The 57,671-nt window shown below is 39.6% G+C and carries 46 protein-coding genes and 1 other RNA gene (1 of these 47 running past the window's edge); 38 read left to right on the top strand and 9 right to left on the bottom strand.

Features of this window, described 5'->3' with window-relative positions; translation table 11 throughout:
• Both VEI_RS08260 and VEI_RS08255 read left to right on the top strand, forming a co-directional pair.
• Window positions 1-1,923: the 3' portion of an OPT family oligopeptide transporter gene (locus VEI_RS08260; RefSeq protein WP_059364184.1), read on the top strand. The gene continues 156 nt to the left of window position 1, outside the view; 1,923 of the gene's 2,079 nt are visible here — the last part of the coding sequence; the start codon falls outside the window, past its left edge; its stop codon occupies window positions 1,921-1,923.
• Between the two features lie 10 nt (window positions 1,924-1,933).
• The gene (locus VEI_RS08255; protein WP_059364182.1) at window positions 1,934-2,764 is read left to right on the top strand and encodes a polysaccharide deacetylase family protein; all 831 of its coding nucleotides are present in this window, start codon (window positions 1,934-1,936) and stop codon (window positions 2,762-2,764) included.
• Between the two features lie 190 nt (window positions 2,765-2,954).
• Here the strand turns inward: VEI_RS08255 and VEI_RS08250 are convergent, their stop codons facing one another.
• Together VEI_RS08250 and VEI_RS08245 are read right to left on the bottom strand one after the other, a co-directional pair.
• Window positions 2,955-4,253, bottom strand: a complete 1,299-nt coding sequence (locus VEI_RS08250) for an S-layer homology domain-containing protein (RefSeq protein ID WP_059364179.1) — start codon at window positions 4,251-4,253, stop codon at window positions 2,955-2,957.
• A 107-nt stretch (window positions 4,254-4,360) separates the two neighbouring features.
• Window positions 4,361-5,836, bottom strand: coding sequence for an S-layer homology domain-containing protein (locus tag VEI_RS08245; protein ID WP_059364177.1), 1,476 nt, complete (start codon window positions 5,834-5,836; stop codon window positions 4,361-4,363).
• A gap of 500 nt (window positions 5,837-6,336) precedes the next feature.
• On the opposite strand from VEI_RS08245, the gene VEI_RS08240 reads away from it, so the two are divergent.
• The 5 genes from VEI_RS08240 (at window position 6,337) to VEI_RS08220 (ending at window position 11,810) form a co-directional block, all read left to right on the top strand.
• The gene (locus VEI_RS08240) at window positions 6,337-7,074 is read left to right on the top strand and encodes a (Fe-S)-binding protein (protein ID WP_059364175.1); all 738 of its coding nucleotides are present in this window, start codon (window positions 6,337-6,339) and stop codon (window positions 7,072-7,074) included.
• A gap of 12 nt (window positions 7,075-7,086) precedes the next feature.
• A complete protein-coding gene (locus VEI_RS08235; protein WP_059364172.1) occupies window positions 7,087-8,532 on the top strand; it encodes a LutB/LldF family L-lactate oxidation iron-sulfur protein in 1,446 nt (481 codons plus the stop codon).
• Window positions 8,532-9,254, top strand: coding sequence for a LutC/YkgG family protein (locus VEI_RS08230; RefSeq protein WP_059364170.1), 723 nt, complete (start codon window positions 8,532-8,534; stop codon window positions 9,252-9,254). Before VEI_RS08235 ends, VEI_RS08230 begins: the two co-directional genes overlap by 1 nt.
• A 178-nt stretch (window positions 9,255-9,432) precedes the next feature.
• Window positions 9,433-10,824 carry a cation:dicarboxylate symporter family transporter gene (locus VEI_RS08225; RefSeq protein WP_059364168.1) on the top strand — a complete coding sequence of 464 codons (1,392 nt, stop codon included), beginning with the start codon at window positions 9,433-9,435 and terminating at the stop codon, window positions 10,822-10,824.
• Between the two features lie 170 nt (window positions 10,825-10,994).
• Complete coding sequence (locus tag VEI_RS08220) at window positions 10,995-11,810, top strand: nitroreductase family protein (protein WP_059364167.1); 816 nt, start codon at window positions 10,995-10,997, stop codon at window positions 11,808-11,810.
• Between the two features lie 99 nt (window positions 11,811-11,909).
• On the opposite strand, the gene VEI_RS08215 is transcribed toward VEI_RS08220, so the two are convergent.
• Window positions 11,910-12,725: a MetQ/NlpA family ABC transporter substrate-binding protein gene (locus VEI_RS08215; RefSeq protein ID WP_059364165.1), complete on the bottom strand. Its 816-nt coding sequence runs from the start codon at window positions 12,723-12,725 to the stop codon at window positions 11,910-11,912.
• A gap of 295 nt (window positions 12,726-13,020) precedes the next feature.
• Between VEI_RS08215 and VEI_RS08210 the strand changes: the two genes are divergently transcribed.
• From VEI_RS08210 to VEI_RS08200, 3 genes are all read left to right on the top strand, one after another.
• Window positions 13,021-14,187 (top strand): iron-containing alcohol dehydrogenase, encoded by a 1,167-nt coding sequence (locus VEI_RS08210; protein WP_059364163.1) that lies wholly within the window; start codon window positions 13,021-13,023, stop codon window positions 14,185-14,187.
• 157 nt (window positions 14,188-14,344) lie between these two features.
• A complete protein-coding gene (locus VEI_RS08205; RefSeq protein ID WP_059364161.1) occupies window positions 14,345-15,061 on the top strand; it encodes an AzlC family ABC transporter permease in 717 nt (238 codons plus the stop codon).
• Window positions 15,054-15,377 carry a branched-chain amino acid transporter permease gene (locus tag VEI_RS08200; protein ID WP_059364159.1) on the top strand — a complete coding sequence of 108 codons (324 nt, stop codon included), beginning with the start codon at window positions 15,054-15,056 and terminating at the stop codon, window positions 15,375-15,377. Before VEI_RS08205 ends, VEI_RS08200 begins: the two co-directional genes overlap by 8 nt.
• Before the next feature lie 123 nt (window positions 15,378-15,500).
• On the opposite strand, the gene VEI_RS08195 is transcribed toward VEI_RS08200, so the two are convergent.
• Window positions 15,501-16,352 carry an aldo/keto reductase gene (locus tag VEI_RS08195; RefSeq protein WP_059364157.1) on the bottom strand — a complete coding sequence of 284 codons (852 nt, stop codon included), beginning with the start codon at window positions 16,350-16,352 and terminating at the stop codon, window positions 15,501-15,503.
• Between the two features lie 240 nt (window positions 16,353-16,592).
• On the opposite strand from VEI_RS08195, the gene VEI_RS08190 reads away from it, so the two are divergent.
• The 5 genes from VEI_RS08190 (at window position 16,593) to VEI_RS08170 (ending at window position 21,762) form a co-directional block, all read left to right on the top strand.
• Entirely contained in the window at window positions 16,593-17,702 is a 1,110-nt protein-coding gene (locus VEI_RS08190) for an efflux RND transporter periplasmic adaptor subunit (protein ID WP_059364155.1), read from the top strand.
• Between the two features lie 65 nt (window positions 17,703-17,767).
• A complete protein-coding gene (locus VEI_RS08185) occupies window positions 17,768-18,685 on the top strand; it encodes a DUF2156 domain-containing protein (RefSeq protein WP_059364153.1) in 918 nt (305 codons plus the stop codon).
• 161 nt (window positions 18,686-18,846) lie between these two features.
• Complete coding sequence (locus VEI_RS08180; RefSeq protein WP_059364151.1) at window positions 18,847-20,040, top strand: GNAT family N-acetyltransferase; 1,194 nt, start codon at window positions 18,847-18,849, stop codon at window positions 20,038-20,040.
• Window position 20,041: 1 nt separating this feature from the next.
• Window positions 20,042-20,917, top strand: coding sequence for an RluA family pseudouridine synthase (locus VEI_RS08175; protein ID WP_059364150.1), 876 nt, complete (start codon window positions 20,042-20,044; stop codon window positions 20,915-20,917).
• A gap of 482 nt (window positions 20,918-21,399) precedes the next feature.
• A complete protein-coding gene (locus VEI_RS08170; RefSeq protein ID WP_059364148.1) occupies window positions 21,400-21,762 on the top strand; it encodes a hypothetical protein in 363 nt (120 codons plus the stop codon).
• Between the two features lie 152 nt (window positions 21,763-21,914).
• Here VEI_RS08170 and bioB read toward each other — a convergent pair whose 3' ends face one another.
• Window positions 21,915-22,940: a biotin synthase BioB gene (gene bioB / locus VEI_RS08165; protein WP_059364147.1), complete on the bottom strand. Its 1,026-nt coding sequence runs from the start codon at window positions 22,938-22,940 to the stop codon at window positions 21,915-21,917.
• A gap of 192 nt (window positions 22,941-23,132) precedes the next feature.
• On the opposite strand from bioB, the gene VEI_RS08160 reads away from it, so the two are divergent.
• The 17 genes from VEI_RS08160 to VEI_RS08075 all read left to right on the top strand — a co-directional run bounded on the left by VEI_RS08160 (window position 23,133) and on the right by VEI_RS08075 (window position 47,562).
• The gene (locus VEI_RS08160) at window positions 23,133-24,398 is read left to right on the top strand and encodes a metallophosphoesterase family protein (protein ID WP_059364146.1); all 1,266 of its coding nucleotides are present in this window, start codon (window positions 23,133-23,135) and stop codon (window positions 24,396-24,398) included.
• Window positions 24,388-27,261, top strand: a complete 2,874-nt coding sequence (locus tag VEI_RS08155) for an ATP-binding protein (RefSeq protein WP_059364145.1) — start codon at window positions 24,388-24,390, stop codon at window positions 27,259-27,261. The genes VEI_RS08160 and VEI_RS08155 overlap by 11 nt, the downstream gene beginning before the upstream one ends.
• Before the next feature lie 123 nt (window positions 27,262-27,384).
• On the top strand, window positions 27,385-28,431 hold the full coding sequence (hemE, locus tag VEI_RS08150) for a uroporphyrinogen decarboxylase (RefSeq protein ID WP_059364142.1): 1,047 nt from the start codon (window positions 27,385-27,387) through the stop codon (window positions 28,429-28,431).
• Entirely contained in the window at window positions 28,385-29,314 is a 930-nt protein-coding gene (gene hemH, locus VEI_RS08145) for a ferrochelatase (protein WP_223209359.1), read from the top strand. Before hemE ends, hemH begins: the two co-directional genes overlap by 47 nt.
• Window positions 29,311-30,834 (top strand): protoporphyrinogen oxidase, encoded by a 1,524-nt coding sequence (gene hemG, locus VEI_RS08140; RefSeq protein ID WP_059364137.1) that lies wholly within the window; start codon window positions 29,311-29,313, stop codon window positions 30,832-30,834. The genes hemH and hemG overlap by 4 nt, the downstream gene beginning before the upstream one ends.
• Window positions 30,835-31,212: 378 nt before the next feature.
• On the top strand, window positions 31,213-31,944 hold the full coding sequence (gene hemQ, locus VEI_RS08135) for a hydrogen peroxide-dependent heme synthase (protein WP_059364135.1): 732 nt from the start codon (window positions 31,213-31,215) through the stop codon (window positions 31,942-31,944).
• Between the two features lie 347 nt (window positions 31,945-32,291).
• Window positions 32,292-36,875: a glutamate synthase large subunit gene (gene gltB / locus VEI_RS08130; RefSeq protein ID WP_059364133.1), complete on the top strand. Its 4,584-nt coding sequence runs from the start codon at window positions 32,292-32,294 to the stop codon at window positions 36,873-36,875.
• A gap of 113 nt (window positions 36,876-36,988) precedes the next feature.
• Window positions 36,989-37,088: signal recognition particle sRNA small type (ffs, locus tag VEI_RS08125), an RNA gene on the top strand.
• Between the two features lie 178 nt (window positions 37,089-37,266).
• Window positions 37,267-39,648: a DNA polymerase III subunit gamma/tau gene (gene dnaX, locus VEI_RS08115; protein ID WP_059364131.1), complete on the top strand. Its 2,382-nt coding sequence runs from the start codon at window positions 37,267-37,269 to the stop codon at window positions 39,646-39,648.
• Between the two features lie 88 nt (window positions 39,649-39,736).
• On the top strand, window positions 39,737-40,066 hold the full coding sequence (locus VEI_RS08110; RefSeq protein WP_059364130.1) for a YbaB/EbfC family nucleoid-associated protein: 330 nt from the start codon (window positions 39,737-39,739) through the stop codon (window positions 40,064-40,066).
• Complete coding sequence (gene recR / locus VEI_RS08105; RefSeq protein ID WP_059364128.1) at window positions 40,067-40,663, top strand: recombination mediator RecR; 597 nt, start codon at window positions 40,067-40,069, stop codon at window positions 40,661-40,663.
• A 1-nt stretch (window position 40,664) separates the two neighbouring features.
• On the top strand, window positions 40,665-40,925 hold the full coding sequence (locus VEI_RS08100) for a hypothetical protein (protein ID WP_059364126.1): 261 nt from the start codon (window positions 40,665-40,667) through the stop codon (window positions 40,923-40,925).
• Between the two features lie 17 nt (window positions 40,926-40,942).
• Entirely contained in the window at window positions 40,943-43,528 is a 2,586-nt protein-coding gene (locus VEI_RS08095; RefSeq protein ID WP_059364124.1) for a 3'-5' exonuclease, read from the top strand.
• Window positions 43,528-44,547 carry an RluA family pseudouridine synthase gene (locus VEI_RS08090; RefSeq protein WP_059364118.1) on the top strand — a complete coding sequence of 340 codons (1,020 nt, stop codon included), beginning with the start codon at window positions 43,528-43,530 and terminating at the stop codon, window positions 44,545-44,547. Before VEI_RS08095 ends, VEI_RS08090 begins: the two co-directional genes overlap by 1 nt.
• A 212-nt stretch (window positions 44,548-44,759) precedes the next feature.
• Window positions 44,760-45,884 carry a cation diffusion facilitator family transporter gene (locus VEI_RS08085; protein WP_059364113.1) on the top strand — a complete coding sequence of 375 codons (1,125 nt, stop codon included), beginning with the start codon at window positions 44,760-44,762 and terminating at the stop codon, window positions 45,882-45,884.
• A 120-nt stretch (window positions 45,885-46,004) separates the two neighbouring features.
• On the top strand, window positions 46,005-46,901 hold the full coding sequence (locus VEI_RS08080; protein ID WP_059364107.1) for a hypothetical protein: 897 nt from the start codon (window positions 46,005-46,007) through the stop codon (window positions 46,899-46,901).
• Between the two features lie 88 nt (window positions 46,902-46,989).
• Entirely contained in the window at window positions 46,990-47,562 is a 573-nt protein-coding gene (locus tag VEI_RS08075; protein WP_059364103.1) for an immunity protein YezG family protein, read from the top strand.
• Window positions 47,563-47,595: 33 nt separating this feature from the next.
• On the opposite strand, the gene VEI_RS08070 is transcribed toward VEI_RS08075, so the two are convergent.
• A complete protein-coding gene (locus tag VEI_RS08070; RefSeq protein ID WP_059364102.1) occupies window positions 47,596-49,038 on the bottom strand; it encodes an amino acid permease in 1,443 nt (480 codons plus the stop codon).
• A gap of 280 nt (window positions 49,039-49,318) precedes the next feature.
• Here VEI_RS08070 and VEI_RS08065 point away from each other — a divergent pair, with 280 nt between their 5' ends.
• From VEI_RS08065 to VEI_RS08055, 3 genes are all read left to right on the top strand, one after another.
• Window positions 49,319-49,831, top strand: coding sequence for a pyridoxamine 5'-phosphate oxidase family protein (locus VEI_RS08065; protein WP_059364100.1), 513 nt, complete (start codon window positions 49,319-49,321; stop codon window positions 49,829-49,831).
• A 235-nt stretch (window positions 49,832-50,066) separates the two neighbouring features.
• Window positions 50,067-50,828: a hypothetical protein gene (locus VEI_RS08060; protein ID WP_059364098.1), complete on the top strand. Its 762-nt coding sequence runs from the start codon at window positions 50,067-50,069 to the stop codon at window positions 50,826-50,828.
• A gap of 89 nt (window positions 50,829-50,917) precedes the next feature.
• Window positions 50,918-52,231 carry a hypothetical protein gene (locus VEI_RS08055; RefSeq protein WP_059364096.1) on the top strand — a complete coding sequence of 438 codons (1,314 nt, stop codon included), beginning with the start codon at window positions 50,918-50,920 and terminating at the stop codon, window positions 52,229-52,231.
• 196 nt (window positions 52,232-52,427) lie between these two features.
• Here VEI_RS08055 and VEI_RS08050 read toward each other — a convergent pair whose 3' ends face one another.
• Window positions 52,428-53,795 (bottom strand): NCS2 family permease, encoded by a 1,368-nt coding sequence (locus tag VEI_RS08050; RefSeq protein WP_059364095.1) that lies wholly within the window; start codon window positions 53,793-53,795, stop codon window positions 52,428-52,430.
• Between the two features lie 145 nt (window positions 53,796-53,940).
• Between VEI_RS08050 and VEI_RS08045 the strand changes: the two genes are divergently transcribed.
• From VEI_RS08045 to aroD, 3 genes are all read left to right on the top strand, one after another.
• Window positions 53,941-54,354 (top strand): RrF2 family transcriptional regulator, encoded by a 414-nt coding sequence (locus VEI_RS08045; RefSeq protein WP_059364093.1) that lies wholly within the window; start codon window positions 53,941-53,943, stop codon window positions 54,352-54,354.
• Entirely contained in the window at window positions 54,347-55,573 is a 1,227-nt protein-coding gene (locus tag VEI_RS08040; RefSeq protein ID WP_059364091.1) for an MFS transporter, read from the top strand. The genes VEI_RS08045 and VEI_RS08040 overlap by 8 nt, the downstream gene beginning before the upstream one ends.
• A 98-nt stretch (window positions 55,574-55,671) precedes the next feature.
• A complete protein-coding gene (gene aroD / locus VEI_RS08035) occupies window positions 55,672-56,466 on the top strand; it encodes a type I 3-dehydroquinate dehydratase (protein ID WP_059364089.1) in 795 nt (264 codons plus the stop codon).
• A 24-nt stretch (window positions 56,467-56,490) separates the two neighbouring features.
• Here aroD and VEI_RS08030 read toward each other — a convergent pair whose 3' ends face one another.
• Window positions 56,491-56,793 (bottom strand): type II toxin-antitoxin system RelE/ParE family toxin, encoded by a 303-nt coding sequence (locus tag VEI_RS08030; protein ID WP_059364087.1) that lies wholly within the window; start codon window positions 56,791-56,793, stop codon window positions 56,491-56,493.
• A gap of 14 nt (window positions 56,794-56,807) precedes the next feature.
• On the bottom strand, window positions 56,808-57,419 hold the full coding sequence (locus tag VEI_RS08025; protein WP_059364085.1) for a type II toxin-antitoxin system RelB/DinJ family antitoxin: 612 nt from the start codon (window positions 57,417-57,419) through the stop codon (window positions 56,808-56,810).
• Window positions 57,420-57,671: the final 252 nt, after the last annotated feature.

Here is a 57,671-nt window from a genome sequence, read left to right as displayed (position 1 = left end):
ATTATTTCAATGGCGATTTTACGTTTTTTCAAGGATTCTAACGTTCTTGAAAATAACATGGTACAAACGCAAGCATCTGCGGCTGGTACCTTATCTGCAATTATTTTTATTTTGCCAGGTTTATTAATGCTTGGCTATTGGCAAGGTTTTCCGTTCTGGCAAACATTCTTGATCTGCGCATGCGGTGGTTCTCTCGGTGTATTATTCACCATTCCATTGCGTCGTGCTATGGTAGTGAACAGTGACCTACCATATCCAGAAGGCCGTGCAGCAGCTGAAATTTTGAAAGTAGGCTCTCACAGTGGTGAAACTAGCAAATCTGGTTCCGGTATGACAGACATCGTATCTGGTGGTGCTGTAGCTGGTATCATCAGTCTTTGTGCAAATGGTTTTAAAGTACTTGGCGACAGCATGAGCTTCTGGCTCCCTGTTGGTAAAGGTATTACTCAAATTCCATTGGGCTTCTCCACCGCATTGTTAGGTGCTGGTTACCTTATCGGTATCGCATCTGGTATCGCTATCCTAGTTGGTGTTCTCATCGCTTGGGCTGGCTTTGTACCTTATTTGACAAATGCACTTGCTCCAGATGGTGGCGTAACTGCTAAATTCGCTATGGGCGTTTGGAAAGAAAAAGTTCGTTTCATCGGTGCTGGTGCTATCGGTATCGCAGCGATTTGGACTTTGATTACTTTGATTAAACCTATCATCGAAGGTATGAAAATCTCCTTACAATCCATGAGTGGCAGTACTGCAGAACGTGAATTGCATCGCATGGATACAGATATGAGTACGAAATCTGTAATGTTAACATTTGCCGTTATTCTTGTAGGCTTAGTTATTACATTCTGGGATTTCGTATCCGCTGTACCTATTAGTGCAGGTTTAATGTGGACTCTTGTTGTTGTTGGCGTTGTAGTAGCTTTATTAATCGGCTTCTTCGTAGCAGCAGCTTGTGGTTACATGGCAGGTCTTATTGGTACATCTGCATCTCCAATCTCTGGTATTGGTATCTTGGCGACTATTATTTCTTCTCTAGTGGTGTACTTCATCGCTTCTGAAAATAACTTGTTCGCTACAGAGGCTGGTGTTCAATTTGCTACAGCTATGGCTATCTTTATGACATCCGTAGTTATCGCCATTGCATCTATCTCTAACGATAACTTGCAAGACTTGAAAACTGGTCAACTCGTTGGTGCTACACCTTGGCGTCAACAAATTGCGTTGTTACTTGGTTCCGTAGCCGGTGCAGTTGCAATTGCTCCAGTTCTTAACTTGTTATACCAAGCATATGGCTTCACAGGCGCTTTACCTCGTGCTGAAATGGATCCAAATGCTGCATTGTCTGCTCCTCAAGCAACTTTGATGACTACAATCGCACAAGGTATCTTCAACTCTAGCATGGATTGGAATTACATCTTGATTGGTGTTGTTGTTGGTATCGTAGCTATCATTGTTAACGTAATTCTTAAGAGCACAACTGCTTCCTTAACATTACCTCCATTGGCTGTTGGTATGGGTATCTATTTACCTCCAACATTGGAAGTACCTCTAATTGTTGGTTCTTTCATGAGCTATTTCGTAGGCCGTTATCTCATTGCTCGCGCTAAAATGCGTGCTGGCGAATTGGCTGAATACGATGTGGAACAATCCAATCGTCGTGGCGTTCTATTTGCGTCCGGTTTGATTGTTGGTGAAAGCTTGATTGGTGTAATCATAGCTGTTATTATTGTATTGTCAGTTACAACTGGTGGTGGAGAATCTCCACTTCAATTAGTAGGTCCTGAATTTGAAAGCACAGCTGGTTGGTTAGGTCTACTTGCTTTCATTTTCGCTGGTCTCTACCTTGTTCGTCGTGTTGTAACTCACAAATTCGATAAAGAAGAAGCTCTTGCTATGAAAGCAGAGCAAGAACAAGCAAAGTAAGAGGTTAACCATGAAATTAAAACAGACTGTTCTCATCATGATGGCTGCCGCATTGCCACTCACATCTTTGGCAGCCGCTAGCGAAGCGATTCCTGTAACAAAGGATAATGGTGCGGTTATAGAAACTCAAAACGATCGTTACGATGTAACGTATCGTGTTTCTAGCACAGCTACACCTGAGCAAAACAAAAAACTACGTTCCGTAGCTAACAAAACTGATCGTGGCACTATCGAAGTAGTAGCACCAAATGCAGATCGCTATATGGATCGTAAAGAGGTAGGCGTATCTCCCGTAGATGCGACTACAGATCATTTGAAACTCGTATTCCCAACGGTTAAATCTGTTAGCCCTATCGTTGAAAAGGCCATCAATACAACGATTAAGAAATACGTTTCCAAGGTTCAAAATGATACTCAAAAATTAAACGAAAAAGATGCTAATAAGACGAATGTCATCATGTACTATGATGTAAAAACGGATAAAAACGGTATCTTTAGTGTTTTAATTCACACCTATACTATGCGTGATGGTGATGCAAATGGTGTAAATTATGTAAAAGGCTTTACGTTCAATACTACAACAGGTCGTCAATTATCCTTGTATGATCTTGGTGGATTGAATAAGAAAGAACTCGTTAATGCTATTAACAATAATCAACAAGTGAAAGATGCAGTTGGTGCGGATGTTTCATTCGACAAGATGCCAACTGAATTCTACACAACAGAAGATTATTCAGTAGTAATGATTCTTCAACAAGATGTGGATACAATCCATAGTGCTGGTACTGTGTATGTGCCAGTTGGCAATTTGCGTGACCGTCAAAATGATGTGACCAAATAACAAAACTAACTATATGTGTCTGTATTGAAAACAATGCAAGGTGCATGGCACCAAAAGGGTAAACAGACTGTTTTATGTGGCAAACAATTTAATACTTACGAGAAACTCCCTCCGCCTAGAGGCGGAGGGAATTTTTTTGTGCGATGAAAATTTGCTGAAAAAAGACAGCCCCAAAGGGCTGCCTAATAGATTATTTAGTTGGTTTTAATGGTAATGGGAATTGAATGGTTGTAGCCGGCGTTTCCGTAGGTGGCGTTTGAAGCATTACCTTTTTGCCAAATTTCTTTTTAAATGCTTTTGTTGTACCCGCTTGTACAGAATCAGCAGTGATGACCAATACAGATGCATCATCATTAGGTAGAATGCTGATGATTTTGCCTTGAGGCTCTTTTGCTTCATAGATTGCTAATGCATCAGATTGGAAGTCCTCTAATTGGGCTTGTGTCAATTTGCCTTGGCTCAAGATAAGAGCCATATCAAGCTGTGGATCTTGGGCATTTTTTAGTGCTGTACTAACAATATCAAATTGTTTTTTCTCTACTACGGTAGTGTGCAATTTACCGTCTTTCCAGAAGAGGGCCCCATCATTTCTAAATTGTGTAAAGTCTTGTCCATAATGAAGGGCTTGGCTAATGATAGACGCTGTTTTAGTTTCTACTTGTTGACGATATAATGCGTTATGGAATGCTAATGCTTGTGGTGTTTGTGTCATGCGATAAGAGATTTCTGCGGCCTCTGCACGAGTAACGTATTTTTCTGGATTAAACATTGTTCCAGGTGCGTAGTTAGTAAATCCTAAGTATGCCATTTCACGAACTGCATCTTGAGCCCAAGGAGCTACGAATTTTTGGTCTCCATAAGCCACCTGATCAAGTACAGTAGGATCATCTGTAGTATAGCCTAAATAGTGTAGATAATTATCTGCTACGACAGCAAACTCTTGGCGAGACATGAATTTTTCAGGTTTATATGTTTCATCGCCATAGCCAGAGATGATATTCTTTCTAGCCACAGATTCTATAGCCAGAGCAGACCAACGGTCAGAGGTAATATCTTTAAAGTGACTAGAAATGAATGCTGCTTCACCATCATCGGTGATATTGTTGAATAGAGAGGCTACTTCTTCACGAGTCATCGGTTGATTAGGTCGGAATGTACCATCAGAATAGCCTTTCATCAATTTAGCTTTTGCTACTGCACTAATTGATTTTGCGGCCCAAAAATCACTTGGTACATCGGAAAAGATATATGGCCGTACATCTTGAATATCTTTTGGCGATGTAACAACGCCAGAACGTAATTGTTGATTTACAACGGTAGTATTGGCAGACCCAATTGCTACAGCCGATGTATCTGCTGTAGCCGTTACTGTTGGTTGCGTTGTATTAGGCGCCGCTGTTTCAGTTGTGGCGGCAAGTGCCATTCCAGATGTAGTAATTAAAGCGGACAGGATGAGGGCCCGTAATGTGTATTTAGATCTTTGTTGCATACATATCCTTCCTAATCATACTTGTAGATATACCAAAAACAGCGTTAAAAAACGCTGTTTTTAGGGGGTATTGGTAATACATGAGTTGAGTTTGCGCGTAATTGTAATTAGCGTTTTACAGTCATTTTTACTTTGGAACCGAATACCTTGGAAATACCTTGTTGTGTTTCTCTGCTTGCAGTACTAACCACAGCATATAATTGATTGTTTTCCACATCTGGGAAGATGGCAATCACATTGCCGCCTTTTTCGTTTTTGCTGTAATAATTGCGGAAGTTAGATTCGATTACATCGTATTCTGTTTGGCTGTATTGTGATGGTTCTACGACAACGTAGTTGTTGATTGTAGAATTACCTTGGCTTGCTAAATTAGCCTTTACCGTATCCATATCTGCACTGGATTTTAATGCTACATGCAATTGATTATCACGCCAGTACATAACACCATAGTCTTGGAATGCTTCTGGTGTTCTATATGTTTTGTTTAATTGTGTGAAAACACTGTTTTCCAATGCATCTTGTTGTTTTTGATCGAGTGGTTTTAATGTGCTGCGACGTACAGGGCGAACGATGCGAGGTGTTTGTTCAACTTTAGATTCGGAAATCTTATCAGCCTTATTAGCTTTAGATTCTTTTTCTACCTTTTTCGCATCTGCTTTTGCAGCTGCTTCTGCTTTTTTTGCATCCGCTTTTGCCTTTTTTGCGTCTGCTTTAATGTCTTTTTCAACGTCTTTTTCTACAGCTTTAGCTTTGTTTTCCACTTTTTTAGCATCTTGCTTTACATCGTCTTTTATAGCAGTTGTCTTGCTAGGAACTGGAGCAGTTTCGCCATTTAAAATGCGATTTAAGATAGTCGCTGCTTGTGCACGTGTGACAGGTTGATTAGGATTAAAATCTGTAGTTGCACCGGATGCTACATAGCCGCGTTGTGCCATGTATTCAATATCGGCTACATAAGCTTTAGAAATGCTTGCACCGTCTTTAAATGTAACCTTTTCAAATTTTACAGGTGTATCAGGTTTGATTTTCTTAACTAAATTAGCTGCAGAGGCAACGAATTCTTCGCGGTCCATAGCTTTAGATGGGGTAAAAGTAGTTTTGGTAGTACCTTCCATAACACCAGCTGCGCCTACTAATTTAATAGCTGTATTAGACCAACGGTCGTTTTCGATATCAGTATAAGAAATACCATTTTCTTTTGTTACTAGGTCAGCAAGCTCTTGCTCGTTCATATTGTGTTGCAATACTTTGCTGTAAATAGTAGCGGCTTGTTCGCGTGTGATGCTTTTACCAGGGCGAAATGTATTATCTGCATAACCGGATAAGTAACCAGCCTCTGTCATTGCTTGAATAGCGTCGCGAGCCCAGTTGTCTTTTGTGTCTGGATATACGCCAGCAGGTAAAACCTCTTTTGCTTTTACAGGGGCTTCAGCCTTTTGAGTCGGTGCTTGTGTAGATGCTTTTGTGCTTGTTGCAACAGGTGCTTTCGTAGCTGTTGCCGTAGTTTGTGCATGAGCCATGCCAAATGTAGATCCTAGCGCCAATGTAATTGCTAGAGATAGGGACAATTTATTGAGTTTCATGTGAAAGCTCCTTTCGAATTACGTTTATATACATAAATTATAGCACTTTTATGAAATAACCACTACTATAAGAAAATGTAATATATAAGGATAAAAATTAGATGAATAATAATTAAAGTGCTACTTTTAGTATAACAATTGAGAATGAGGAAAATTTAGTACGAAAAACAAGAAGTTGATAAACGTTCGCAAGTAGCGAAAGTAAGGGATTTATAGAAAAAAGTGATAAATTTTGGTCGATGTGTGATGTAAATCAATTTTGATTATTACTTTTAGTCATAACGATATGATTTATACAAGTCTAAATACGAATATAGCAATTGTTTGGACATTTGTATTACCCTTATTTATAATTATATAGAAATGTTCTTTAAATATAACCCTTTAAAGATCGTCAAATTTATTTTAAGGCCGATAATTAGCTAAAATATTGTCGTCCTAAACGAATACATATCAAATTTTTTTTTGAGTTAAGTACTAGAAAAGACGAGGACAAAAACATGAAAATTCATCTTTTCCAACAGTGTTTGATTGATATGTTCTACCCCCATGTAGGTATGGCTGGTGTAGAGGTACTTGAAAGATTAGGCTGCGAACTCGTAGTTCCTAAGAAACAAGTATGTTGTGGACAAATGTTCACTAACTCTGGCTATAACGAAGCTGCAATGGATGCTATTAAGAACACAATTGAATGCTTCGAGAATGCTGACTATGTAGTTAGTATGTCTGGCTCCTGTGCATTTGCTATTCGCGATGAATACCAACACTTCTTGGAAGGTCAACCTGAATGGCAAAAGCGTGCAGAAAAATTGAGCGGCAAAATTTACGAATTCACAGAATTCATTACTGATGTATTGGGTGTAGAGGACGTTGGCGCACGCTTTAACGACACTGTTACATACCATACTTCTTGTCACGTAACTCGCTTGATGGGGGTAAAAGAACCACCTTTCAAACTCCTTAGTAATGTAAAAGACATTCAATTGATTGAATTACCACGCGCAGATCGTTGTTGCGGTTTCGGCGGTACTTTCTCCGTTAAAAACCCTGAAATCAGTGAAGTTATGACACGCGAAAAAGCATTGGAAATCGCTAGCACAGGTGCTAACGTTATTTCTGGTTCTGACCAAGCGTGCTTGATGAACATCGCTGGTATGCTTGACCGTCTTCACAAAGAAGGCGAAATCGATCGCCGTATCAAAGTAATGCATATTGCTGAAATCTTAAACTGCCGTTAAGGAGGAGACGACATGGCACTTATATATGACAATCGCCCCTATAAAACACGTATAAAAGAATGTTTGGCTGATGATTTCAAAGTTGCAGCTATTAAAAAAGCACAAGACGTGTTTTATGATAAACGTAATACAGTAGTTGCGGATGTTCCTGAATGGTTAGATTTCCGTGCTGAAGCTGCTGAAATTCGCGACCATGTGCTTAATCATTTGGATTACTATGTAAACCAATTCGCTGAAAATGCTGAAAAAGCTGGTTCTAAAGTTCACTTTGCATTTGATGACAAAGAAGCAACTCAAATCGCGTTAGACATCCTTCGTCAACGGGAAGCTAAAATGATCGTTAAATCCAAAACTATCTTAACAGAAGAAATTGGTTTGAACGAAGTTCTTGAAGAAGCTGGTATTGAAGTAAACGAAACTGACTTGGCGGAATTTATTTTGCAAACTGCAGTAAGCCCACCATCTCACATCGTAGTACCAGGCCTTCACTTTGAACGTAACAAAATCCGCGAAATCTTCGCTGAAAAATTAGGTTATACAGGTACTGAAAACCCTACAGAAATGACTCACTTCGTACGTGGCTATGTACGTGAGCGTTTCTTGAAAGCTGACGTAGGCGTTAACGGTTGTAACTTTGCGGTTGCTGAATCCGGTACTTGCACAATCGTTTCCAACGAAGGTAACGGTCGTATGGCTAGCTCTATTCCTAAGACTCAATTGATTTTCTTAGGTGCAGAACGTATCGTTCCTGACTTCAAAGCTCTTGACGTTATGATGGAAATGTTGAACCGCTCTGCAGTAGGTGCCAAAATTTCCAACTACTTCTCCATGATGACTGGTCCTGCTCGCGCTGGTGAAGCTGATGGTCCTGAAGAAACTCATATCATCATCATTGACAACGGTCGTTCCGGTATCTTGGGTGGTACATTCCAAGAAATGCTTCGTTGTATCCGTTGTGGTGCATGTATGAATATCTGTCCAGTATACCGTCACGTTTCTGGTCACGGTTATGGCTCTGTATACCCAGGTCCAATGGGTGCTGTATTGACTCCGTTGTTCAAAGGTTATGAAGTAGCTGGTGATCTTCCATACGCTTCCACATTGTGTGGCGCATGTACAGAAAACTGTCCAGTAGCTATTCCATTACATGAATTATTGATGGAACATCGTCATGTTATGGCTGATATTGAAAAAACTCGTCCAAAAGCAGAAGAAGCTATCTTCACAGCAGCTGCTAAGATGTTCGGCAATGCTACATTGTTCGACCTTGGTACAAAAGCTGGTGCTATCGGCATGAACTTGATTAGTAATAAAGAAGGCAACATGCCTGCATGGACTCAAGCTGTTCCAGTTATGAACGGATGGACTAAGTCTAAAGAATTGGGTACATTGAAATTCAAGAAATTCCGTGATTTATATGCTGAACATGAAAAGAACAAGAAAAAGGAGAAAAAATAATGGATGAAGTTAAACGTAATCAATTTGTTGCACGTTTATCTCGTGCATTAGGCCGTGATCAAGTGCCTACATCTGTACCGGCTTTTGATTATAGCCATGGTCCTCAAGAAGATATGTTCAAAGAATTATCTCGTGAACAAATTGTCACTATGTTCAAAGAGCAATGTGAACGAGTAGGTACAAAATTCGTAGATACAACACCTGATAAATTGGGTGAAACTATTATGGCTGTTATCGAAGAACGTGGTAATGGTAAGGTAATCTTCCCAAGCACTTCTGAGGTTGAAGAATATAAATTAAAAGAATTATTCGAAAAAGACGCAGCTTCTAATGGTGGTGTTCGTACGTACTTCCAATGGGATCCAGCTAAAGGTCGTGAAGAAAATATTTCTAACACAGCTAATGCTGATATCGGTATTACATTCCCATTCTGCGGTATTGCTGAAACAGCTACTGTAGTACAAGCATCTTTTGAAGAATCTGGTCGTGCAATCAGCTTGTTGCCAGAAACTCATGTTGCCGTATTATATACTGATACAATCAACCCACGTATGACACAAACTATGGAACATTTGGCTGAACGTTACCATAACGATCCATCCAAATTCCCTACAAACGTTTGCTTGATTTCCGGTCCGTCCCGTACGGCTGATATCGAGTTGGTAACTGTAGATGGTGCTCATGGTCCTATCCGTGTTACATATATCTTAGTTAATAGATAATAGTATAAATAGATACTCTAAAGGCGATCTTCTGAGGAAGGTCGCCTTTTTGCGTTTCTTTATATGAAGTATAAAATAGCATTGCTTTGAAAATAAATATAACACTTGTATTTTTTTCGATATATGCTATACTAAGTTCATAACCTATTATTACGATATGAATTAAAAGAGGTGTATTATGAATATTCCATTCTTTACAGATTACCTCATGTTAAGCAATCCCTTGAGTATTGGTATTATCGCTGTGTTTGTGCTAGCGTTAATCAGTATTTATGTGTTGCAACGCAGAGGTACATCTTTTGGTAATCTCGTTATTATTGGTACCATTGTTGGTGCCGTACTTGGTATAGCAGTTCAAGTTATTGCAGGATTCCCTGATGATCCAACTAAAGTTGTTTATATCAAGGAAAGTACGAAGTGGTTCTCCCTAGTGGGTGGTGGCTTCATTGACTTAATCCGCATGCTTGTTATTCCTATCGTTTTTATCTCTATTGTACACGTTATCTTGCACATGGAAGCCGGTGCTAATCTTAAGAAGTTAGTAGTGGCAATGGTTTCTACAAACCTCGGCATGGTTGCAGTTGCTGCTGTAGTTGGCCTTATCTTAGGTAACGCCTTTGGTTTAGGGCAAGGCTTTGATATCGTTGAATCCGGTAAAAAGATTCGTGAAATTAAACCGATGGTTGATACATTCCGTGCTTTGATTCCAAGCAACCCAATTCAAGCAGCTGCTGAAACAAATGTTATCGGTATTGTAGTATTTGCCATAATCTTAGGTAGCGTAGCTCGTCTATTAAAACAAACTGGCACAAACTCCATGGAGATTTTCACTAAACTGTTTGATGAGCTTCACCAATTGATCTCTTGGGTAGCAGACTTTATTATCGGCCTTATGCCATACGGCGTAGTTGCATTGTTAGCATCTACATTGGCAACTCGTGGCCTACAAGCTATCCTTGATATGGGCTTATTCGTAGTATTACTATACGTTGGTATCTTGATTATGTTCGTTGTTCAAGCTATCTTGATTGCTAGCTTCGGTTACAACCCGATTACATACTTCAAGAAAGCGAAAGCTCCATTATTGTTGGCTTTTACATCCCGCTCCTCTATGGGCGTATTGCCATTGACTGTTGAAACATTGACAAAACGTCTTGGTGTAAATGCAACAACTGCTAATACAGTAGCATCCTTTGGTACTACAGCAGGCATGCAAGGTTGTGCCGGTGTATTCCCAGCACTCGTTGTAGTGTACATTTCTAATGTAGCGAATATTCCTTTCGATATGACTATGTACATTATGAGTGTTATCGTAATCGCAATCGGTTCCGTTGGTATCGCAGGTGTTCCTGGTACTGCTACAATGGCTGCATCCGTATCTCTTAGTGGTACAGGCCTTGGTGCGTACTTCACATCTATCAGCCCAATCCTTGCTATCGATCCATTGATCGATATGGGCCGTACATGCTTGAACGTATCCGGTTCCTTAACAAATGCTCTCGTAGTAGATAAAATCATGGGCACTATTGATAAAGCGGCTTATGATAATCCTACACAGGGTGAGGCATAATATTCAAATCATCATATTGACTGTGAAAGCAGTAGATATGACCACATAACACATATGTTTATGAGTAAAAATTATCTCATAAACATATGTGTTATATTTTTTGCTATCCTAAGAATTGATTTTATATGATATAATAGACTTTATAGTATGTGTTTGGAGGTTTCATTACTATGTTATTTACCGTGAATACAGAAGTCTGTACTCGTTGTGGTCTATGCGTTGCCGATTGTCCCACAGGCCTACTTGTTATGACCGATGATGGTCCTGTAACAGGTCGGGGAGGGTGTATATCCTGTGGTCATTGCGTTGCAGTATGTCCTACGCTTGCTTTAGATAGCGACCTTACACCGCGTGCTGAACAAGTGGATATTACAAAAGAAACTAAAATTACGCCAGAACAGGCCGAACTATTTTTACGTAGTCGTCGTTCTATTCGTAACTATCAAAATAAACCAGTTCCTGCTGAGCTTATTCGCAAGGTATTAAATGTTGCGAGAATGGCTCCAACAGCAACTAATACACAAGGTATTTCATATATCGTAATCCGAGATAAACAAAAGTTGCGCCGTATTGCTGATCTCGTTCTTGAGTGGATGCATTTGGCGGCGAAAACTGTGCCTATTATGCGCCTATATGCGCGCGCTGCACAAGCAGAAGTGGATAAGGGCAAAGAATATATTTTACGTGATGCGCCAGCTTTAATAGTGGCTATTGGATCTAAAAAAGATGTGCATCGCACGCATGATTCTGGGCATTCCTGTCTATCTTATGCAGAATTGTATGCGCCAACAGTAGGTCTTGGTACCTGCTGGGCAGGCTTCTTTGAACATGCTGGGGAAGCAGAATATGAACCATTGTTGAAACTATTAGGTGTACCCGAGGATAAAATCATTGCTGGTGGCATCTTGATGGGCTATCCAAAGGTTCGTTATCGCAATATTGTGGAACGACAACCATTGGATGTTACCTTTGATACAGAAGAATAATATACTATAACGCTCTACCTTTGTAGGGCGTTATTTTTGTGTTACATTTTACCCTATAACAAAAAATCTCCATCCTAAGAAGAATGGAGATTTTCTATATTAATTGGCAGATGTAATGGTGCCTTTGAATGTATCTTTAATGAATTGTTTGATGGCTTCTGATTTGTAAATTTCTGCAATTTTTTTGTATGTTTCGTTGTCTTTATCTTGACCGCGTACAGCGAGAATCATAACAGCTAAAGGTTCATCCTTTGGCTCTAAGAAGAAGCCTTGTTTCTCTACGTTGAGGCCCGCACTTTGAACATAGTTCATAGGGATAGCGGCTACGTCTACGTCGTCGAGACTACGAGGTAATTGAGCGGCTTCTAATTCTTGGATTTGAAGGTTTTTAGGGTTAGATGTAATATCTGCTACAGTTGCTTTAAAGCCTACGCCATCTTTCAATGTAATAAGGCCTGCTTTTGCGAGTAATGCAAGGCCGCGCCCGCCGTTTGTTGGGTCGTTAGGCACAGCTACGATAGCACCATTTGGTACATCTTGCGCACTGTGAATGGAGTTGCTATATAACCCCATAGGCATCAAGATTGTTTTGCCGATGGCTACAAGGTTTGAATTGTTTTGCTTATTGAAGTTTTCCATGAATGGTACATGTTGGTATGCATTTAATTGGATATCTCCATCTGCTAACGCCTTATCTGGAGTTACATAGTCAGAAAATTCTACAACTTTAAGGTTAATACCTTGCTTTTGAGCCTCTTTTGCTACAGCCTCTGCTACTTGTGCATGAGGACCTGCGGTAGCACCAATTTTAATCTCTTTCGGTGTCTCGCTAGTTTGTGTACTGTTACCACAACCGGCAATGGCAAATGCTAAAACGCCCACTAATAATGGAGTGATTAATCTTTTTAGTTTCATATTATCTCCCTTTCGTTCATTGTGAAAGCTAGTATCTAAGTGTTTGTATCGAATCAAGCTTTTATAATGGTGTAATATATAGATTATATTGAATATGTTTTATATCCTATCACAGGACTAGGATGATGCATAGAATTAAAAATACATGGCTTGCCATAGATTGAAGTTATATGGTATGAAGTTAGCTATACATTTTGCTACGATGTATTTATAACTAGTTATATCATGCTTAGCTCAATGGAATATGGTATACTATAAAGAAAAGTTGCGTACAATTTATAAAGGAGGAGGCTTTATGTTTAACTTCGATTTTTATAACCCTACTCATATCGTATTCGGTAAGGACCGTTTAGCAGAATTGGATACACTTGTACCAAAAGAAGCTAAGGTCTTGATTACTTATGGCGGTGGCAGTGCAGTTCGAAGTGGTCTCATCGACCGTGTTACGACTGCGCTTGGTAACCGTAAGGTAGAACAATTTGGCGGTATTGAGCCGAATCCATCTCTTGAAACGTGTGAACGAGCTGTAGCTTTTATCAAAGAAAACGGTGTAGATTTTGTCCTTGCTGTAGGTGGTGGTTCTGTAGTGGATGCTACAAAACTCATCGTTATGGGTGCTACCTATGATGGTCCTGTGATTGAGGTTATGAAAGCTGGTGTGCCAGAGGTTCCCGTTGAAATGGTACCAAATCCATTGCCGTTTGGTACAGTTATGACATTACCTGCTACGGGTTCCGAAATGAACAATGGTGCTGTCATTACGTATGGTGATGGTAAGTTTCCTGTGTTTAGTAGCTTAGTGTTCCCTAAGTTCTCTATGCTTGATCCAACATTGACTTTCACATTGCCTGAAAAACAAGTTAAGAATGGTGTTATTGACACCTTTGTACATACGACAGAACAATATTTAACATATCCTGTAGAAGGCCGTATTCAAGATCGTTTCAGTGAAGGCATTTTGAAAACTATGATTGAAATCGGTAAAGAAACGGTAGAAAATCCAGAAAATTACGATATCCGTGCTAACCACGTGTGGGCCTCTACTTTAGCATTAAATGGCTTGATTGGTGCAGGCGTGCCTCAAGACTGGGCAACACATCTTATCGGTCATGAGTTGACAGCTGCATACCATCTTGACCATGGTATAACATTAGCTATTGTGTTGCCTGCATTGTTAGAGGTGAAAAAAGCAGACAAGCTTGAAAAATTGGCACAATATGCTACGCGCGTATGGCACATTACAGAAGGTACTCCAGAAGAAAAGGCGGATAAAGCGATTGCTAAAACTCGTGAGTTCTTCGAGTCCCTTGGTGTATCTACTCACTTGAAAGATTATGGTCTAGGTACTGAAGCAATTGATAAAATTGTAAAACAACTTGAAAATCACGGTATGGTAAAACTAGGAGAAAAACGCGATATCACACTTGAAGTGACTCGCGAAATTTTGACACGTGCATTATAATCGGTATAATAGTATGTATATTAGAAAAGACACCTAGTAGGTGTCTTTTCTTTGTGTCAATATTACTGGTTGTATTTGTGATATTAAACAATATTATAACATCTTACAATAGATATTTTCGTAGTTCATAGATATTTAGAAAGGTAGGGCATTACTAATGGAACAACCACATAAAGGGCGACATGCGTTTAGTTATGCCCTTCCAATTATGATTCCTATGGGGATTAGTTTTTTCTTTATCGGTCTTGGTTTTGGTCTTTATGCCACGAGCCAAGGTTTTCCCTGGTGGGTACCACCTGTATTAGGTATAGTAATATTTGCAGGTTCGATGGAATTTGTTACCATTGGTTTACTGATGGGGGGATTTGATCCTCTTACAGCGTTAATGCTCACTCTATTTGTTAATGGTCGACACATATTTTACGGTTTATCTATGTTGACGAAATATGTAAACATGGGTTGGAAATGGTTCCCTACCGTATTCTGGATGTGTGATGAGAGTTTTGCTATCAATGCAACTACAAAATTGCCAGATAATGTTGATGAAAAATGGTTTTACTTTCATATATCCTGGCTCAATGGACTGTTTTGGACTGTTAGTACCTTTGCTGGTGGTCTTTTTGGTAATCTATTATCAGATTTTGACTTGCGTGGTGTGGGATTTGTATTGCCAGGGTTGTTTATTGTTATTTTTATAGAAATGCTATTAAATGCAAAAAATAAGAAAATACGTATCTTTGGTATTTCTGGAATGGTTCTTGCTTTAGTGATGCTTATCTTGTTTGGTAAACAAGCATTTATGCTCATCTCTATGATATCTATGCTGGCTATGTGTTACGTGGCATATAAGTGGGGAGGTGTGAGAATTGACTGAGTTGCAAATGGTAATTACCGTTGCTATAGTCGCTTTAACCACGATTTTTACACGAATTATTTCGTTTCTCATATTTCCACCTGGTAAACAGGCACCGCCATTTATTCTATTTATTGGTAAGGCCTTACCGGCATCTGTTATGGGCATGCTGATGGTATATACATTTAAAGATACAGTGGTACTTTCCTATCCGTATGGCATTCCGGAAATAGTGGCCTTTTTGGTGACCGCTTTACTGCACCTTTGGAAGCGAAAGATGCTAATCTCAATTGCAGCAGGAACCATCACATATATGCTTATCGTACAAAATATTTAATATATCCCCAAAATCAAAGAGCGTTTTGAGAAAAGGAACAGCCTGATTGCTGGACTTGACGGAGGGGATATTCCATTTGTGTATGTTGGTAGAGATAAGAATGCGCGGATTCATACACTATAACTATTTTAGTTGTAAAATTCGCTCAAGCCCAGCAGCAGTATGATGATTTTCCAAAAATGCTCTTTGATCTAATAGCTCCATGAGATCCATATCCGTAATAGATAGTTTGAAATCGAATACGTCACAGTTGGATTTCATATGCTCCAAAGAATTTGATTTTGGCAATGGAATCATGCCGCGTTGGATGTGCCAGCGCAAGATGATTTGGTGCTTTGTTTTACCGTATTTTTCAGCTAAGCTTTTGATAATTGGGTGGTCGAATATAGGTTGGCGGTCACGTGTGAAAGGGGACCAAGCCATGCCAACGATTTGATGTTTTCTCATTATTTCCCACAGGGATTGACGTTGGTTGAATGGGTGACATTCGATTTGGTTGACTACAGGTCTTACGTTGGCATGATAGATAAGATCAATTAATCTATCTTCGTAGAAGTTTGATACCCCTAGTCCGCGCAGTATATTTTGATCATATAATTCCTCCATAGCGCGCCAAGAACCATAGTAATCACCAATTGGTTGGTGAATTAACATGATGTCAATATAATTGGTATCGAGTTTTTTTAGGGAATTCTCAACGGCACGCATCGTAGCATCATAACCGGCATCAGTATGCCAAATCTTGGTGGTAATGATGATATCTGAACGATTAATGCCAGATGCTTTGATTCCATTCCCTACGGCTTCTTCATTATCGTAGTAAGCTGCTGTATCAAATAGGCGATATCCTGCATTTAAAGCGTTTGTTACGGCTTGCTCGGTTTCATCGAGAGTTCCCGTTTTATATGTACCAAAGCCAATAGATGGCACAAAACTACCATTATTTAAAATTCTAAAATCCATACGTTCTTCCATGAAATCCCTCCGTGTGTTATTATATTGATATATCTAATATTTTGAATTTATATATGGTTCACAATATATGATATATTTATTATACTAGGCCGACATATACCGTTGTCTATAAATATTATAACAGATATACGATTATATCTGATGAAGTAGGGAATTAGCTTTCATACAATTCTTATCGGTTTTGTGATATACTAAGGTATTGATATAAATCAATACAATGAATAGAGATAAGGTGAAAGTATGAACAAATTACGACTTGGTGCTGTTTTGGCCATGTTGACAATTGTTGTGAGTGTGCTTGCTGGTTGCGGTACATCTACGGTATCTGTAGCTGATGTCGCTTATAAGGATATGCCATTACAGATTCATAATGAAGCGAATGTGACGGCCCTTAATAAGGCGACCATAACGCCGACCGTTTCTGGTGCTGCTACGTATACTGTGAAGGTAGGCGATAAGGTGACGCAAGGTCAAGTGGTGGCAACCATTGATACGTCTGCTTTACAGCAACAATTGATGTCTTTACAAGGTCAACTTAGTACAGCGCAAGCGTATACGCCGTCTGTTACAACTGCAACAACGGCTCCTACCATCAGTACTGCTCAGCTTGAAAGTGCGCGGCAGATGCGCGAAGCTGGTAACATTACAGAAAAAGAATACAATCGTATTCTTGAAAGATCTCGACCTCAAACGGTGACAACCACAACGGGTGGTGGTAGTGGTGCTAATGTAGCGGCCATTGAAGCACAAATTGCGCAGGTATCTACACAAATTGCAGCCGCTAATATTACGGCTCCTATTGCTGGGGTGGTCACTGCTATCTATAATGAGGATCGCCAAATGGCGATAGCAGATCGTCCGTTTATGTTGATTCAACAAGAAACACCGATGGTAGCTGCTTTGAGTATCCCTCGTGATGCGGCTATGAAGTTAGCTCGACCAGAGGCGAAATCAACAATAAATGTATTTTTACATGTAGGAGATACAGATATTCCTGGTGAATTAACCTATCTGGATACTAATCAACCCGAGAATGTGCCAAGTGTGCTAGTCAAGGCTACTTTCAATAATGAAAAGGGAACCATTAAAGCTGGTGAATTTTATAGCTTGACGATAGAATCTAGTGCGCAAGCGAAAATGCTCGTGGTACCTTCTACGGCAGTACGTGAAAATCAAGATGGTAAATATGTATACGTCTTGACCGCTAATAATACGGTGGATGTGCGTGTTGTTGAAGTGGGCGATGAACAGGATGGTTATGTATCTATAATGACAGGCCTAAACGAAGGTGAACAAGTTATTACAACTAAAGGGACCTTTGAATTAGGTGAGAAGGTAAAGGTTCAATAGAGTTCTATATATATTGAGTGTAGTTACATTATATCCAACCTAGGATTTGATAGGAGGAGATTATTATTTTAGAATTTAAGCGTTTTGAATTAAGAGATAAGCCCTTAATTGATAAATATTTTGAACAGCATCATTATGAAGCGTCGGATAATTGCTTTACCACATTATTTATGTGGCAAGAACCGTATGGTATTCGTTGGGCTGAGGAAAATGGCGTATTATACATCCAAGGTGGTGGCAAGCGTGCCCCATTCCTTTTGCCTCCATTTGCAGGTAAAGATGCAAAATTCCTCGACGGTTTGTTGCGTGCTAAAGAATGGTTTGTAGAAAACAAATTACCATTCCGCTTTAAAGGTGTTAGTAAGGTTGTAAAGGAACGCATGGAGGATTTATGTCCAGGCCGTTATGAGTTTACACCTGACCGCGACAACTACGAATATATTTATAAATCAGAAGATCTTATTAATTTGTCCGGTAAGAAGTTCCGACAAAAGAAAAATCATTTGAATCAATTCCGTATGCAATATTCTAACTATGAATATGTACCAATTACGGAAGATATTATACCTTTGTGCCGTGAAACAGCTGCATCTTGGGTTGAAACTCATCATGAAGAGGGCATCGAGGATGAATTGGTAGCCATCAATTTGCTCTTTGATAATTGGGATGCCTTAGGCCTAAAAGGTGGAGCTATTAAGTTGTTCGGTCGTGTAGAAGCTTTTAGTATTGGTGAAATGCTAAATGATAAAATTGCTTTGATTCATATTGAAAAGGCAAATCCAGATATTCGTGGTTTATATCAAGCAATTAATAACGAGTTCATCCGTCACGAATTTAGTGGTGTAGAATTCATCAACCGTGAAGAAGATATGGGCTTACCAGGTCTTCGCCAAGCGAAAGAATCCTATAATCCGGATCATTTCGCAGAAAAATATGATGCTGTATATGCTAATGAGGCAGATAATGCCACAGGCGGTAAATAATTAGTTTAATCTAATACGGATTGTGAGAGTGGTACTATATGGTGCCACTCTTTTCCGTTATAATAAAGGGTAGAGAGTATATATTTTTTTGTCAGTGCAATAGATATAGTTATTCAATACAATAGTTGCAGTTACTACTGTAATCATAGAAAGGAAGTAGTATGGATTTTAGAATTGCTACAGCGCAAGATACGCCACAAGTTGAGGCTTTATGGGCGTATTGCTTTGAACCAAAAGAAGATCCGTTCTTTCAATATTATTTTTCTAATTGTTATGAACCTGAAAATACAGTTGTAGGTATTCAAGAAGGGCAGTTGTTGTCCACCGTTCATTTGCGTCAATACAATATTAATGTGCGTGGTGCCGTATTGCCAACGAGCTATATGGTTGGCGTAGCTACGCATCCGGCTGCACGTCGAGGCGGCATTGGGGGCGCTTTGTTAACCTATTCTTTGGAGGAATTGCGCCGCCGTGGTCAAGGCATTACCATTTTAATGCCTTCTAAGGCTGGATTTTATCAGCAATATGGCTGGGATCTATATGCTCATCAATGGGTACAGACCATGCCTCTTGAGAATCTACGTCCTTTGACTGATAAGGCATTGTCCTTTGGTCTGCTAAATGATATTGAACAATGGACATTGCTCGATCCTGTTTATAAAGCCTACACTAAAAATTTGTGTGGCTATGCTGAACGCGGCGAAAAGGAATGGAAACGTCTCTTGGGTAGCTTCTTTGCAGAAGGTGTTAACATTGCGGTTGTAAAAAATGATACTAACGAGATTGAAGGCTATGCAGTATATCGTTTAGGTTCACCTGAAATACCTGTAACTGAATTTGTTTATACAACGCGTCGTGCTCAACGTGGATTGTTGAACTATTTTTACAATCATCGCTCTCAAGGTGAAAGCATTCGCTGGAATGAGGGGTTGCACGACACTGGCTATCGATTCGTTCCCGATGGAAAAACGGGGCATATCACGATGCCTTATATGATGGCGCGCATCGTTGATGTAGAAACCGCTCTGACTACTGTACCGGTTAATCCAGAAGCGGTTATGATGCCAATCACCTTAACAATTAAAATTACAGATTCGCTTTGTACCTGGAATGATGGTGTATTTGAACTCACCTTGGGTGAAAGCGTTATGCCTAAGGTCAAACGCGTTTCCGATGTAGCTAAAGAAGATATCGATCTTATTATTGATGTGGGCGGTTTGGCAGTTCTTTTAATGGGCGCTGTTTCCGCTAAAGACCTTGTTTTTGAGGGCAAATTAGACGGCGAATCTCATTGGATTGATTATTTAGATATGGTATATCCTAAACAAAATACGTATATCAACGAGTGGTGGTAATATGAGCTGGAAAACATATACAGTTAAAGAGGATGTAGATATAACCGTATCTGCTTATGTAAAAGAGCGATTTTCCTTATCTTCCCGTAATTTACAGATGATATTTCGCAAGAAACGCGTCAAAGTAAATAGCCGTATTGCTCATTCAAAACGAATGTTGAAAAAAGGTGATGTTATAACGATTGAGTTGCCACAAGATAAGGACTATGGTGTAGAGGTCGAAAACGGGCCTTTACATGTGCTCTATGAGGATTCCCATACTCTTGTAGTCTATAAGCCTCCGTTTATGCTCGTTCATCCTACAGGGCAAACGAGAAACCATACATTGAGTAATCTTGTGGCAGGTTATTACGCAAAACGTGGCGAAGTTCATAAAATTCGTCCTGTTCATCGCTTGGATCGTGATACTACGGGTGTGATTATGTTTGGTAAAACTCGTGAAGCCGAACAATATTATACGAATCAGCTGCAAGAAGGGTGTATCCATCGAATCTATCGTGGTCTCGTAGAAGGAGATATTAATTCTGATGGTGTAGTTAATGCGCCTATAGGTGTTGATCCTGTATTTGATAATCGTCGTTGTATTGATGATTTTGGCCAAGAAGCAATTACAGAATATCGCGTAATTGAGCATGATGATACAAAGTCTTTGTTAGAATTTAAATTATTAACAGGTCGTACACATCAAATTCGGGTTCATATGGCTCATATCCATCATCCTATCATCGGTGATGCTATGTATGGTACACGAAATAAACCATACACAAGACAAGCACTACATGCATATTCCTTAACCTTTGTACCGTATGGTCAAACAGAGGCGATTACAGTTGTGGCACCAGTTCCATCTGATCTAGGATTAGAAATACATACATAAAAAGCTGCCCTATGATATGTTCCTCCTTTACTAGTTGTCCAGTAAAGGAGGGGCATATAATTAGGGCAGCTTTTAATTTTGCAACGAAAAAAGGACTCCGAATGGAGTCCTTTTTCATGTAAGGGGAGTGTTAGTATTAACATCAAATGACCTATGTATTTAAACAAGTAGTAGGTTTGGGGTTAGTATTACTTGTCGGGAGATAAATACATGTAAGTAATCAGGGAATATTTACTTATGGTTATCATTTGATAGCGTAATTATAAGCATGGAAAATGAAGTAAAAATGAATATCTATAAAATATTTTATGAAATTTAGATGAATTGTAAATTTCGTTTATTAAATATTGATAAATAGCGTACTTCTTGATATGATAATAGAGGAGAAAAGTATCTTCTCTTTATTTTTTTTAAAAATATTTAAAAAAATCGATGTTTATTATAGAACTTTAATTATATGGGTTGAGAGAAAGGGGGCCATTATGAAGTTGCTTATAGCGTTGATGGTCTGTTTTTGTCTCATGACGTTTTCACATACAGCTCAAGCAACAGATTGGTATTATGTAAGCCCTGATGACAAAGGGAATCAGTTATTTATAGATAATGACAGTGTTCAAAAAAGTGATTATGATGCAGTTCTTTGGTTGAAGGTTAATGAACCAGGTGGCGATGAACTTCGTTATAAGGTGTATATTAGTCGATATAATCGGACCATGGAAATTCTAGAGGTTGATGCGTATATGCCAAATGGTACACAATATGATAATGTTGATTATGATAAAGATCCTGAACCAATTGAAGGTAATACAAATGGGCAAGCAATTTATAACTTGCTATGGAATTAAAGGTATATGTTGAATAAGAAAAATCCCTAGCTAGACAGCAACTAGCTAGGGATTTTTTATGTGTAAACATGTCGTAAACACACGAGGTGCTACAGTTTTCGTAAGTAGTGGAATTTGGAGAAAATCCACTGCGTATTTGTATAACCGTTGGCTTATAGTTGAACGGCTGTACGAGTTAATTCCAAATCATCAATCATTTGTAAATCGTCTTGAGGGGATCTACCACCTGTTGTTAAGTAACCGCCTACCATAATACCATTAAGACCACCTTTGAGTGCGTAGGATTGTAAATCACGAAGATTTACTTCACGACCACCAGCGGTGCGAATCAATGCTTTTGGTAAAATAAAGCGGAATACTGCAAAGGTACGTAAGATTTCCATAGGTTTTAAGGCCTTGTTATCTTCAAATGGAGTACCCTTAATCGGATTTAATATATTTAATGGTATGGAATCAATGTTGAGTCTCTTTAATTCAAAGGCCATTTCTACGCGTTGCTCCAATGTTTCATTGAGACCTAAAATGCCACCAGAGCAAACACGGATGCCTGCTTTTTTAGCATTGTCGATAGTAAACATCTTGTCCTCATAGGAGTGAGTAGTGCAGATGTCAGGAAAATGACTTGGTGCCGTTTCAATATTGGAATGGTACCTTGTGACGCCTACTTCTTTTAATTGAAGCGCTTGTTCATAGGTTAACAAACCTAAGGAACAACAAATTTCTAAGCCTACTTCTTCGCGAATTTGTTTTAATACGCGTAAGATTTGGTTAAACTCATTTGGATTAGATGTATTGCGACCACTTGTAACGATAGAGAATCGAATAGCGCCCGCCTCTTTTGCCTTTTTGGCCGCTTCTAATAATGAATCATCATCCATGAATGGATATTCTTGAACACCTGTATTGTGATGTGCCGATTGAGCACAGAACTTACAGTTCTCAGGGCATTTACCAGAACGAGCATTTACAATAGCGCAAATATCGACGGAATTATCGTTAAAATGTTGTTTTATTTTATCTGCCATTGCTAAGAGAATCATGGTGTCTTCGTCGGGTGTGTGAATCAGTTCAACTGCTTCTTCTTTTGTGATTTCTCCACCATTTAGAATTCGATCGGTAATGGATAAGATTTTATGATAGGAACCCACATGGGTTTGTTGCTCTGTTGGAAGTGCCATTATAGCCTCCTTAGTATTGTAAACTTATAAAACGCAAATTTATTTACAATGTAATTGTATTATTCTTCACCGCATATTGTCAACTACATAAATAACTCAGTTTACAATCCTGTTCTTATACATATTATATAGAATTATAATTATATAGTATAATTAGATGTTAGTATTTTATCTGTTACGAAAGGAGACAATATGCAGCCTTTTCGTTTTATACATTGTGGGGACCTTCATTTAGGGGCTCCTTTTCAATACGCTAGGGGCATGAGTCGTTCTGTGGACCGTGCCGTAGCTGAAGCAACATATGACGCTTTCAACAATATCATTGAATTAGCCGTTAGGGAACGGGTTAATGCTGTTGTGATAAGTGGTGATATATATAATAGTGAAGACCATAATTTAGAGGCGCAGGTGCGTTTTGTACGTGCTATGTATCAATTGTGGGAGGCCCATATTCCCGTATATATGGTGCAAGGTAATCATGATCCTGCTGAAAGCTGGCGCGCTGGCTTGGCTATGCCTGATAATGTTCATGTATTCTCAGACACTCAAGTACAACGCTTTCCTCTTATGGTTAACAATATTGAAGTGGGGGGCGTATACGGCATTAGTTGTGGTCATGGTAACGAACAGACTAATTTTGCATCTCAATACAAAGCCTTTGAACGAGATGAGTTTTCCCTCGCAGTTATGCATGGTACCGTTGGTGCTAGTTTAGGCAGTGAAGACCATAACATAACAGGGCCATGTAATTTATCGGATATCATGCAAGGTGCCATGGACTATTGGGCATTAGGTCATATCCACAAAGCGCAGGTGCTTTCAGAAGACCCTATGGTAGTCTATGCAGGCAATCCACAGGGCCTGCATCGTAAGGAGTCTGGACCTAAGGGATGTTATATGGTACGCGTAGCGCATAATGGACATTGTGAATTAGAATTTATTGAAACTAGTGAAATTCGTTTTGAAGAAATTAAGCTGGATATTGCTGGTATACGAACTGAATCTGAGTTGTTGGAATTATTGAGCAATAAGAAACAATCCTTACGTAAGCGGCATAACAAGAATACTCTCGTATCTGTGAATCTAATTGGTACGGGACCAATGTATCGTTTATGTGCAGATGAAGCGGTTCGAAAATTATGGCTTCGAGAAACACAAGCTGAAGAAAAGAGTAAATCTACCTTTATCATGCCATATCGCATGACCAATAAGACTCGCCCTGCTGTTAATCTGGCAGAGCGACGCCTATTATCTGATATGGTAGGTGATTATCTACGTGCCTATGATGATACGGTGACGGATGTTGATGCAGTGCGTCAAATTTTAGTAAATCGTCCAGAATCTAAACGTCTTGGCGGCTATTTAGATTTGTTATCTGACGATGTATTGAAGCGCGTCATGGAACGCAGTGAAATGGAAGGGGTTACGGTATTAATGGGGGCTAATGATGAACATTAAACAGATTCGACTCGACTCATTTGGACCGTATGAAAACTGGATGTTTCAATCAGGCCCTAATGGGGTGCAGCTTGTATATGGTGCCAATGAAAGTGGTAAAACATCATTGTTGGAGGGGATGCGAGCTCTTTTATTTGGTGGAAAGCATAAGAAGTATGGCTATGTGAATGGTTCTCTTGAATTAGATAAAGATGGAATTTCATATCATTTAGGTCGTCAGAATAAAAATTTAGATTTTTATTCCCCTGGTGGGCCGAACTTAAAGGACGAACCTAATCAACTATGGTGGCATGGTCTTGATAAAAAAACATATAATCGCATATTTGGTTTAACCTTAGATGATTTACAAGGTGTAGATGTACTCAATGAAGTAGATGTGCGGGCACGTTTCTTTGGGGCTGAAGGAGGCGAGCAACTAGGTAATGTTGTTAAAACCATTGAAATGAGTGCTAATGATTTACTTGTTGCATCTGCATCAGGTAAGCGTCGTATCAATGTATTGATAGAGCAATTACAAGAGAATAAGGCTCGTCTATCTGCTCTTAGTGTGCATGAAGAACAATATGTAGAGCTTCAACAAGCATTGCGTGCTTCGGAGGATACGGAGGCAGAGATTCAAAATCAGATTAAGGAATGGCAGGATTACCGTGAAGGTGTTGAAATGGTGCTGCGTGCTTGGGATACATACCGACGTAGTGAAGAGGCACGTCAGCATATGCAAAGGTTTACGCCACCTGAAACTTTGAATCGAGATGCGTTCTTAGGTATTGATGAAGGTCTTCGTGAAGCTCGTCAGAGCATGCAAATGTGGCTAGATAAGGAAGAGGCTTTAAAACCGGAAAACTTTGATCCTAATAGTCCGTTTACTATGTATGGTCAAGATATAGAGGACTTGATTCAGCAAGGTGCTCAATGGGAACAATTGCGTCGAGAATGTGAAGAAGGCGATGCCTATATTGCTAAGGTTAAGGAACAGCTCGACTTTTCTAGAGGCTTACAATCAGCTTGGCGCAAGGATGAATCCGTTCCGACAGATGTAAATTGGTTTGAAGGAGAACGCTTATCTAAACGCTTACGTACCGCAAAAGACCAACTACTCTATTGGCAAGGTCAAGATCCAGCTTTACAAGTAGAAGCAAAGTCTAGTGAGTCTGAGGCGGTGGTTAAGGATTCTTCTGTAGAGAGTGACAAAACAGGAGTCGTTAATAATTGGGCGCATCAAGAATTAGAAGCGGTAATTGCAGATATAGCTGATTTAGAGGCTCAAATCGGGGAGAAAGGCTCTACACGTAAGGTAGCCTTACCTGTTTGGTTACAGCGTATAGGTGGCATTGGGGCCGTAGTGGGTGTGTTGTTGTCTTTGGCAGGACTTATCGCGTTAGAATCTGCATTATATAGTGTAGGTGGTATTGTCTTATTAATACTGGGGCTAGGATTATTCTGGTATGGATGGCGTCTTCGTCATATAGATAATGCAGATTTATCGCGATGGATGCGAGAATTGGACCGTTTGCAACAACGTAAAGCTTATTTAGAGATGCAATTAGATATACCTTTGCCAAAGGAATCATCAAATGTGCCAAATTTGGAAACAGCTGCTATAGAGCAACGCTATAATGAGGAAGGTAAGCAATTACAGGCCAACTATGATAAGGCGTTAGCAGAGTGGCAGGCCTGGATTCCAGAGGGGGCCGCAAAGAGTCTTAATGAAGATGATTTCTTTAGCATGAAGCATGAGTATGATCAATATTATGAGCAATTACGTACCATTGAAGGTTACGAAAAGCGATTAGAGGAACACAAGGAATCATTACGTGTTATTGAAGATCAAGCGGTTACTTTATGGTATAACCTTGGCATTGAAGCACCTGTATCACCAACAGAGCTAAAACGCATTTACAATCAATACAAAAACTTTCAGCAACAAATGATTCGATGGGAGCAAAAAGAATCACAGCGTAAAAGCTATCGAATGGAGTATGATAATTGGCACCGAAAGGAAAAAGAACTTTTGTTAGAGCAAAAAGCTTTGCTTGAAAAGAGTGGTTTGTCCGGTGCTAATGAATATCGCCAGAAACTCATCGATGAAGACCAATATAAGCAATGGGCAACGATTTACAAACAAAGCCAAGTTCAGCTTGAGTTGTTAACTCCGGAAGGAGAAAATAAGGATTTGTTCTATCGCCGCTTGCGTGAGGGTAATAAGGATAATTGGAATGATGAATTGGTACATGCAGATCAAGAGTTAGGTGCTCGTAAAGATGCAATGGCGAATTTGTATGAAAAACGAGGCCAAATTGTGGAGGCTATGCGTGCTCTTGGGTCAGATCAAGAACAGCGTGAAGCTATACAGCAACGGAAAGAACTAGAATCTGAATTGGAATCGGCTCTAGAAGATTGGGCCACACAAGTTGTCATTGGACACTGTATGGAACGGGCACAACAGTCCTATGAGGAAGAATCGCAACCGAAAATGTTAGAGTTGGCCTCCCAATATATTAACCGATTAACAAACGGCACTTATACATTAGATATGTGGGGATTACAAGATGGTTTAGCCCTATTGAATGAGCGTGGAGACCGCTTGCCGATTAGCCACTGGTCCAGTGGCTTGGCAGACCAAGTGTATTTAGCCTTGCGCTTAGCACTAGCAAAAGTGTTTTCCTACCAAGTGGATGCATTGCCTATTATTTTGGATGATATTCTCGTTCGTTTTGATGAAGATCGTCAAAAGAGTGCACTTGAATTATTGGCTGAGCTTGGACAACAGCAACAAATTTGGTTATTTACTTGCCAACAACAAGTGTATTATATGGGACAAGCTATATTTGGTATAGATACTCATATATTGCAACGTGCATAAATTCCTATTGCGAAAGATATAGACAATAAGTGGCTTTGCATATTCATTACTTTTAGAGTACACTTTAATAGAGAAATATCTTAAATCGATGTATGTACATGTTTTATAGAAAGGGGTGGAGGTTTGAATACTGCTTATTTAGATATGATTCAGGGAAATAATCCTGGTGTAACACCAGTGTGGTATATGCGCCAAGCTGGGCGCAGTCAAGCTGCCTACCGTAAGATTAAAGAAAAGTACACATTGTTCGAAATTACGAAACAACCAGAACTATGTGCACAAGTTACGGAGTTACCAGTAAAAGAATATGGCGTTGATGCGGCGATTCTTTATAAGGATATTATGAGTCCTATGGTGGCTATTGGTGTAAATGTTGATATTAAACCAGGCGTAGGACCTGTTTTTGATACGCCGATTCGTCGCATAGAAGATATCGAACGGTTGCATCGATTTGATCCAACGAAGGTGGACTACATTGCAAAAACCATTGAACTATTGACGAAAGAGGTCCTTGATGTACCTCTTATCGGGTTTTGCGGTGCCCCTTTCACCATTGCATCCTACCTTATCGAAGGAGGCCCAACAAAAAGCTATAACAAGACACGTGGCATGTTAATTAGCGAGCCGGATATTTGGAATGGTTTGATGGAAAAATTAGCGGATATGTCCATTGACTATTTGTCGATGCAAGCTAATGCAGGCGCTAATGCATTACAGATTTTTGATTCCTGGGTGGGCGCCGTAAATAGCGCTGAATATGAACAAGCTATTTTCCCTCACATGAAACGCATTATTTCAACAATAAAAACCCGATTCCCTAATTTGCCACTCGCCATGAATGGCGTAGGCACAGATCATCTCGTGCCTATATGGGCTAAATTACCCCTTGATATTATTGCTCTAGACTGGCGCAGTTCTATTGGGGAAGCTAAGGATAGAGGTGTTACACAAACTGTACAGGGTAATCTTGACCCAGCCTATTTGTATGCTGATACGAAAACGATTGCTAAAGCGGTAGATGAAATTTTGCTAGATGGTGTTCGTCATGGTAAACATGTATTTAACTTAGGGCATGGCGTATTTCCCGAGGCGGATCCTGCAAAATTACACTGGTTAACTGACTATGTCCATGAAAAGAGCCGTGAATTATGGGCTCGTGAAAGCCGTTGATATGAAACAGGCTATATTACTATTGTCCTTTGGAACTCCTTGTGAAAAATCGGATTTAGTACCATATATGACGAGCATTCGTCATGGGAAAGCTCCGAGTGAGGGGGAATTAGAGGTATTAGCCGCTCGGTATGATGCCATTGGACAATGGGATAATGTAAACTTACAAACAATGGGAGAGCAACAGAAGAAATCCCTTGAAACTCTTTTGGGGGTAGAAGATATATATTTGGCATATCTTCATAAGCCTCATAGCATGGAACAAGCTATAAAGGCGATAGTTGATGCAGGTTATACATCTATTTTGAGTATAGTTACATCCCCTTTTTATTCTGTGGTGGGGACAGGCGCTTATGAACGTAAACTACAAGCCATATTACAAGAGTACAGCCATATATCTTTGGATAATATTCAGTCTTGGTGGGATAGACCTCAATTTATAGAATATTGGTCTTCTCGATTAGCTAATCTTAATCCAACGCAGGCTGATACAATATGTATTTTTTCGGCACACAGTGTGCCTGTTACAACAGTTGGTGATTATGTATTCCACATTACATCGGCTGCAGAGAAAATCGCGGAACGAGTAAATTTAAATCACTGGTGTACTGCGTGGCAAAGTGCTCCTCCTTATGGGGAGTGGTTAGGACCTACCATCGAAACTGTGATTGAACAGGCTCTTTTAGAGGGAGCAAAACGGATTATATGTGTTCCCTTTGGGTTTGTTAGCGATCATGTGGAAATATTATATGATAATGATATCCTATGTCGTAGAATCGTTGAGGCGACCGGTGCAGTATATGAACGTGTGCCGATGCCAAATGGTAATGCTCTATTTATGGCGGGGATGGCCGAGGCTATTAAAGAAAGGATTAACAAGTGAAGGTAACGATTGTTGGCGGTGGCCTTACAGGCCTTACCGTCGCCTATTATTTAGGACATGCTAAGCCAGATTGGCAGATACAACTTTATGAACAGGCTTCGCGCTTTGGTGGTAAAATTCAAACGCAACGGGTGGATGATTTTGTTGTAGAGTTAGGGCCGGACTCTTATTTGAGTCGTAAAACAGAAATGACAGATCTTGTTACTGACCTTGGCTTGGCTGAGACTCTTGTATCTAATGAAACTGGGCAGGCCTATGTATATGATCGTGGCTCAATGCATCCTATTCCAGGGGGCTCTATCATGGGGATTCCTACAGAGATGATGCCCTTTGTGAAAGCTACATTAATCTCTTGGGTTGGTAAACTTCGAGCAGGGCTCGATTATTTTAAAAGTCCATATTCTTTAGATGAAAATGGGGATGTATCTATTGGACACTTTTTCCGTTATCATTTAGGGCAAGAAATGATGGATAAATTAATTGAACCTTTATTGGCAGGCATCTATGGTGGTGATATCTATAAGATTAGTCTGTTATCGACATTCCCACATTTTATTCAAGTAGAACAGAAATATGGGAATATGGTTAAAGGCATGATTAATGCAAAGATGAGCCATCAAAAGGCGGGGGTTTCTAAAGGAGCACAAGGGGCTGCTAATGTAGGTGATGTGCCGCGTGCTGGTAAAGATACGATGACAGATGCTCAGTTTGCAAATAAGCAAGCTGCTCAGTCTATATCTACACAGACTAGCGGGGCTATGAAAGCTGCTAAGGGTACTGCATCACAGTCTGGTATGTTCCGTCAATTGATGGGCGGTCTTGAAAGTGTTATTAATGCTATTGTAGAGCAAATGCCGTCGAATGTTACTTTAACAACAGAGGCCCCCGTGTCTAATATATCTTATAAAGATTCTGTGTATCGATTTGATGTAAATGGACAACAAGTAACAACGGATATGCTCGTTTTATCAACGCCACCAGCAACATATAAAGTGTGGTTTACTGATGATGCTGGCTTTGATGGAGTTCGGAACATGGAGCAATCGAGTTGCGCCATTGCTATTATGGCCTTTGATAAATCTACATTTGATGGTGAGCTCAAAGGTTCTGGTTTGTTGATTACTCGTAAAACAGATACTCCATTAACAGCTTGCACTATACTAAATCAAAAATGGCCACAAACAACACCAGATGATAAAATTGTTCTTCGTGTTTTTATTGGTAAACCTGGTAATGATGTAGTAGAACGATGTAGTGATGACGAACTTTCGGAAGTGGCTCTCAATGAAATTCAACGTATTATGAATTTCGAGGCTAATCCAGAATGGATTAAGATTAATCGCCTTATTCATTGCATGCCGCAATATAATGTAGGGCATCGTGCTGCTATCACAGCTGTTAGAGACCATGTAAAAGAGCATTACCCTAATTTGTATCTCATTGGGACACCATTTGATGGAATTGGAATACCGGATGGGGTAAAGCAGGCTAAGGAACTTGTGCAACGGTTGTCTAGATAATTCTACGTAGCCGGTTCGGTATGGGCGCCAATAGGCTCCAGCTAGCTTAACGGTCTTCGGCCTAGGGCCTCGACCTACTAAAGTCGCCTATTGACACCCATACCTCACCTACTGTAGATTTCTTTAAACAACCGTAGCACAAGGTTCCTTTAGGCTAGTGTAGAGGGGAACGGTCTTCGGCCTAGGGCCTCGACTTACTAAAGTCGCTTCAGAAGGCTTATCCATTGCCTACTGTAGCGGATTTTAGTCTCCAGCTAGTACAAGATCCTTTAGCCTAGGTTAGAGGAAAACGGTCTTCGGCCTAGGGCCTTGATTTGTTAAAGTGTTTTGATTTGTAAATGTTATTTTTATATATTTTGTGTGAAAAGGAGTGATTGTATGGGTAAGGCAATTCCTACTGTTGAGGGTTGGCATAGTCAACATATGGTATTTTCTATGGATTTTAGTGCCTGGAATTGTTTTGAAGCGGCTGAAAAAGAGAAGGCTCGTGCTGAGTTAAAGGCTTTTTTGGATGAATTGGAGTCCATGCATCAAGCTAAGGAAGGCAGTTATGCTTTTTATGATGTAAATGGTTATAAAGGGGATTTGTTGTTGTGGATCTTGGCACCATCTCTTGATGAGTTAGCTAAATGGGAACGCAAATTCCGTCGGCTTACTATTGCGTCTGTACTTGTACAAACATATTCTTATACATCTGTAACAGAGGTAAGTGCTTATGTAAAAGCAAAGCTTGATGTACCAGAGGTGGATGCTAAATTATATCCATGTGTACCAAAGGATAAATATATTTGCTTTTACAATATGACGAAAAAACGTGAAGGCAATGATAACTGGTTTATGTTGCCTCAAGAAGAACGTGGCCGTATGATGCGTGAACATGGCATCACTGGTAGACCATATCTTGAGATCTTATCTGAGTTCACTACAGGTGGCGTTGGTTTAGATGATTGGGAATGGGGCGTTACAATCCTTAGCGATGATGACATCCAATTCAAAAAAATCGTTTACGATATGCGTTTTGAAGAGGCCAGTGCTAGATATGGTATCTTTAGCGATTTCTATGTAGGGACGATTATAGATGATGCTCGTTTTGAAGAAATCTTTCAATAGATTAAACTAGTGCATCCCTAACATATTTTTAATAGGAAATGACGATCTATTTATCATAGTTAAATAGGTCGTCATTTTTGCATTATGTATACAAAATACGCATACGGCTATGATTTTACTGCAACTTAGGTTGCGGTTTTTATATTATCAATTTACAGTGGACTTTGGTATACTGTGTATAGACATTAAATTCTATAGAATATAAATTTTAGATGAGATATATGCAGTCTAATATAGCTATAGAAAGAATTTTCTAGAGATAGTTTGTAATTTATACTTTCACCAAGACCGAACGGAACGATGCCGCAGTGCTTGGATTGATCAAGTGATATGAAGGAGTGCACGTTATGGATATGAATCAGAGCACAATAGAGCAGCGACGTCTAGATCAGGCTAGACTCGAAGCCAATGGCATGTATAGTAGCCAATTTGAGAAAGATGCGTGTGGCATGGGTTTTGTCGTAAATATTAAAGGCAAAAAATCCCATAGTATCATCGATGATGGCTTGCGTATTTTAGAGCGCCTTGAGCACCGCGGTGGAGCAGGTGCCGATAAGGACACAGGGGATGGTGCCGGTATTTTGGTACAAATTCCACATGAGTTCTTTAAACGCGAATGCGAAGTGCTTGGTATCAACTTGCCTGCAGCTGGTGAGTACGGCGTAGGTATGGTCTTCGCCCATAAATATGAAAGCCTCCGTAACGAGCAAAAACGCATTTTTGAAGAGGTAGTACGCGAAGAAGGTCAAGTTGTTCTCGGTTGGCGTGAAGTACCAGTTGATGGTACAAAGGTTGGTCACGAAGCTGCTGCCATTCGCCCTTGGATGATTCAAATCCTCATCGATAAAGGTCCAGATGTAACAAATAATAAAGAGTTTGAACGCAAATTATACATTATCCGTAAATTAGCGGAAAAACGTATTATCCCGTTGAGCAAGGAATTATCTAGCGATTTCTATATCGCATCCTTGTCCTCAAAAACAATCGTATATAAAGGTATGTTAACACCAGGTCAATTGCGTGATTTCTATCTCGATTTGAGCGACCTTGATTTCACATCTGCGTTGGCTATGGTTCACTCTCGTTTCAGTACGAATACATTTCCAAGCTGGGCTCGGGCGCATCCTAACCGCTTCTTAGTGCATAATGGTGAAATCAACACAATCCGTGGTAACGTAAACTGGATTAATGCTCGTGAAGGTAAAGCAGAATCTCCATTATTCCCAGATATTAAAAAGGTATTCCCTGTAGTAGATGACAGCGGTTCTGACTCCGCTATGTTCGACAACACATTGGAATTCTTGCACATGACAGGTCGTTCCTTACCTCATGCCATCATGATGATGATTCCTGAGCCTTGGGAACGCAACAATCTCATGAGCCAAGAAAAACATGACTTCTATGAGTTCAATAGCTTCATGATGGAACCATGGGATGGTCCTGCGGCTATGGGCTTTACTGATGGTACTGTTATCGGTGGCGTACTTGACCGTAATGGTTTGCGTCCTGCTCGTTACTATGTAACAACAGATGACCGAGTAATCATGGCCTCTGAGGTAGGCGTAGTAAATGAAAACGCTGAAAATATCCGCGCTAAAGGTCGTTTGGAACCAGGCAAAATGCTTCTCATCGATACAGCGGAACAACGTATCATTTCCGACGAAGAAATCAAACATCGTGTTGCTACTGAATTACCATATGATGAATGGGTAAAAGAACACGTTATTCACTTGTCTGAAATTACACAGGCTGATGAAAGCGACATTCCAAAAGTTGAAGACTTGTTCAAAAATCAACAAGCCTTTGGTTATACTCAAGAAGACCTTGTGCGTATGATCGTGCCTATGGCAAAAGATGGTAAAGACCCTGTAGGTGCAATGGGTGCCGATGCGCCACTTGCTATCTTGTCCGATAAACCACAATTGTTATACAGCTACTTCAAGCAAATGTTCGCGCAAGTAACAAATCCTCCAATCGACTCTATTCGTGAGGAAATGGTCACATCTACACGGGTTATGCTTGGTAACTCTGGTAACTTAACAGAGCCTAATAAGGCTGGTACTTATGCGTTGTCTATGCGTACACCAATCCTTACAAACCAAGAATTGGCTTCTATTAAGGCTCTAGACTGCCGTCGCATGAAATCTGTTACATTGCCAATCCTCTTTGACCCAACTAAGGGTGCTGAAGGCTTGCGCGATGCATTAGATGAATTATGCGCTAAAGCAGAAGAAGCAGCTCGTACAGATCAAAACGTATTGATTTTATCTGACCGTGGTGTTGATGAAAATCATGCTCCAATTCCAGCATTATTGGCTGTAGCAGCTGTTCACAATCACTTGATCAGAAAAGTATTGCGTACAGAAATCGGTCTTATCCTTGAATCTGGTGAACCTCGTGAAGTACATCACTTCTGTACATTGATCGGTTATGGCGTAACAGCTATCAACCCTTACTTGGCTCTTGAAACTGTACGCGATTTACAAGCTCGTAAACGCCTTGGCGATATTACGCCAGAACAAGCTGAAAAGAACTATATTAAAGCTGCTGTAGGTGGCATCATGAAGGTTATGTCCAAAATGGGTATTTCCACAGTTCGCTCCTACCATGGCGCTCAAATCTTTGAAGCTTTGGGCTTGAATACTAACTTCATTAACAAATTCTTCGTGAATACGCCAACACGTATCGGTGGCATAGGCCTTGGCGGTGTGGCAAACGAAGCCTTGGCTCGTTATGAACGTGCTTTCAAATCCGACGAAACTGTACTCGAACCAGGCGGTTGGTACGGTCCTGTAAAAGATGGGGAAGAACATTTATTCAATCCTAAAACAATTGACCTTTTACAAGAATCCCTTATCAACGGCGATTATGCTAAATATAAAGAATATTCTAAAGCGATTCGCAACGATTACCATGTAACATTGCGTTCTTTGATGGAATTAAACTACCCAGTAGGCGGCGGTATTCCTATCGAAGAGGTTGAACCTGAAGAATCCATCGTAAAACGCTTTAAAGCGGGTGCTATGAGTTATGGTGCTATCAGTAAAGAGGCTCATGAAACGATTGCTATCGCTATGAACCGTCTTGGTTCCACATCTAACTCTGGTGAAGGTGGCGAAGACGTAGCTCGCTTCAAACCATTGCCAAACGGCGACAGCCTAAACTCCGAAGTAAAACAGATCGCCTCTGGTCGTTTCGGTGTAACTGCGAACTACCTCATTCACGCTAAAGAGTTACAAATTAAATGTGCGCAAGGTGCAAAACCGGGTGAAGGTGGTCAATTACCAGGCAAAAAAGTATACCCTGAAATTGCAAAAGCTCGTCACTCCACGCCAGGCGTAGAGCTCGTATCTCCACCACCACATCATGATATTTACTCCATCGAAGACTTAGCTGAGTTGATTTACGACTTGAAATGCGTCAACAAAGATGCGCGTATTTCCGTTAAATTAACATCCGAAGCGGGCGTTGGTACTATCGCTGCTGGTGTAGCGAAAGCAAAAGCAGATAATATCTTGATTTCTGGTTACGATGGTGGTACAGGTGCGGCTGGCCGTACATCTGTGAAACATGCTGGTGTGCCTTGGGAATTAGGCTTGTCAGAAACGTATCAAACATTGATGCTCAATAGATTGCGTGACCGCGTTCAATTAGAGGTAGACTCCAAGTTGATGACAGGTTTCGACGTAGCAGTAGCGGCTATGCTCGGTGCTGAGTTATTCGGCTTTGGTACATTGCCACTCGTTGCCGTAGGCTGTAAAATGGCTCGTGTATGTAATCTCAACACATGTCCTTACGGCGTAGCTACACAAGATGAAAAATTGCGTGCTCGCTTCACAGGTAAACCTGAGTATGTAGAAAACTTGATGATCTTCATTGCTCGTGAATTGCGTGAGATTATGGCTCGCTTAGGCATTCGTTCCGTAGCTGAGTTGGTTGGTCGTATCGATCTTGTTCGTCAAAAATCTCAAGACGATAACTTCAAATTGTCTCGTGTTGACCTTAAACGTATCTTGTTCCGTCCGTACATTGATGCTTCTGTAGGTCACATGCACATGACTGACCAAGATCATGAATTGGAACGTACCTTGGATATGTCTAAGCTCTTGCGTATGTGCCGTCCAGCTATTGAAGATCAAAAACCAATTCGCGCTAAATTGGCTATCAACAACATTAACCGTGTTGTAGGTACCTTGGTTGGTTCTGAGGTAACACGTCGTTATGGTGAAAGTGGCTTACCAGATAACACAATCAAGTTGAACTTTGAAGGTTCTGCTGGTCAATCCTTCGGTGCTTTCATCCCTAAAGGCATGACATTGGAGCTTGAAGGTGATGCGAACGATTACCTCGGTAAAGGTTTATCTGGTGGTACAATTACTGTATATCCACCTAAGAAATCCATCTTCGAAGCGGACGAAAATATCCTTATCGGTAACGTTGCCTTCTATGGTGCAACATCTGGTACATCCTACATCAATGGTGTAGCTGGTGAACGTTTCGCGGTTCGTAACAGCGGTATCACTGCTGTTGTTGAAGGCGTAGGCGACCATGGTTGTGAATACATGACTGGTGGCGAAGTACTTGTACTTGGTAAAATCGGTCGTAACTTCGCAGCAGGTATGTCCGGTGGCTATGCGTACATCCTCGATTGCGATGAACGTTATGTAAACACAGGCCTCGTAGAATTACGTCCTGCTAATAATGATGATCTTAAACGCATTAAAGAATTAGTAGAACAACACGTATTACATACTAACTCCGCTAAAGGTCGTCACATCCTGGAAAACTGGAATAACTTTGTAAACAGATTTACAAAAGTTGTACCTGTAGCATATGAAGAAATGCACGCTGCTATTGAACGCTATAAAGAACAAGGCTTATCTTTGGAAGAAGCACAATTAGCTGCATTCAAAGAAAAATATGCAAAATAATTTCTAATCTAACTGAATATTCTTTAGATAAGATATATGAAATGCCTCTATAGCTTTGACTATAGAGGCATTTTCATGTATAATATTTATATTGCAATATTGGATCATGGCAGTTCTCGGGCCTGTGCAATGGGGGCCTGTGAATCGTGTCAGGACTGAGAGGTAGCAGCACTAAGCGGTAACCTTCATGTGCCACGGGGAACCCGGGGGCTGTCGTGATCGAATATTGCAAGGCGGCCTAAGGGGTCGCTTTTTTTATGTCTAATTGATGGACAAAACTACTATTACAAATTATTGATAGAACTCTATAAAATGAGTCAGATTTTCATGGATATGGTATAATAAAGTATTGTTATTTTCAGAAAATTTACAGGAAAAAGGGGGTGTTCCAATGGCATATATGGCATTATATCGCAAGTATCGTCCGCAGACGTTTACCGATGTAGTTGGGCAACATCAGGTTAGTGATACATTGATGCGGGCTATCCGCGAGGATAAGGTGGCCCATGCGTATTTGTTTGCAGGTCCTCGTGGGACTGGTAAAACGAGTATGGCCAAGATTTTTGCTCGTGCCATTAACTGTGAACAGGGCCCTACAGATCATCCTTGTAATGAATGCAGCGTATGCAAATCAATTTTGAGTGGTCAATCTATGGACGTCCTTGAAATTGACGCCGCATCAAATCGTGGTATTGATGAGATTCGCGCTCTTCGTGAAAGCGTCAAATTTATGCCTGTAGAAGGGCGTAAAAAGGTATTCATCATCGACGAAGCACATATGCTTACCAATGAGGCCTGGAATGCTTTATTGAAAACCATAGAGGAACCACCGGATCACGTGATGTTTATCTTTGCTACTACAGAGATTGAAAAGTTACCAGTAACAATCGTATCTCGCTGTCAACGTTATACCTTTAGACGTATTACGTCTGATGATATTGCACAGCGTTTACAATATGTAGCAGAAAAAGAAGGCTTTGCGTTAGATGCAAATGCGGCGCGGCTTATCGCAGTTCATGCAGATGGTGGCTTGCGTGATGCGTTGAGTATTTTAGACCAATGTGTGGGCATGGCAAGTGATGAGATTACGCCTGCTGTAGTAGAGGAATTAATTGGTCTTGTTAGTAAAGATTGGATTATTCGTTTCCTAACAGCACTACACAATGGGGATGGTCCAGCTGTGTTGAAATATATTCAAGAAGCACTTGGTGAAGGTCGTGATAGTGCTCAAATCATGGAGGCCCTTACGCAGCATTTGAGGGCTTTATTAATTGTCAAGGTAGCACCAGATGCAGAAGAACTAAAGGTTTATGATTCGTTCTGGGACGAGTTTTTAGATCAAGCGCAAATCATTGAGTTTGGTACGATTAATCAATATATTAAACAGTTACAATCCATCATGAATGATGCGAAACAAGTAGATAATCCACGAACAGTTATTGAAATGGGTTTATTGGTACTATGTGCTGGTATATCTAAGGTTCATGACGATGTGGAGACACGTTTATCTGCATTGGAACTTTCAGAGCGAGATGCTCGTGAAGGTGTTTTGAATCGGCTGGCTAAATTGGAACAGCAAGGCCCTACGATAGCAGCACCGATTAATTTTGTTGCAACGCCTAGTGCTTCGCGGTCAACATTGGCAGATGATGACTTTATCCCACCACCTATGGAGGAGTATGAATCTGTTACGATTCATGAGGTGCCAACAAATTATACACCGAGTCCTAGTGTGGCCGAGTCGATGCCTAGTGGGGGTGCAAAAAACTCTATGACTGGCATGACACCGCCACCTATGAAAGGAATGGTGCCGCCACCTATAGCGGGGGTGGGGAATACACCACCACCTATGACAGGAAAGACATCGCCAAGCAGAACGACGGCGCATAAGCCAATGCAACAGAGAAAAAGCACTGGTATTAGCCAAACGGCAGTCATTGGAGAAACAATGGTGACTGCAGTAGAATATGGAACCATTCATGGTACTGTGATAAAATATCTAAAGGACAGTGATAGAGGTTTCGCTTCAAATATTGCTGGGCAGGGACAACTTATTTATGTAGACAGAGAAAAGGCCGTATTAGCTTTTGAAAAAGGGCTTTATCTTAATTTGGCTGCTAATGAGGCTAATCGCAAAGAAATCGCTGTGGCCTTCCAATATGCTTTAGGCTATGTTGTGTCTGTAGAAGTGGTTGATTCTGCAACTGAGGTATTTATAGAGTATAAGACGGCGAGTGGTGTTGGCTCCAATAAGGCCGTACCACCCAAACGGACTCAGTCTGTAACTGTTGCACCGTCAACGCCAGCACCGGTAGAAGCTCAGTTACTAGGTGATACAAGCAAAACTGCTAAACCTAGTGTGACTAGAACAGAATCGCCTGCCAGTGATATAAAGCCTAAAGAACCTATGAGCTCTGAAGCAAGAAATGATGCTAAACAGGCAGCTTTGGCGGCTCTAGCAGCAAAAGGGATTATGCCATCTAGTAACAAGGTGGATACTGATGCATCTATAGCTAAACCAACTTCTCATGATGATGGGGGAATTCCTGTTATGAGTCTTGATGGCACACAGGTTATGACTGAAGATGGTGAAGTGATCAACCGCCCTATGGATAGTGGTGCAACCGTGGAGGTAGAAGCTGTCCCAAAGCGTGAATACCAGTGGGACCCATCTAATATGGGCGTTGAGGAACAACAAAACCCACTGTTAGCTAAAACATTAGAAAAACTTTCAGAAGACCATGATATTTATGTAGAGGTTATTGAAGAGTAATATTAGATTATTTTCACATCATCGTGAATATAGATACATTATTTTATTGTTAATACGGACTTTCACAGTCCTATAAGGAGGAAATACAATGTTCGGTAAAGGTATGGGCAATATGGCAGGCATGATGAAAAAGGTTCAAAAAATGCAAGCTGACATGCAAAAAATGCAAGAAGAGTTAAAAACTCGCACTGTAGAGGCGTCTGTAGGTGGCGGTGCAGTTACCGTAGTCATGAATGGCGAAAAAATGATTGAATCTTTAAAATTGAACCCATCTGCAGTTGATCCTGAAGATGTAGAAATGCTTGAAGATTTGGTAACTGCTGCTGTTAATGAAGCAAGTAAAAAAATTGACGACTTGTTAGCTCAAGAAATGGGCAAAGTAACAGGTGGTCTTAACTTGCCAACAGGTTTATTCTAAATGACAAATGCATTAGAACGGCTCGTAGAACAGTTGCGCAGATTGCCTGGTATCGGCTCTAAATCAGCCCGTCGCTTGGCATACCATCTCGTTGAAATGCCTCAAGAAGAGGTGGATAGCTTGGTAAATACCATTGTTGAAGCAAAAGGGGCAACCCGTCATTGTTCTATCTGTTTTAATTTATCCGCTCAGGACCCTTGTGAGTTTTGCTCTAATCCGAATCGCGATCAAACTACGATTATGGTGGTAGAGACATCCCGTGATGTCATTGCCCTTGAACGCAGTGGTGATTACAAGGGTTTATACCATGTATTAGAAGGCGCTTTATCTCCGTTGGAGGGCATTGGCGCCGAAGACATTCGCGTTAAAGAGCTTATCGCACGCTTGCGTGATGGTGTTGTACAGGAGGTTATCCTTGCAACAGATCCTGATGTAGAAGGGGAAGCAACAGCTCTCTACTTAGCTCGTCTACTAGCTCCAAGTGGCATTAAGGTAACGCGTATTGCTCGTGGTGTTCCTGTAGGTGGTGACATCGAATATGCTGATGAATTAACCTTGGGTGGTGCCGTTGTAAACCGCCAAGAAATGAAAGGATAATATGGAAGTATCACTTGCGTCATTACTCGCGTCACCTATTGCTTCGACAGCTATAGCTATACTAGTTGTTGTTATTACATTTAAGCTTGCTTTTTATACGATAAAGAAGGTAATCGTAAATGTAGTACTAGGCCTTGCGACATATATGGTTTGCATTCATGTGTTAAATATACCAATGGATATTGGCATTGGCATTTGGGCTTTGACCGTATTATTTGGTCCAATACCAATGGCATTAGCTGCGCTATATCACGGCTTATAATATAAGGAGAGGGTATCATGGTTATCAATAGCGAACAACAACGCGTCATCGATGAACTAGATAGAAATATCCTCTTGTTGGCGTCCGCTGGGACGGGAAAAACGAATACTTTGGCTTATCGGGTGGCCCATATTATTGAAAGTGGCCGTTGTGAAGCGCATCAGATTTTGTGCATGACCTTTACCAATAAGGCTGCACAGGAGATGAAGGCGCGCATTGAAACCCTCGTTGGCCAAGCTGCAAAGGCTGTGGAGATTAGTACGTTCCACAGCTTTTGTTTTTACGTTCTTCAACAAGAGGGCAAACGAGATGAATCCCTGTATTCAGATGTGACCATATTTGATGAGGAAGATTGCAAAGAGCTTTACTTGCCCTTTAAACCACGAAATATGAGAGATATGAACTTTGCTAGTCTTATTAGTGTAGTGAAAGAATATCGCTCCGTATATGGCTTCTATTCTGATTCTATGATAGAGGATTATAAACAGACTATTCAGCGGTTGCAGTGTGAGCAGTCTAAGCAAATAGAGAAATTATTCTACAATTACAATACGCTTGCTAGTGATGAATTGTTAGAGTTTTGGACTCGTGGTCATGAATGGATTGCTCGTTATGATGAAAGTTTACAATCCGTTCACGGCGTTGATTTTACTGATTTAATCTGTGGTGTGCATCGACTATTTCAAAATCCAGATATTCGAGAACGGTGGCGTAGTCGTTATCAATATATTTCCGTTGATGAAATGCAAGATACGGGCTCATTAGAATATAAGGTTATGGAAATGCTATGGGAAGGCAATCACGTTCTTTTATGTGGGGACTATTTCCAAACAATCTACGAATGGCGTGGCTCAGACCCATTCCGCTTATTGGAGGAATTTACCCATGATTTTAATCCTCTAAAAATCATATTCTATAAAAACTATCGCTCTAATAGAACTTTATTTACAATGGCTTTCAAAACATTGCAAACGATGTTTCCTCAATTGGTAGGCGATGTATATGATGAAATGCCAGAGGCCAACAGTGCTAGTGATGGGGCACCTATCCTTGTGAAAGGTTGTCGCAATGAATATACGGAATCAAAATTTATTTATGACCGTATCTGTGCCCTTTCAAGGGATGCATCTGTAGGGGTGTTGGTTCGAGATAATCGCAAGGCACAGCGTTTAAGTGAACAGTTTGAACGATATAATCAAGATAAGCCAGAATCTGAACGTCGTCCGTTTATGATTATTGATGAATATAAATTCTTCCGCCGTCAGGAAATCAAGGATATCATGGCGTACTTTAAGCTCTTGATGAATCCTAATGATGCGGTTAGTGCGAAACGCATTATTAAACGCTATGTATCGGGCATTGGCGACGCGCGTATTCGCGATATTGAAAGCCCCAAAAATCGCAGTGTAGGGCTAAAATTGACGGATTTCATGGATATGCCCATCTTTGAAGCTGAGCCATATGCCAAATTAGTAGCTGGGCTTGAGGCGGGCGAGGTTGTAGTATACGATGTGGAAAGTACGGGTACCGATACGACACAGGACCGGATTATACAAATCGCAGCTATGCGCATCGATAAAAATGGGCAAGAAATAGAGCGATTTGAACGGTTTATCAATCCAGGAAAATCAGTAGGTACATCTCAATTAGTGCATGGTTTTACAGATGAATATTTGGCCGAATATGGTGAAAGCCCTGAAATTGTTTTAGAGGCTTTCAAAGAATTCTCTAAGAATCGTATTATCGTTGGTCATAATGTAAACTATGATATTAGTATCTTGAGCCATGAATTAGCTCGTTATAACTTGGGTGAACCGCATTTTAAGGCTGTATATGATACGTTAGATATTTTTAGACGATTCTATCCTACGCTAGAAAATCATAAGTTAGGATTTTTATCGAGTCATTTTCCGATTAATCATACACCAACGCATAATGCGATGGATGACATCATAGCTACAGGTCAGTTATTGATTTACGCAGTCCATGAAAATATAGTGCCTACTACGACAAATCGCATGGTGGCCATCAATCAATATAAGTCTGCTTTTACAACGATAGCATCTCAAATGGCCACATTGCGGAGAAAGATGCACACTGATAATCCTACGGATTTATTGGCCTATATTATGAACCAAATGGGCGTGCTAGCGTATTATAAGAGCCATGGTGAAATGGCAAAGGTTGAGCACATACGCGAGCTATACCGCATTATGGAATCTTTGGATAAAGAATATAAGGGTACGACAGGCTTGGCTCGTCTTAATCATATTTTGCAATTAGCTGCCTTGACGGCTGGTGAACCGCAGCAAATGACTAAACAGTCTAAAATCCCAATTATTACAGTTCATCAAGCAAAGGGAAGTGAATTTGATTATGTGTTCTTGGCTGGTATGAATCAAGGTGTTTTCCCTAGTTTTATGTCCCTACGAGAGGGAAATGAGGACGAAGAAAAACGCTTGTTCTACGTGGCGATAACCCGTCCAAAACAGGAATTGGTTATTACCTATACCAATGAATCACAACGAGGGCAGGGGACAGCGCCAAGTGCATTTCTAGATTATATGCCGAGAGATTCAAAACTTGTAGAAAGGAGTATGTAATGGCACGAAAAAGGCATAGACCAGATGATATTCTTTGGACGATTTCTACTAGTGATATAGAAACAGAACAAAGTATATCAAAAGATATTGTGACACTAGGGCCCTTGTTAGATACTAAGTATCCTAGAAAAGCTATGGTAAAGCTATTTGATGAAAAGTTAGTCCATGTAAATGACCATAAAGCAACTCCTCATGTAGAGGTTACCGTAGGTGATGAAATTTGGATTGCTATGGCTAAGGAAAAGATTGATCATGAACCAATTGCAATGGATTTACATATTCTCTATGAAGACGAGGATTTATTAATTCTCGATAAGCCTGCAGGCCTTACGGTAAATTCAAAGGGCCAAGTATCTCTGGCTAATGGTGTTGCTCATTATTTTAAGGAAAATGGTATTAAGAGAAAGATTCGTTTCTTAAATCGCCTTGATCGAGATACGACAGGTTGTATCGTCATTGCTAAAAGCGGCTTGGCTCAAAGCTTGTATCAACAACAGATGGATGATAATACCTTTGAAAAATGGTATATGGCTGTTGTTGAAGGAATTATCGACACCGATGAGAACTCTTTAGTTTTACCTATGGCTAAGAGTATAGATGGAGTTCATTATGAAGTAAATCCACAAGGGAAAGAAACACGGACAGATTTTACCGTTTTGCATCGTTATCCAATGGAGGTTGTGGATAACTTTGTGCATAACTCATATGATACTGTGGATAGAAGTATAAAAAGTGTGGATATAAACCTGGGAAGTGTGGATAAACAGACTAGAACTGTGGATAATTCTGTGTATAACTTGGAAAATCGACCTTGTACAGAGGTGGCAGTTCGCTTATATACTGGTAAAACTCATCAAATTCGAGTAGCTTTTAGCCATATGGGACATCCTTTAGTGGGAGATACCTTATATGGTGCTAAACGTACAGGGAAACCATTTGCCTTACGGGCTATGAAAGTTATTTTTACACATATGCGTTCTGGTAAACGGGTGACGGTTGAAGCCAAAGAGATGTTGTGAAATATATTTTATTGTTTCTTTTAAGTAATAAGAATATAAAAATACCTTCTAATTGAGAAATGAGAATGACTGATAAGTTCAGTAAAATCAATGGATTTCGTGAAAATATATTAAAAATTATAGTGACAAATGATAATCCATAAGCTATAATACATATAAAAGTAAACATGTACAAGTAGTTAGTAATGTATATAATATGTAAGAGGTGTAGTATGATTTTACAAGAAAATAGTGCAGCACGTAATCGGGGGATTACGCTTGCTAGTATAAAAGGTATTATAGGTAACGTCGTTCTCGTTATTTTTAAAATGATTGTAGGCCTTGCGTCTAACTCTATCGCCATCATCCTTGATGCGGTAAACAACTTAACAGATGTTTTGTCCTCTGTATTGACCATCGTTGGTACAAAATTAGCAGCTAAGGGTGCCGATAAGGAGCATCCATTTGGTCACGGTCGTATAGAGTATATGACTACGATGGCCATTGCTTTCATCATTCTTGGTGCAGGCATTGGATCCCTCAAGGAATCTATTGAAAAAATTCTTCACCCTGAGGTATCTACCTTTGATATTCCAAGCTTGGCGATTATCGCCGTTGCTATTGTGGTGAAAGTAGTGATGGGCCGTTATATTAAGGCACAAGGTGAGAAATACAAATCTGATGCCCTTGTAGCATCTGGTATAGATGCGCTCTTTGATGCGGTGATCACCTTTGCTACATTAGTATCTGCAGCGTTAGTATTCTTCTTTGACTTTGATATTCAAGGTTATGTAGGTGCGGCTATCTCTGTTTTAATTTTGAAGGCTGCTTATGACATTTTAAAAGAAATGTATAATCACTTGCTTGGCGTTCGTGCAGATGATAACTTAGTTCGTGAAATTAAAGAAACTATCGCTCAACATCCAAATGTGGGTGGTGTATATGATTTAGTATTAAATAGCTACGGTCCTGGTGAAACAATTGGATCCGTTCATATTACAGTGCCAGATACGATGACTATGGCTGATATTCATCCACTAACAAAAGGCATCGCCGTTCATATCTATAAAAAATTTGGTATTGCTATGACCGTTGGCGTATATGCTGAAAACCAACCAAGTGTAGAAGTACTTGAAATAAGACAAGCTCTCGACCAAGTTGTAAGTTTATATACAAATGTAGTACAAGTACATGCGTTCTACGTACAAGAAGAAAAGAAGGTTATCTACTACGATATTATCTTTGATTTTGATGAAGAAGATCCGCATGGTACATTAGAAAAAATTAAAGCAGAAATGCAAAAACGCTGCCCTGAATATACACAATTTGCTATTGTAGATACAGACTTTAGTAACTAATAGAATAAAAAGGCTTTAACCGATAATCGACGAAATAAATTTCGCCAAGAAATGGTTAAAGCCTTTTCTTTTATTAGTTTAGAGATTTCGCTATACTATAGCTAAGAGCGAGGTGGTACTATGTTGCGATGGATAAAGAAACATTATATTGTAAGTTTTATTATTTTCCTTATTCTTGTTTTGTGTTCTTTACACCTTAGTGGTACGAGAAATGAGACACGTATTTTACCAAAACAAGGGATAATTTTAGAGAAAGATATTAAAGTTGATAGTAATCGTAATCCTAATCCTAATGCAACCGTGACAGTTATAAATGCAAGTAATTACTCTGAATCTTATGTAGTTGATGTATTGCCTATCATGAAAGCATATAACTGTTATATTTTTGACGCTCTTATCGTTAATAATGAATTATATCTTCTTGCACGTTCTAATGATGCTATTTCTGATATGAAGTTATATCAACTTTTAATTTTTAAGATTAATGATACATCTTTAAGCTCTAATGTTATCGGGTATGAATTCGATAAATTCTCCGCTTCACTAGACTATATAGATGGTAAAATTATGGCTTCTAATGGGAACGCGAAATATATCTTAAGCCCCGATTTATCTGCTAGCAAAATAGTGAATACAGACTCGATTTCTGTTCAAAATAAGAATGTTAGTAAACATGGTATTCGAAAAGATAAAGTAATATCAGACTCTTTAATTCCTAGAGATTTATACATGAATGGTAAGGTAGGAGATACCTATTTGCTTACTGTTAGTCCTCTTAACTACGCGAAACCTAACATGAATTTACCATTTGAATTTCTAAAAGCTGAACAGTATTATGGTATACCTGTATATGAAAATATGATGGTATTCTGGAATACTAATACTGATGAGATGGAGTTTTATAACGATCTTAAATCTATTACATCTTTTAATATTAAATATATGGATATGGGTTATAATATCGCAAGATTTGAACATTGGAATCAAATAATTAAGAATAATGGTCCTGAAAAATAAGATAGGCTTGATAATAAATAGCCTAATGCGTATAATATATTGTATAAAATATAATTTGTTTAGAGAATCCTATCTGAGGAGAGATATGATGAAGAAATTTGCTCTTACAACGTTAGCTGTAATAGCGGTCGTTGGTGTGTTGGCGGTTCAGCCTGCAGATGCGAAAAAGGTACAACAAGATCCTAGTATGGCACTTATTAATATGCCTATGAATGATGAAATTCAGCAAGTCAATGGTGTATCTAAATCTGCAAATAAAGAAACACAACGTTTATCTAACAAGTTAGCAGATGTGACAAGAGTGATGGTTAAGAAAAATTGGAAAACCATCTATATTAAAGCTGTACCTACAGGAGATAAATCAGCTGTACGTTTCTATTACACAGATAAAAATGGCCAAGTATATAATGGCCAAGTCATTAGAAATACAGGCCTATCCAAAGGTAAATATATGACTGGTTCGTTACGACAAGTTGAAGCGCTACAAGAATTAGTAAATCATTTACAACAAAATGGTCAAGAGGTACCATCCTCCATTGATCTTATCATTACCCAAGGCGGATACCGTACTAAGACGATCTTTAATTATGGCGAAGATACAAGTAATCTACCTGCTTATCAACAACAGTATGAACAACAAAATTTCCCTACTATGAAATAAGAGAAAAGCCCGTGCATAGCACGGGTTTTTGTGTTAGATTATGTAATCGTCAGAATCTTCTTTTTTAGGTTTTTTGTAAATTTCTTTTACACCAGCCATCTCGATAAGTTCCTCACTGAGAGCGTCTTCATCATCTGTATTAAGCATGGAGTAGAAGGCCCAGAGAATAACGAACCAAATTGGTGTAAACAAGAGGGCAATTCGAGTATCTTCGTTTAAGGCGAGAATACCTAGAATGAAAACAAAGAACGCAAGGATGATGTAATTCATCACTGGGAATAGAGGCATTTTGAATTTAGATTGTGCCGCTAATTCAGGGGTTTTCTTGCGGTATTTGAGGTGACAAATAACCATCATCGCCCAAATGAAGATGAAGCAGAATGTAGAGATAGAAGTAATCATAACGAATACTGCTTCTGGCATTACATAGTTGAGTACAACCGTAATCAATAGTACAGCAGCAGAGAAGATTGTTGCTTGGTATGGTACACTGCTGTGTGTTAAGCGGCGCATAGAGCTTGGCGCATGACCGCGTTTAGCAAGGGCGTAAATCATACGGCCTGTACTAAAGATACCAGAGTTTGTTGCAGATGCAGCAGATGTAAGAACTACAAAGTTTACGATGCCTGCAGCGGCTGCAATACCAACTGCTGTAAATACGGCCACAAATGGGCTAGCAGATGGGTTGACGGCTGTCCAAGGATAAATGCTCATGATGATAGCCGAAGAGCCCACATAGAACAAAATAATACGTAATGGAATGTTGTTAATCGCCATAGGGATAACCTTTTCAGGATCCTCTGTTTCACCAGCTGTTAAACCTACGAGCTCGATACCTGTGAAAGCGAAAACAACCATTTGGAATGATAAGATAAAGCCCATCGTTCCGTTCGGGAACCAGCCTCCATAATTCCACATATTACTAAAGGCGGCAACGCCTGCATCTGTAGTAAAACCTGTGACAATCATGATGATACCGATGATAATGAGGGAGATGATGGCAATTACCTTAATCAAGGCAAACCAGAACTCCATTTCACCGAAGTACTTTACGGCTGTTAAGTTCATTAATAGCAATGCCACTAAGACGACAAGGGCGGGTATCCATTGAGGCAACCACGGTATCCAGAACTGCATATAGAGGCCTACGGCTGTTAAATCGGCCATGGCTAATGAAAGCCAACAGAACCAGTATGTCCATCCTGTGATAAATGCTGCTCGATCACCTAAATACTCTTCTACGAAATCGATAAATGAGTGGTGGTTCAAGTTAGACAATAATAATTCGCCTAATGCTCTCATGATAAAGAAGCATATAATACCTGTAATAAGGTAGGCAAAAATGATGGATGGACCTGCCAAGTGAATGGCACGGCCGGAGCCTAAGAACAAGCCTGTACCGATGGCACCGCCGATGGCGAGCAACTGTACGTGTCGGTTCTTAAGGCCCCGTTTTAACTGATGCGTATCAGACATAGTAAAGACCTCTTTTCTACAAACTATCTACAAATATAAAAAGCCATGGATGACCATAGCTTTTATAATCTATAGAATCTATAAAACTATTTTCTTATAATACAGTATCTATTGTAAAAAGTCAAATGTATTTATACAGTAGACATATATTAGAAATAGTATTATTTATAAATAAAGAGTAGTTGTTTATACCTTCAAAATAATACTTTTTCATATATGATATCGAAAATTTGCTATAATAATATATAGATTATCTTATACATCAATTCGTGGAGGCTATATGAGACGACAAGACCGCAAGGTTACAGATATACATGAAATTAAGGGCATTTTAAATAGCACTCGTATCATTCACCTAGGTCTGATAGATGGTGATTACCCTTACGTAGTACCCCTACATTTTGGATATGAATTTATAGATGAGGTACTTTATATCTATGTACATGGCCATTATGAGGGGAAAAAGTTTAGTTTGATTCAAGCGAATCCACATGTATTTATTGAAATTGATGGTAGCGATGAAGCCCTCGTTTCAGGTGGAGATATACCATGTAAATATAGCTCGGTATACTCTAGTGTGATGGGTCGTGGAGAGGCTACCTATTTAGAGTCTATTGATGAAAAGTCTCATGGCTTACAAGTATTGATGAAACACCAGACAGGGCGTGAATTTACTTTTACGGAAGCCATGGTAAACTCTGTGGGCGTAGTTCAAATTAAAATTGTTGACTATACGGCCAAAAGACGAAGACAACTTGAACAAGATGCTATTATGCCGCCATTAACTAAATAATAATACAACAATCCCATTGAACTCTATTATGATATAGCGTTCAGTAGGATTTTTTTATATCGAACCTAAGCATTAGATACATTATTTGATTGTGACGATGCTTTCACAAAAGGAAAGATAAAAGTTTTATGAAGTAGCTAGAGCTACAGAAACGGTAGCTTGATTTTGATATAAATAAGAAAATATATCATTATATGTGTGGAGCATATTATAAATTTTTGTAATAGGAGAGAATATGAAGAAAACTATAGGTAAATCAATTTTAGCTGCTATAGCTGTTGGGTTAGTATCTATAAGCTATGTATCCGCAGATACTGTTGATCAGTCTGTATCTATTAATAATTCTGAGGCCGCATCTAAGTCTAACAATGTTACGCCAAACATGAATAATGCTTCTGCAATTATACAAATACCAAGAACGCAATTAGTAGGCTGGCCTTTAATGACTCAAGACAGTGCTCGTAACTTTAAGGGGATAGTAGAGGCTATTCAGAAATTGCCGTATGAGGCTGAGGCACCTAGTTATATACCTTATGGATTTCAGCTGTATACAGCACGTCTTGATCGAAATGATGTACTAGAGGTTGTATATTACAAAAAAGGTGCACCTATCTATCAGGATGGGAAAAAGTTTATTACTAATGTTATGGCCTATCGAATGGGCTATTCCGTGGATACCGTAAGAGATACAGCGTATATTCCTGCAGAGTATAAGGACTTTGAATGGTCTGAACAAGGTGAATCTGGCGAAGTCTTTTATACCGGTGATCCAGCAGCACAATTAATCCGTAGCATTACGTGGACGGAAGGTGGCATGGCGTTCTCCTTATTCTTCTTAGAACCTGTGAAAGCAGTTGATGCTGAATTCTATAAGGAACATGTGGTACCTGTAAAAAATATAGATAGCTCACGTTATGAATTATTGGGAAACTATCCGGTTACGAAGATTTCAAACAAAACAATTGATGAATATAATAAAGAACGAATGATTCCTTAGCAGATTAGCTGGATGATATACAAACCGTATCTAGAACAATATATTGTGTAATAGCGGCGAAATCTGTAACCGCTCGAAGAGGAGAGAATATGAAGAAACTAATAACATCTGCTGTTTTATGTGCCGCGATGGCTACTACAGTAAGCACCTTTGGCGTACAGCCAGTTAGTGCTACATACCCATTAATTGATAAAAATGGTAATACCGTTCCTGTTGAACGAGATGTAGATAATAAAGAGCTCATCGATGATAATAAAAAACTCGCTAATCGTTATCGTTGGTATGATCAAGTTGATGATTATGATTTAGTTAAAACTAATATTGAGAGTACCGCGCAGGAATTTGGCTATCCTATACAAGTTCCGTCTTATATGCCTAAAGATTATGCAGTACGTGATGTAAAAGCCAAGGACCATGACGTATTAGAAATCGTTTATACAGAAACGGGCCGTGATGGAGAATTTGGTCCGAAGCTAACCTTCTCTAATACAGACATTGTATATCGTATGGGTTGGGCTATCGATACAGTGGTAACGCCTATATTAGAAAAGACAAATTACAACGCTAAGGATGCAGTTAGCTTTATTACCCCTAATGGGACCACTGTACATACGTTAAGTCCTAGTAAAGACTCTATTAAAATTGCTTACTGGGAAAAAGATAATAAAGTTTATATGCTCTACTTTGCTTCTTTAAGAAATCAAAACTTTGTAAGCAAAATTGTAGACTCTGTAGGTCCTGTGAGTAACGTAGCCATTGATGATAATCGACTACGTGGTGACCGCAATGATGAGCAACATATTGAAGAACCTGTTAAACAAAAGGTTGAAATAGATTGGCCTCCTTATGAAACGATTGGGTTGCCATTGCGTACACATACGAATTCTGTGTGGCCTATACTTACCAGCAAAACCATCGGTCTACCTAGCGGTGTAATCGATGCATCTCATAAGGTGTCCTATGACGTATCTGTACCAAGTTATTTACCCCTTGGTTATACATACTATGCTACACATTTTTATGACAATGATGTATTAGAAACTGTATATTGGAAGCAAGGTAAAGAGTATCAAGAACGCAGTGGCCGTTGGGTAACTCATACGATGGTCTTCCGCATGAGCTACTCTATGGATACTGTACGGCCTGAAGAATATATCCCAATGGAGTATCATGACGTACATTGGAGCGACTCTACTCCAATAGGGGAGGTTCACTATACAGGGGATGTAGATAAGGGCTTAGTACGCAGTGTTACGTGGTACAAGGATAATATGGCGTATTTCTTGTTCTTCCAAGTGCCTGTAAAAGCATCTGAAGCAGAGTTTTATAGAAATCATGTAGTACCATTAAAAGATATCGATCCAAGTCGTACAGACTTAATTGGAGTTAAAACACTTAGATAACACAGTACAGTAATATAACTTTGAATATAATAAGGCATTAGTAAATGACTATAATGTAATAGCACATACTACAAAAAGAACCTATCTCGCAGATATCTAGCAATGTAGTGAACCCCAAAAGTCTAACTTTTTGGGTTCACTACAAAATATCTTAGGAGATAGGTTCTTTTATGTGTATTTAGGTATACTTTCAAAACTAGTAGAATACGTATCGAATGATAACGAGTACTGCCAATACATACATAATCCAGTTAACCTCTTTAGCGCGACCTGCTACGAGTTTCAAGATTGGGTATGCGATAAGTCCTGCGGAGATACCATTAGCAATGCTGTATGTGAACGGCATCAAGGTAATAACTAGGAATGCAGGGAAGCCTTCGGTCCAATCGTCAAAGTCGATATCTCGAATGGCGCCAATCATCAAGGCACCTACGAGAATAAGGATTGGAGATGTAGCTGCGTTTGGTACGAGTAATACAAGAGGCGCAACAAATAGGCAAATTAAGAACAATACGCCTGTTGTAACCGCTGTTAAACCTGTGCGACCACCAGCACCAACGCCAGAAGCACTTTCAACAAAGGCTGTAATTGTAGAAGTACCTAGTAAGGCACCAGCACTAACGCCTACGGCATCAACGGTCATCGCTTTGCCTAGACCAGGGAAAGAACCTGTCTTAGGATCTGCAATTTTTGCCTTAGTAGCTGTACCGATTAATGTGCCCATAGAGTCGAACAATTCCACAAAGGTGAAGGAGAAGATGATGGTAATCAACCCCATATGAATGGCACCAGGAATGTCTAATTGGAAAAATGCTGCTTTGGAAAAATCAGGAATTGCTAACACTTGGAAATGTTCAGGCATTGTAGATAATCCTGTAGCATAAGAAATAACAGTAGTTACGAGAACACCGATAAGTAAGGAGCCTTGGATATTACGAGCCATCAATAAAGATGTAAAGATAAGGCTGAATAAGGCTAACAATGTATTGCCATCATGTAAATTACCCATGGTGAGCAATGCTTCGGATGGTGGTGGCACTAGATTGCCATGTGTTTGAACTACTTGCCCTAACGAGTTAGGAGATAGGCTGATAGAAATAGCCATTAAGCCAGATAGTTTCAAACCAATGATAGCGATGAAGAGGCCAATACCAACAGTGATGGCTATCTTCATCGATGCTGGGATACCTTTCACAATCATTTGACGAATCGAGGTCAACGTCAATGCAAGGAATACAAGGCCGGAAATGAAAACGGCACCAAGTGCTGTTTGCCATTGAATCCCCATACCTAGAACGACGGTGAAGGAATAAAAGGCTAACAGGCCAACCCCAGGAGCCAAGGCAATTGGATAGTTAACTAATACGCCCATAGCAATCGTTACGAGACCGCCACCGAGGGCTGTCGCAATGAGGACTGCATCCTTGTCCATACCAGCAAGACTCAAGATATTTGGCGCCAAGAATAGGATGTACGCCATCGTGATGAACGTAGTAAGACCTGCTAAAATCTCAGTTTTAACTGTGGTTCCCCGTTCGTTGAGCTTAAAAAGTTTATCTAACATTAGATAAATCCTCCCCATATGAAATTATAAATAATACCGTAATAAAGATATTCGGATATAAGTATAGTGTACCATATTTCCCAACAATTTTTGTATGAATTTATGATATACTAAGAGTATATTTTAATGATGTAGAGGTTAACTTATGAAAATATCAACAAAAGGTCGTTACGCCTTGCGAATCCTTGCGGATATTGCAGAACACGGAACGGAGAAGAATGTGCCGATTCGTGAAATTGCAGAACGCCAAGGCTTTTCAGATAAATATTTAGAAGGCATTGTATCTCGTTTATCCGCAGCGGGACTCGTTAAGAGTGGTCGTGGCAAATATGGCGGTTATCGCTTAGTTAAAGATCCGTCTGAATATAATGTATATGAAATCTTATATGCTGCTGAGGACTCCATTGCCCTCGTTTCTTGCTTGGAGGATCATCTTGAACCTTGTCCTATGTTCAACGATTGCTTAACCGCACCATTGTGGCAACATTTACAAGCAGAGTTTCGCCATGTTATGGAGCGTGTATCCTTACAAGATGTAATGGATCAAAATTATGAATAATCATGTAGATGATGCCCATCGTGGTGGCATGAGAAATGTATGGATTATTACCATTAGTATGACGATACTAGCAGTATGTTATACAATGATTATTCCCTTTTTACCGATATATCTTTTGGAATTAGGTGTTTCTAAAGATGATGTGGCGCTTTGGTCTGGTTTGGTTTTTGGCATAACCTTTCTTATTGCTGGGATTATGGCCCCTATTTGGGGTAAGATTGCAGATAATAAGGGGAAAAAAAGAATGGCTCTTCGAGCCGGTTTTGCCATAGCTGTATCTTACTTTTTAATTGGACTCGTAACAGATCAGTATCAATTATTGTTAGGACGGGCATTCGTAGGCTTTGCCAATGGATTTTATCCAGCTGCTATGACCATGGTATCTCTTAGTGTTGATGAAAAAAGGGTGGGACGTGCCCTAGGGATATTCCAGATGGGACTCATTTTGGGTAATGTCATCGGGCCATTTTTAGGTGGTGCTGTTGAAAGCGTCGTTGGTATGCGCCCCGTTTTTTACGTATCTGGTATAGCTGTATTTATTGCCACTCTGGCGGTGTTATTCTTTGTAAAAGAACCACGAATAGCAAGCAAAAAAGTAGAGGATACAACTGCGACTAAGCAGAAAACATCATTGCGAGAGGATTTTAAAGCTGTTAGTGAAAAACCTGTTTTAGTGCGTCTTTTATGGATTTTCTTCTTTATGCAATGCGCTATAATGATGTTACAACCTATTTTGGCTCTTTATGTAGGTGATATGCAAGGCACTATGGAAGGGGCAGCCATCATTTCTGGAACGATTTTGAGTATTGGTGGTCTTGCAGGTGCGTTAACTACAAATTTATGGGTACGCATTGGAGAACGACGTGGTTATTTTCAAACCATATCCTACTGTATGATTGGTAGTGGTATTGTACTATTACTTCAAAGTCTACCTGTAGGTATATGGTGGTTTGGTGTATTACAAGTGTTGATAGGGTCCTGCATTGTGGGAATTAATCCATCCTTGAGTGCAGCCGTAACACTAAATACGGAACCAGGTTTTAGAGGGCGCATGTTTGGTATGACGACGACGGCCCAGCAATTTGGATCTATGGTAGGACCAGTATTTGCCAGTCTTGTATCTACTTATATAGGCATATCTTATGTATTTAGTATTACAGGGGCGTTGCTATTATATCTAGGATTCCAAGCGAGACGATTATCTGTTCAGCACGATTAATACATAGTATCATAGTTATATAATATATTTTACGGCCCTTTATTGTTATGTAACGATAAGGGGCTTGTGTCAACTAGTGGGATAAAAAGGAGCTCTTTATGGTTCGAATTGGTCAAATCATACTTGGTGAGCAGGGAACAAAGATTTGTGTTCCCATTGTAGGTATCACTGAAAAAGAAATTCTAGATGCTACTACAGTGGCATGTAATTCAGAATGTGATGTAGTTGAATTGCGAATTGATTATTTTGAACGAGCACATTCTGTGGACGCTATTCTTGAGCTCCTTATGTTGATTAAACCTAAATTAAAAGGCCGTGGATTATTATTTACGTGGCGTACAAAGGGGGAAGGCGGAGAGCGGTCCATTTCTTCAGATGATTATTTTATTATGCTAGAACGATTGATTCCAACAGGGCTCGTAGATGCTATTGATATCGAATTGCTTTTTGATCAAGAACGCATGCTTAAGACCATTGAATTTGCAAAGGTTCATGGTGTAACAATCGTCATGAGCAATCATGATTTTAATGGTACACCAAGTAGAGATGTTATTGTAAATCGACTTATTCAAATGAAAGGATTTTTAGCGGATGTACCAAAGATAGCCGTTATGCCTCATACAACAGGCGATGTTCTTACGCTACTAGAGGCGACCGCTGAAGTGAAAGCTTTATACCCATCAGACCCAATCATTACGATGGCCATGGGGCCATTGGGGGCTATTACACGTGCTTCAGGAGCTTTATTTGGCAATGCTATGACCTTTGCTTCAGCGGGCAAAGCATCAGCACCAGGTCAAATCGATGTGCATGAACTAAAACGAATTCTTGATACCATCGACGTAGATGGTGTATTTGATGAACAACAACATAGACGAGAAAAAGTACATTAAAAAAGTCGGCGAAAGCCGACTTTTTTATGTGTTTTGGAGCTCTTGTATTGTATTCATTTTTGAAGGCCGAATATAGAAAATATAGACTTGATTACCTATAACTGTATATAGAATGAGATACTTTTTGTGTGATAATTTTTTGTACTTTGTCTTACTGTTTATAATAGGATATCGTTCAGGAAAAACTGATAATGAACATATTTTTTCATAAATTTGCGACAATTCTCTTTTGATAAACGCAATGTCTACAAAGCGTTGCTCTAATGAAAGCTTGAGATTTACTATGTCAGATTTAGCTGTAGGGGTCAAAATTATTGTATATCTCATTTTAACCTCCGAACCTATAAATCTTTAAGGAGATCATTAAAGACTTTTTCTGCAGAATCGCCAATTCCTTTTTTGGCTTGATTAAGTCCTATCTTTATTCTTGTGTTTAAATCTTCATTCGTCCATAAATTATTATTTATAGCATCAATCCATTCTGGGCGATGGATAGTGGAAGGAATATCATTAGTAAATTGTATTTGTTTAGATACAATTGTGACGATTTGAGATATAGTTAATCCCATCTCTTTTAAGATAGCTGTTGTTAGGGTCTTAACTTTAGGATCAATGCGGATATTAAGAATACCCGTTTTATCGATTTTATCAAAAGAGATTACTACATCATCTTTAGTTGTTGTAGTTCCGTATGTATTTATAGTATCTGAGGCCTTTAATGAGGCTTTTGGTTGTTCATATATGCCATTCTTATTGAGTGTGCTTGGTGTAGGTGTATCATCTGAAGTTATCGTTGGTAAAGCAATAGCAAATGGAATACGACGTTCTTTGATGATTTGACGAAATAGTGCGTCAAGCATGGAGGTATAGGATAGGCCTTGGGCTTTCAATATGCTAGATACCTCTTGTTTTAGATCTTCGTTGATGCGGACTTGTAGGTTTACGGTTTTCATAATATCTCTCCTATGATTCTTTAAGTTGTGACTGTAATACTTTGGTTATTTTATTGCTCTTATAGAAAAAGGTGTTTAAGCTTCTTGAATTCTAATTGTAATTACATTGTAATTGCAAATATGGATTTTTACAAATACATATAAAACATAGAGAATATAAAAGGGGCTGTAACAAAACAGCCCCTTAACTTTTTTATATTTCTAAGCAAAAAGGGTCCCGAGGGACCCTTTTCGTTGGTATAATTAAATTAT

The organism is Veillonella tobetsuensis (genome assembly GCF_001078375.1).
Lineage (GTDB): Bacteria > Bacillota > Negativicutes > Veillonellales > Veillonellaceae > Veillonella > Veillonella tobetsuensis.
The sequence above is the reverse complement of the archived record's forward strand: the minus strand, read 5'-3'. Positions and strand labels throughout refer to the sequence as shown.

Coding starts and splice junctions, on each gene's coding strand:
- VEI_RS08080 (WP_059364107.1), top strand. CDS start 46,005: ATGTTGCGATGGATAAAGAAACATTATATTGTAAGTTTTATTATTTTC.
- VEI_RS08075 (WP_059364103.1), top strand. CDS start 46,990: ATGAAGAAATTTGCTCTTACAACGTTAGCTGTAATAGCGGTCGTTGGT.
- VEI_RS08235 (WP_059364172.1), top strand. CDS start 7,087: ATGGCACTTATATATGACAATCGCCCCTATAAAACACGTATAAAAGAA.
- VEI_RS08060 (WP_059364098.1), top strand. CDS start 50,067: ATGAAGAAAACTATAGGTAAATCAATTTTAGCTGCTATAGCTGTTGGG.
- VEI_RS08050 (WP_059364095.1), bottom strand. CDS start 53,795: ATGTTAGATAAACTTTTTAAGCTCAACGAACGGGGAACCACAGTTAAA.
- VEI_RS08215 (WP_059364165.1), bottom strand. CDS start 12,725: ATGAAACTAAAAAGATTAATCACTCCATTATTAGTGGGCGTTTTAGCA.
- VEI_RS08040 (WP_059364091.1), top strand. CDS start 54,347: ATGAATAATCATGTAGATGATGCCCATCGTGGTGGCATGAGAAATGTA.
- VEI_RS08225 (WP_059364168.1), top strand. CDS start 9,433: ATGAATATTCCATTCTTTACAGATTACCTCATGTTAAGCAATCCCTTG.
- VEI_RS08175 (WP_059364150.1), top strand. CDS start 20,042: ATGAGCTGGAAAACATATACAGTTAAAGAGGATGTAGATATAACCGTA.
- VEI_RS08160 (WP_059364146.1), top strand. CDS start 23,133: ATGCAGCCTTTTCGTTTTATACATTGTGGGGACCTTCATTTAGGGGCT.
- VEI_RS08180 (WP_059364151.1), top strand. CDS start 18,847: ATGGATTTTAGAATTGCTACAGCGCAAGATACGCCACAAGTTGAGGCT.
- VEI_RS08205 (WP_059364161.1), top strand. CDS start 14,345: ATGGAACAACCACATAAAGGGCGACATGCGTTTAGTTATGCCCTTCCA.
- VEI_RS08095 (WP_059364124.1), top strand. CDS start 40,943: ATGGTTATCAATAGCGAACAACAACGCGTCATCGATGAACTAGATAGA.
- VEI_RS08110 (WP_059364130.1), top strand. CDS start 39,737: ATGTTCGGTAAAGGTATGGGCAATATGGCAGGCATGATGAAAAAGGTT.
- hemH (WP_223209359.1), top strand. CDS start 28,385: ATGTCCATGAAAAGAGCCGTGAATTATGGGCTCGTGAAAGCCGTTGAT.
- VEI_RS08065 (WP_059364100.1), top strand. CDS start 49,319: ATGAGACGACAAGACCGCAAGGTTACAGATATACATGAAATTAAGGGC.
- VEI_RS08055 (WP_059364096.1), top strand. CDS start 50,918: ATGAAGAAACTAATAACATCTGCTGTTTTATGTGCCGCGATGGCTACT.
- recR (WP_059364128.1), top strand. CDS start 40,067: ATGACAAATGCATTAGAACGGCTCGTAGAACAGTTGCGCAGATTGCCT.
- gltB (WP_059364133.1), top strand. CDS start 32,292: ATGGATATGAATCAGAGCACAATAGAGCAGCGACGTCTAGATCAGGCT.
- VEI_RS08190 (WP_059364155.1), top strand. CDS start 16,593: ATGAACAAATTACGACTTGGTGCTGTTTTGGCCATGTTGACAATTGTT.
- VEI_RS08085 (WP_059364113.1), top strand. CDS start 44,760: ATGATTTTACAAGAAAATAGTGCAGCACGTAATCGGGGGATTACGCTT.
- VEI_RS08240 (WP_059364175.1), top strand. CDS start 6,337: ATGAAAATTCATCTTTTCCAACAGTGTTTGATTGATATGTTCTACCCC.
- VEI_RS08220 (WP_059364167.1), top strand. CDS start 10,995: ATGTTATTTACCGTGAATACAGAAGTCTGTACTCGTTGTGGTCTATGC.
- VEI_RS08170 (WP_059364148.1), top strand. CDS start 21,400: ATGAAGTTGCTTATAGCGTTGATGGTCTGTTTTTGTCTCATGACGTTT.
- VEI_RS08230 (WP_059364170.1), top strand. CDS start 8,532: ATGGATGAAGTTAAACGTAATCAATTTGTTGCACGTTTATCTCGTGCA.
- VEI_RS08250 (WP_059364179.1), bottom strand. CDS start 4,253: ATGCAACAAAGATCTAAATACACATTACGGGCCCTCATCCTGTCCGCT.
- VEI_RS08255 (WP_059364182.1), top strand. CDS start 1,934: ATGAAATTAAAACAGACTGTTCTCATCATGATGGCTGCCGCATTGCCA.
- VEI_RS08045 (WP_059364093.1), top strand. CDS start 53,941: ATGAAAATATCAACAAAAGGTCGTTACGCCTTGCGAATCCTTGCGGAT.
- VEI_RS08030 (WP_059364087.1), bottom strand. CDS start 56,793: ATGAGATATACAATAATTTTGACCCCTACAGCTAAATCTGACATAGTA.
- aroD (WP_059364089.1), top strand. CDS start 55,672: ATGGTTCGAATTGGTCAAATCATACTTGGTGAGCAGGGAACAAAGATT.
- VEI_RS08195 (WP_059364157.1), bottom strand. CDS start 16,352: ATGGAAGAACGTATGGATTTTAGAATTTTAAATAATGGTAGTTTTGTG.
- VEI_RS08070 (WP_059364102.1), bottom strand. CDS start 49,038: ATGTCTGATACGCATCAGTTAAAACGGGGCCTTAAGAACCGACACGTA.
- dnaX (WP_059364131.1), top strand. CDS start 37,267: ATGGCATATATGGCATTATATCGCAAGTATCGTCCGCAGACGTTTACC.
- hemQ (WP_059364135.1), top strand. CDS start 31,213: ATGGGTAAGGCAATTCCTACTGTTGAGGGTTGGCATAGTCAACATATG.
- VEI_RS08245 (WP_059364177.1), bottom strand. CDS start 5,836: ATGAAACTCAATAAATTGTCCCTATCTCTAGCAATTACATTGGCGCTA.
- VEI_RS08155 (WP_059364145.1), top strand. CDS start 24,388: ATGAACATTAAACAGATTCGACTCGACTCATTTGGACCGTATGAAAAC.
- VEI_RS08090 (WP_059364118.1), top strand. CDS start 43,528: ATGGCACGAAAAAGGCATAGACCAGATGATATTCTTTGGACGATTTCT.
- VEI_RS08210 (WP_059364163.1), top strand. CDS start 13,021: ATGTTTAACTTCGATTTTTATAACCCTACTCATATCGTATTCGGTAAG.
- VEI_RS08025 (WP_059364085.1), bottom strand. CDS start 57,419: ATGAAAACCGTAAACCTACAAGTCCGCATCAACGAAGATCTAAAACAA.
- VEI_RS08100 (WP_059364126.1), top strand. CDS start 40,665: ATGGAAGTATCACTTGCGTCATTACTCGCGTCACCTATTGCTTCGACA.
- bioB (WP_059364147.1), bottom strand. CDS start 22,940: ATGGCACTTCCAACAGAGCAACAAACCCATGTGGGTTCCTATCATAAA.